This window comes from Lachnoclostridium sp. An169, from assembly GCF_002160525.1.
Classification (GTDB): Bacteria; Bacillota; Clostridia; order Lachnospirales; family Lachnospiraceae; genus Mediterraneibacter; species Mediterraneibacter cottocaccae.
This window is the reverse complement of record NZ_NFKT01000022.1, coordinates 1-57,671: the sequence shown is the minus strand read 5'-3', so window position 1 is coordinate 57,671 and position 57,671 is coordinate 1. Positions and strand designations below refer to the sequence as shown.

31 protein-coding genes (1 of these 31 running past the window's edge) are annotated in these 57,671 nt (G+C 51.1%); 28 read left to right on the top strand and 3 right to left on the bottom strand.

The window, feature by feature from the left end; translation table 11 throughout:
* From B5F07_RS23410 to B5F07_RS14770, 6 genes are all read left to right on the top strand, one after another.
* A protein-coding gene (locus B5F07_RS23410; protein WP_087162059.1) for a type I phosphomannose isomerase catalytic subunit crosses the window boundary here: on the top strand, window positions 1-366 show its 3' portion. It extends 1,566 nt beyond the left edge of the window; the window shows 366 of its 1,932 coding nt (coding positions 1,567-1,932); its start codon lies off the left edge, out of view; it ends in the stop codon at window positions 364-366.
* A 46-nt stretch (window positions 367-412) separates the two neighbouring features.
* Window positions 413-1,441, top strand: a complete 1,029-nt coding sequence (locus B5F07_RS14790; RefSeq protein WP_162613145.1) for a uroporphyrinogen decarboxylase family protein — start codon at window positions 413-415, stop codon at window positions 1,439-1,441.
* 11 nt (window positions 1,442-1,452) lie between these two features.
* Window positions 1,453-2,472, top strand: a complete 1,020-nt coding sequence (locus B5F07_RS14785) for a uroporphyrinogen decarboxylase family protein (protein WP_087162057.1) — start codon at window positions 1,453-1,455, stop codon at window positions 2,470-2,472.
* An 80-nt stretch (window positions 2,473-2,552) separates the two neighbouring features.
* Window positions 2,553-4,757, top strand: coding sequence for a family 43 glycosylhydrolase (locus B5F07_RS14780; protein WP_087162056.1), 2,205 nt, complete (start codon window positions 2,553-2,555; stop codon window positions 4,755-4,757).
* 27 nt (window positions 4,758-4,784) lie between these two features.
* A complete protein-coding gene (locus tag B5F07_RS14775; protein WP_087162055.1) occupies window positions 4,785-7,091 on the top strand; it encodes a glycoside hydrolase family 38 C-terminal domain-containing protein in 2,307 nt (768 codons plus the stop codon).
* 44 nt (window positions 7,092-7,135) lie between these two features.
* Window positions 7,136-8,188, top strand: coding sequence for a uroporphyrinogen decarboxylase family protein (locus B5F07_RS14770; protein WP_087162054.1), 1,053 nt, complete (start codon window positions 7,136-7,138; stop codon window positions 8,186-8,188).
* 90 nt (window positions 8,189-8,278) lie between these two features.
* On the opposite strand, the gene B5F07_RS14765 is transcribed toward B5F07_RS14770, so the two are convergent.
* Window positions 8,279-9,331 carry a sigma-70 family RNA polymerase sigma factor gene (locus tag B5F07_RS14765; protein WP_087162053.1) on the bottom strand — a complete coding sequence of 351 codons (1,053 nt, stop codon included), beginning with the start codon at window positions 9,329-9,331 and terminating at the stop codon, window positions 8,279-8,281.
* 437 nt (window positions 9,332-9,768) lie between these two features.
* Between B5F07_RS14765 and B5F07_RS14760 the strand changes: the two genes are divergently transcribed.
* The 4 genes from B5F07_RS14760 (at window position 9,769) to B5F07_RS14745 (ending at window position 14,541) form a co-directional block, all read left to right on the top strand.
* Complete coding sequence (locus B5F07_RS14760; RefSeq protein WP_204248854.1) at window positions 9,769-11,004, top strand: Gfo/Idh/MocA family protein; 1,236 nt, start codon at window positions 9,769-9,771, stop codon at window positions 11,002-11,004.
* Window positions 10,997-11,986, top strand: a complete 990-nt coding sequence (locus tag B5F07_RS14755; protein WP_204248853.1) for an ABC transporter permease — start codon at window positions 10,997-10,999, stop codon at window positions 11,984-11,986. Before B5F07_RS14760 ends, B5F07_RS14755 begins: the two co-directional genes overlap by 8 nt.
* A gap of 11 nt (window positions 11,987-11,997) precedes the next feature.
* Window positions 11,998-12,891, top strand: coding sequence for a carbohydrate ABC transporter permease (locus B5F07_RS14750; RefSeq protein ID WP_087162051.1), 894 nt, complete (start codon window positions 11,998-12,000; stop codon window positions 12,889-12,891).
* Window positions 12,892-12,963: 72 nt separating this feature from the next.
* On the top strand, window positions 12,964-14,541 hold the full coding sequence (locus B5F07_RS14745) for an ABC transporter substrate-binding protein (RefSeq protein WP_162613144.1): 1,578 nt from the start codon (window positions 12,964-12,966) through the stop codon (window positions 14,539-14,541).
* A gap of 110 nt (window positions 14,542-14,651) precedes the next feature.
* On the opposite strand, the gene B5F07_RS14740 is transcribed toward B5F07_RS14745, so the two are convergent.
* Window positions 14,652-17,036 carry a helix-turn-helix transcriptional regulator gene (locus B5F07_RS14740; protein WP_087162049.1) on the bottom strand — a complete coding sequence of 795 codons (2,385 nt, stop codon included), beginning with the start codon at window positions 17,034-17,036 and terminating at the stop codon, window positions 14,652-14,654.
* A 349-nt stretch (window positions 17,037-17,385) separates the two neighbouring features.
* Here B5F07_RS14740 and B5F07_RS14735 point away from each other — a divergent pair, with 349 nt between their 5' ends.
* The 16 genes from B5F07_RS14735 (at window position 17,386) to B5F07_RS14665 (ending at window position 47,096) form a co-directional block, all read left to right on the top strand.
* The gene (locus B5F07_RS14735) at window positions 17,386-18,738 is read left to right on the top strand and encodes an endo-1,4-beta-xylanase (protein WP_162613143.1); all 1,353 of its coding nucleotides are present in this window, start codon (window positions 17,386-17,388) and stop codon (window positions 18,736-18,738) included.
* A 104-nt stretch (window positions 18,739-18,842) separates the two neighbouring features.
* Window positions 18,843-21,329 (top strand): hypothetical protein, encoded by a 2,487-nt coding sequence (locus B5F07_RS14730; protein WP_140398032.1) that lies wholly within the window; start codon window positions 18,843-18,845, stop codon window positions 21,327-21,329.
* Window positions 21,326-24,538 carry a hypothetical protein gene (locus B5F07_RS14725; protein WP_087162046.1) on the top strand — a complete coding sequence of 1,071 codons (3,213 nt, stop codon included), beginning with the start codon at window positions 21,326-21,328 and terminating at the stop codon, window positions 24,536-24,538. The genes B5F07_RS14730 and B5F07_RS14725 overlap by 4 nt, the downstream gene beginning before the upstream one ends.
* A 65-nt stretch (window positions 24,539-24,603) precedes the next feature.
* Complete coding sequence (locus B5F07_RS14720) at window positions 24,604-27,813, top strand: glycoside hydrolase family 2 TIM barrel-domain containing protein (protein WP_087162045.1); 3,210 nt, start codon at window positions 24,604-24,606, stop codon at window positions 27,811-27,813.
* A gap of 78 nt (window positions 27,814-27,891) precedes the next feature.
* Complete coding sequence (locus tag B5F07_RS14715; protein WP_087162044.1) at window positions 27,892-29,835, top strand: DUF5054 domain-containing protein; 1,944 nt, start codon at window positions 27,892-27,894, stop codon at window positions 29,833-29,835.
* 80 nt (window positions 29,836-29,915) lie between these two features.
* Window positions 29,916-31,757 carry an alpha-1,3-galactosidase-related protein gene (locus B5F07_RS14710; RefSeq protein ID WP_087162043.1) on the top strand — a complete coding sequence of 614 codons (1,842 nt, stop codon included), beginning with the start codon at window positions 29,916-29,918 and terminating at the stop codon, window positions 31,755-31,757.
* A 135-nt stretch (window positions 31,758-31,892) separates the two neighbouring features.
* Window positions 31,893-33,827, top strand: coding sequence for a PEP/pyruvate-binding domain-containing protein (locus B5F07_RS14705; RefSeq protein ID WP_162613142.1), 1,935 nt, complete (start codon window positions 31,893-31,895; stop codon window positions 33,825-33,827).
* Entirely contained in the window at window positions 33,814-35,592 is a 1,779-nt protein-coding gene (locus B5F07_RS14700; protein ID WP_087162041.1) for an ABC transporter ATP-binding protein, read from the top strand. The genes B5F07_RS14705 and B5F07_RS14700 overlap by 14 nt, the downstream gene beginning before the upstream one ends.
* Window positions 35,576-37,417 carry an ABC transporter ATP-binding protein gene (locus B5F07_RS14695; RefSeq protein WP_162613141.1) on the top strand — a complete coding sequence of 614 codons (1,842 nt, stop codon included), beginning with the start codon at window positions 35,576-35,578 and terminating at the stop codon, window positions 37,415-37,417. The genes B5F07_RS14700 and B5F07_RS14695 overlap by 17 nt, the downstream gene beginning before the upstream one ends.
* A 27-nt stretch (window positions 37,418-37,444) precedes the next feature.
* Window positions 37,445-40,588, top strand: coding sequence for a glycosyl hydrolase family 95 catalytic domain-containing protein (locus B5F07_RS14690; RefSeq protein ID WP_087162039.1), 3,144 nt, complete (start codon window positions 37,445-37,447; stop codon window positions 40,586-40,588).
* A 24-nt stretch (window positions 40,589-40,612) separates the two neighbouring features.
* Window positions 40,613-43,024, top strand: coding sequence for a glycosyl hydrolase family 95 catalytic domain-containing protein (locus B5F07_RS14685; protein WP_087162038.1), 2,412 nt, complete (start codon window positions 40,613-40,615; stop codon window positions 43,022-43,024).
* 1 nt (window position 43,025) lies between these two features.
* Window positions 43,026-45,431, top strand: coding sequence for a glycoside hydrolase family 3 N-terminal domain-containing protein (locus tag B5F07_RS14680; protein WP_087162037.1), 2,406 nt, complete (start codon window positions 43,026-43,028; stop codon window positions 45,429-45,431).
* A gap of 11 nt (window positions 45,432-45,442) precedes the next feature.
* A complete protein-coding gene (locus B5F07_RS14675; protein ID WP_087162036.1) occupies window positions 45,443-45,991 on the top strand; it encodes a GNAT family N-acetyltransferase in 549 nt (182 codons plus the stop codon).
* Between the two features lie 121 nt (window positions 45,992-46,112).
* Window positions 46,113-46,277 carry a hypothetical protein gene (locus B5F07_RS22645; RefSeq protein ID WP_162613140.1) on the top strand — a complete coding sequence of 55 codons (165 nt, stop codon included), beginning with the start codon at window positions 46,113-46,115 and terminating at the stop codon, window positions 46,275-46,277.
* Between the two features lie 156 nt (window positions 46,278-46,433).
* A complete protein-coding gene (locus B5F07_RS14670; RefSeq protein WP_087162072.1) occupies window positions 46,434-46,688 on the top strand; it encodes a hypothetical protein in 255 nt (84 codons plus the stop codon).
* A 39-nt stretch (window positions 46,689-46,727) separates the two neighbouring features.
* Window positions 46,728-47,096, top strand: coding sequence for a hypothetical protein (locus B5F07_RS14665; protein WP_087162035.1), 369 nt, complete (start codon window positions 46,728-46,730; stop codon window positions 47,094-47,096).
* A gap of 65 nt (window positions 47,097-47,161) precedes the next feature.
* Here B5F07_RS14665 and B5F07_RS14660 read toward each other — a convergent pair whose 3' ends face one another.
* A complete protein-coding gene (locus B5F07_RS14660) occupies window positions 47,162-47,464 on the bottom strand; it encodes a phage holin family protein (RefSeq protein WP_087162034.1) in 303 nt (100 codons plus the stop codon).
* Window positions 47,465-47,835: 371 nt separating this feature from the next.
* Here B5F07_RS14660 and B5F07_RS14655 point away from each other — a divergent pair, with 371 nt between their 5' ends.
* Together B5F07_RS14655 and B5F07_RS14650 are read left to right on the top strand one after the other, a co-directional pair.
* Window positions 47,836-53,016, top strand: coding sequence for an Ig-like domain-containing protein (locus B5F07_RS14655; protein ID WP_162613139.1), 5,181 nt, complete (start codon window positions 47,836-47,838; stop codon window positions 53,014-53,016).
* Window positions 53,017-53,326: 310 nt separating this feature from the next.
* The coding region (locus B5F07_RS14650; protein ID WP_140398031.1) for a chitobiase/beta-hexosaminidase C-terminal domain-containing protein at window positions 53,327-57,671 on the top strand (4,345 nt) is incomplete at its 3' end.

Here is a 57,671-nt window from a genome sequence, read left to right as displayed (position 1 = left end):
ACGAAACGTGCCATGGATAGGGATGAGAAATCCTCCCTTTGGAGACTTTGCGGAGGTGAAAAAGAAAAAGTGACTGCGGAGACCGTGTTTACTGCTGCAGCGGGAGGCGACGGGGCTGCCCAGGCTGTGGTAGATAGCTATATGAAGCGCCTGACAACGGGAATCGTGAACATTGTAAATATATTCCGTCCGGAGGCGGTTCTCCTGGGCGGCGGTGTGTCTAATCAGGGAACGGCGCTGACAGATCGTCTGAACCGGAGCATCGGAAAATACTGCTTTGCCGGAAAGATTGCAGAGGTTCCCAGGGTGATGACTACGGAATTGAAAAATGATGCGGGCATGATCGGAGCGGCAAACCTGCTTTGAGGATATGTGCTGCGAAGTAACAGGAGTGGAAAGGGAAGGTGACAGTATGACGAGGAAAGAAAGAGTGATGGCGGCGATCCGGCATCAGGAGACAGACCGGGTGCCGAAAGGAGAGGTCTATATTCAGCCGAAAGTGTCGAATGCGCTGCTTGGAAAGGATTATCCCCTGGATCACCAGCATTTTGAGCGGGATGTAGCGGTCAGAAAGCTTCTGAACATGGATCTGGTCAATGCGGGCGACTGGCCGGAGTGGGAGATCGGACAGACAGAGGACGGTAAGAAGATCGTGCAGAGCGTGTACGGTCAGACATTTGTGGTGGGCGGAGAGACCAAGCATATCCTGAAGCCTGCCCTCGACATTGAGGATGCGGATCAGTACGAGGAGCCGGATATCAGCAAGGTAAAAGGGGACCTGATCGAGCGCTATGCAAAAGAGACGGATCTTTTCATTTTTGCCCAGGTAGGCGGACCGATTTCCATGTTAAATGAAATGTTTCCCATGGAGGACTACATGGTCTACTGCCTGACAAATACGGAAGAAATGCATACGATCAGCGAGAAGGTGATCGCCTTTGAGATCAAGAAGGCGAAGCTGTTCATCGACAAAGGGGCAGACGCCATTCTGATCACGGACGATATGGCGTTTAATACAGGCGTGTTCCTACCGCCCTATATCATGGATGAACTGGCTTACCCGTTCTATAAACAGATGATAAAAGAAATCAAGGCGTATAAAGATGTGCCGGTATTTCTTCACAGTGACGGAAACTTAAATTCCGTGATGGACAATATCGTGGAGTGCGGATTCGACGGACTGCAGTCGCTGCAGCCTTCGGCAGGGATGGATATTGCCGAAATCAAGGCGAAGTACGGCGACACACTCTGCCTCTGGGGAAATATTGATCTGGACCACATCCTCTGTTTCGGTACGCCCGAGGAAGTGAAGGCAGACGTGCGGAGGACGATTGATATCGCAAGCCCGGGCGGCGGATTTATCCTGTCTACCTGCAACACGATTGTGGATATCATTCCCACGGAGAATGTCCTGGCAATGATGGAAGAAGCGGAGAAATAAGGAGAGCAGAAATGGAAAATCTGACGAGAGAAGAGGTAAAGCAGGTAATTGAGGGTAGAGGACGTGCTTCGCGTGTGCCGGTCCTCTATGATATGTGGATTTATGACAATATTTTTGACGGGGATCAGGAGGCGAGAGCACAGTGGCTTGAGAAGTATCCCAGGGATATCCAGATCGTGGATATTAATCTTCCCGTGGCATTTGACGCGCCGGAGGATGATCCGCAGTATATGTGGGCGCCGAGGAAGATGGAGGAACAGAGTGATGTGGGAATTGATGCCCGGTGTGTGATCGGGGACTGGGAGGAAGAGGAGAAAGAATTTTACGCAAATTTCCCCTCTCCCGAGTACAGAGGGCTGATCGGAAATAATCCTGCTCCGGACGGAAGATACCGCCTGGGACGCTCCTGGTACTGGCTGTTTGAGCGGCTCTGGTCTATCCGCGGGATGGAGAATGCGCTGACAGATTTCTATCTGTATCCCGACGAGATACACAGGCTGTTCCGGCATCTGACGGATTTCTACAGGCGGGCCATGGAGCGGGCGGTAAATGAAGCGCAGATCGACGGGTTCTTTATCAGCGATGATATCGGGACACAGACGGGACCGTTTTTCTCCCTTGATATTTTCCGGGAGTTTTTCAAGCCGTATTACAAAGAACTGATCGACTGCGCCCACAGCCTGGGAATCCATATGTGGCTCCATACCTGTGGAAACATCGAGCTGTTCCTTCCGGATTTTATTGAGATTGGCCTGGACGTGATCCATCCCATCCAGAAATATACGATGGATGAGAAAGTGATCGCGGAGAAATATGGAAGCGGCATCTGTATTCTGGCGGGATTCGACGTACAGCGGACGATTCCTTTCGGTACACCGGAAGATGTGCGGGAAGAAGTTCATTATCTGAGAAGAACCTTTGAGCGCCCGGACGGCAGGTTCATGCTGACTATGGGAAACGGATCCACACCGGACTGGAAGCTTGACAGTATCAATGCACTTTACGAAGCATCTGTAGATGAACTGCCTTGAGCAGCAGAAAATTCGCTGAAAGTGTACGGACTGAATATAAGTAAAAGAAAGAATAAAGGACAGGAGGCAGAGGCGAAGCTATGAATCCCATTATATGGAGACAGGGGGTGTGTGATCCCCATGTGCATGTATTTGAAGATAAAGTATACCTCTATGCGACCCATGACAGTTCGTTTGGGGCAGGCGGATTCCGCATGCTGGACTGGCAGATCTGGTCGTCCGTAGATCTGGTGAACTGGAAACTGGAACGGACGATCCTGCCCGAAGAGTTCTACTGCGGAAAACTGGATCAGTGCTGGGCTGTGGACGCGGCGTATAGAGATGGAAAATACTACTGGTATTTTTCTACGGGAGCCTGGGGCGTGGGCGTCGGAGTGAGCGATCACCCGGCAGGCCCCTTTGAAGATGCTCTGGGAGGGCCTCTCGTTGACTTCCGGGATGAGCCGGCGGGAATCCCGAAGTGGGATCCCTGCGTATTTCAGGATGATGACGGGAGCGCCTATATCATCGTGGGTGACTGCCGGTGCGAACCCTGCTGTGCCTACATGATGGGAAAACTTTCCGATGACATGATCCACCTGGCGGAACCCTTGCGGAAAGTAGAATACCGGGGAAATATCTGTCCCGAGGACAAGGCGTCCATCCACAAATATAACGGAAGATACTATCTGACCCATTCGTCTTCCGTTGCGGTGTCGGACAATGTGTACGGACCTTATGATTATATCGGAAATACCGGATGCAACGTGGATCACGGCAGTTATTTCACTTTCCGGGGACAGACGTATTTTGCATCCGGCGGAATGGATAACCCAAACCAGTTCTATCGGGCTTCATTTATTGCACCCTGCCATTACCGGGATAACGGCGAGATTGTGGTGGACCAGAAAATTATGGAATACGGTTCCGGACAGTATGATGCTTCCTGGAAGAAGATCGATGCTTCCTGGTATTTTGCGGCTCCGCGTGACTGCAAAAAAGAAGAGACGGACGGAAGCTTTGCCGTGTCGCTGCGGGAGGGAGATTATCTGGAATTTCCGAATATCAGCAGCATGGAGGAGAATGCGGTAATCTGTTTCCAAGCTATGGCAGAGGCGGAAAGTCCTGTTACGATTTGCGTGCGGGAAGGGAATAAAAACGGGAAGATCATCGGAAAATGCGAGATCCCAGGCAGAGAAGAAAAGGATGAATCCGGCACGGAAGCGGACAGTGATCCCGTTGGAAAATCCGACGATGACAGCCGGGAGAAATATATGGAAGTCAGATGTGCCCTGAATAATCAGGAGGGAAAGCTGAATCTGTGTATTACTGTGGAACAGAAGAAAGAGTGCAGTGGTGACAGCAACGTAACTGGGGCAGAGGGAAAAAATCTGGAAGAAACAGAGACGGGAAAAGACAGGCAGGGGATCCTGCGTTTGAGTTCCTTTTCCTTTGAATCTGAAACGGATCGCAGCGTGGCGCAGCCCGCACTGTGCGAGGCCGGACGGGGAGCGGTTCTGGAGCCCTGCGCGGAGGCGAGCTGGTACAATGTCCTGAAAAATCTGAACCTGAGAGATACCTTCATTGAAGCTGTGATGGACGGCGGCAGCGGCGGCGATGGAACACTGGAGATCTGGTATCATGGCGCCGACGGGGACACGGAGCTGTGGCTGTCCGTAAACGGAGCAGAGCAGGGAGCAGTGATATTTGCAGATACAGAGAAGAAGATCGAGAAATTGTCTCTTCCGGTGACATTAAAACCGGGGCTGAACCGTATCCGCCTGGATTGCCGGGCGTTCCAGACTACTTATCTCGGTATCGACCGGTTGGTACTGATCCGGAAGAAAGAGAAAGCAGTTACATATCCGGCGGCAAACGGACAGGTATTTCCGAGAGGAAACGGATGTTGGGACGGTCTGCCCCAGAGAGAGTGCGATCCTCAGGCATTTACGGGAAGAACAGTGAAATATCTGGGTGTGCCGGGACAGGGATGTATTGTGGACGGCATTGACGGCGGAGAAGCCGGTGCGGATGAAACAGGGAGGAGAAAGGTTACGCTGATCTTCCACTACGCCCTTGCCGGAGAGAAGAACAGTTCATACCGTCTGCGCGTCAACGGAAAAGAGCAGGAAGCGGATCTGATATTCCCCGGAACCGGAAGCGGAAACCTTGCGGACGGAGGAGAGATTACGGCGGAAGCAGAGCTGATGCCGGGAGAGGTCAATGTGATCGAATTGGAGAAAACGGGAGAAGCAGATGGAGGGATAATGTTTGATGCAGTGACAGTTATACCTGAGGAAAAATGAATCAATAAAACAAGGAGAATTTCAGCGATGGCATTTAAAATTTTTCTCATATATCATTCACATATTGATATCGGTTATACCGAGAGACAGGAAAAAATGCAGATTTATCAGGCTGACTTCATGCGTCAGGCTGTGGACTGTATCTTAAATCCCATCAAGACAGATCAGCCCTTCAAATTTACTGCGGAAGGTTTCTGGGCAGTGGAGCAGTATCTGAAGAGATACGGGGAAGGCGGCCGTCTGAAGTTACTGGACGCCGTGAGAACGGGAAAATTCGAGATCACGGCGGGATACCTGCATTTTGCAGAGATCCTGAACTACGATAACCTGAAAGCCAGTGTGGAATACAGCATGGATTTTGCAAGGGCGAACAACATCGAGACGCCGAAAACGCTGATGCTCTCTGATGTAAACGGCCTGGGATGGGGATATTCCCAGATCCTTGCCGACGCGGGGGTAGAAAATATTGTATCCTGCATCAATCCGCATCACGGCGGGGCGCCGTTTGGCAGACCGCTGGTTCCCTTCTACTGGAAAACTCCAAAGGGAGACAAACTGTTGGTATGGAACGGACTGACCTATCACAAGGGTAATATCCTCGGACTGATCCCCGGATATGCGCCCGGCGGAGATCCGGGAATCCCGGGCATGCTCCCGGACGACGCGGGATTTGTAGAAGTGACCGGATGCGACAGCTATGCGTCCCGGAGGATCTTCGATCTGGTGAACGCGCTTAAGAAAGACGGATATGAATATGATTTCCTGCCGATCATGGGAGGCGCGGTATATACGGACAACAATCCTGTGGATGACCGGCACTGCGCGCTTCTGGATGAGTGGAATGAGAAGTACGGGGATGAGATCGAGATCGTTACCGGAACTCTGGATGAATTCTTCCGTCATCTGAAAGAGAATGTTCCGAACATAGAGACTTACGAGGGAGACTGGCCCGACTGGTGGACAGACGGATGTCTGGCGACGCCGGCGGAGACAAAGATCTTCCGCAATGCCCAGAGAACCCAGAAGCTGATCAGAAAGACTGATCAGGGCGGAATCGTGACAAAAGCGGAGATGGACGAGATTACCAACAAGCTGATCCTCTATGCAGAGCATACATGGGGACATTCCTCCTCCTGTCCGGATCCCTATAAACTTCTGGTTCAGCAGCTGGACCTGAGAAAAGCGAAACTGGCGGTGGACGCGGATATTCTGGCTTCGACTGCCCTGGATAAGCTCTCCAGAGTGCTCGGGGAAGGTGAATTTATCTCCGTCAGACCTATGGAATATGTGGTAGTCAATCCCCATGACACAGATGTGAAGGCTGTGGTCGGTCTGCACACGGATTTCTGGGAGGAGGGGATGTTCGCAAACGGCGGATATACGGTCGTTGATGAGGACGGCAGGAAATATCCGGTCCAGAGAGTGGACAGCCTGCGCGGAAAGCTTGTGACAGTGACGGTTGACCTGAAAGCGAAGGAGAGAAAGAAACTGGCGATCCGTTTTGACGGTACAGAGGAGACGAAAAATGACCGGAACATCCATTCTTTCAGCAATAAATTCTATGAAGTGAAATGGGATGACGGCAGGATTCTTTCTATTATAAATAAGGCCACAGGAAACGAGCTGATCTGCGAGAGCGCCGGTTATCTGGGACAGCCGGTCTACCAGGTGTTTGAGAATGCCAACCGTTCGGACGCCGCGGGATTCGGATACAGTGCAAGAAAAATCCCGCAGGACAAAGTGTTCTATGGAAAACCGCTTGGGATCGAAGTGATTTCCTCCGGCGACGTGTCCACAAAGATCCGGGCTGAATATGAGATCAGATCCACAAAGAAATGTTTTACGGAATATGTGTTCTACAATGATCTGCCGAGGATCGATGTGACGGTCAATATGGCGAAAGACCTGGAGCTCGATCCGGAAGGAATGTATGTACTGTTCCCGGTTGAGGCAAAAGACGGGGAATGGTATCTGGATAAAGCGGGAGTGATGTTCAAAGCAGGAGTCAGCCTGCCGGAGACATGCCAGGACTACTACGCAGTGGACCGCGGTATGGTGAGCCGGGGAGCGCAGGAGACAGTGACAGTCAATTCCCTGGATACCCCGATGTTTACAATCGGAGCTCTGAAACTTTGGAAGTACTCGACCACCGTGGACCCGAGGGGACCGGTATACAGCTGGATCCTGAACAATAAATGGGAGACTAATTTCCGTATCGACTGTGCGGGATTCCTGGAAAACCGCTATGTGATCACCATCGGCGGAGCCGGGGAGAGCGCGGAGGAGATGCTGGAGCATGCGGATGTAGAACCGCTGGTACTGAGACAATCCTGACTCCTGTGACAGACCGGGCAGAAGAAAGAGAGGAGAGATAAAATATGTTTGAACCGGATTACAGAAACGTGGTGGCATGTGCGCAGAACAAAGAAGTGGAGCGGATCCCGCTCTATGAGCATATCGTGTCGTTTGACAAGATCGGAGAGATCATCGGAAAGGATATGACGGCACTTTACCGGGGAGACGACAGGGATATTCACGAATTTTTCCGGTTGTACTGCAATTTCTTTAAAGATCACGGTTATGATATCGTGCCGTTTGAGTGCTGTATCAATGATATTATGCCGGGAGGAGGCGCACTTGGAGACAGCCGGGTCACTCCGGCGATCCAGGAGGAAGAGGATTTCCGGAAATATCCGTGGGAGGAGATACCGGAGATCTATTTTAACACCTATTCAAAATATTTTGCCGCGCTTCGCGATGAAATGCCGGAAGGAATGAAAGCGGTCGGCGGAGTAGGAAACGGGATCTTCGAAGGTGTACAGAATCTGACAGGATATGAGGGACTCTGCTACATCTCCGCAGACGATGAGGATCTGTATCATGAGCTGTTCCGCAAAGTCGGAGAGAATAATCTCGGGATCTGGAAACGTTTCATGAAGGAGTTTGGCAACGCATACTGTGTGCTGCGGTTTGGCGATGATCTGGGATATAAGAGCAGTACTCTTCTTTCACCGATGGATACAAGAGAACTGATCCTTCCCCAGTACAAGCCTATTGTCGATCTGGTGCACAGCTATGGAAAACCGTTTCTGCTCCATTCCTGCGGGAAGATCTTCGATGTGATGGACGATCTGATCGATAAAGTGGGAATTGACGCGAAACATTCCAATGAAGATCAGATCGCGCCGTTTCCGGTATGGGTGGAAAAATATGGTGATCGGATCGGCAATTTCGGCGGTATCGATGTGGATGTAGTTTGCGGATATGCAGAGCCGGAAATGCGGGAATATATTGCCGACGTGATCGCAAAGTGCAAAGGACACGGCGGATTCGCCTTCGGAACGGGAAATTCGATTCCGGATTATGTGCCTGCGGAGAATTATCTGACGATGATCAGGATCGTGCGGGAGATCCGGGGAGATTTCAAGTAGAGACAAGCGTTTTCAATGGTGCAGGAGAAGATACAGGACCGGGAGTGGCTTGGTAGCCATCCCGGTCCGTCTGTGCAGGAAAATAGAGAATTAATTATTTACAGTTTTCTTTAGAATATTCCGGATCGTTTCCTCATCTTCCTCCAATTCATCCGCAATCTCTGCAGTTGACTTGCCCTTAAAATATTTTTTCATGATCAGTTGGGTAAGAAGCTGTTCTCTGCCCTGCTCAATTCCTTGCGCTCTGCCCTGCTCAATTCCACGTTCAATTCCTTTTTTTATTCCCATTTCTTCTACATAATCGCTTAAATTGCACATCTGATTCAACTCCTCTCCCATTTTATTTTCCATCGGTATATCAAATTCGTATTCCAACAGCCTGATCTTTGATTCTGCTTTCATCACTGGAGACAAGAGAATATTCAGCATTTTTGTCAGCCGGTTGCCGTTTTCCGACTTGGGATTCAGACAGATCATAACTACGGTCAGTTTGTCGTATTCTGACTTCTGCTCTGGAATGCCCGGGCTTAAGTCGTCTTTGCAGATCTTATAATCTGATATGGCATTTCCGATATAATCCGGAGCGTTCATACAAATCCAGATAGTATATACTTTGTGAATACTATCATAGTCCGTCCCGGTAAATTCCGTTCCTTTTTGAGCGGAGATCATCCGGACGCCATAGAATATTCCCCTGGTTATGAGTGAATACCCGGGATGGAAATCTTTCTGGGCTTCTACATTGATGAGCATCTTGATCCGTCGCTTTTTCTGTGCATAATATACAGAGAAACGGATATCATAGTAGAGCTCTCCTTCCCCGGGGACGGAATCTTCCTGAGAATCTCCGCTGACTTTCTCTGCTTCCGGCAGAGTGGAGTTTGTTCCGGCTGATACATCTGACATATTTGCTGCACCGGTCTGTGTATTGGTCCGTCCGGGGAGAACGTTTACCTCAGATATCTCCACGTCTTCTCCAATGCATTTTCGGATCTGGCTGATCTCCATGTCTTTAAATTCTTCGGTCACGTATTTCATGATCCAGGCAAGGATGATCTTGTTTGCCAGAATCCGCTTGCAGTATGTATCGTATTGGATCTTGCCTTTCGCTAGAGTGAGATCTCCGGCAAGCTCATTTTTCATAGGCTTTTTCCTTTCTTCATTATAGCGAATGTTTTTCTCGGTTACAAGTGGTTGATTTATTTATGCATAGTCTGGAATTCAATAAAATTTCTCTAAATTGGGAAAATGTTTTCTAAAATGAAGTACAGTTCGTTTTATGAAATATTTTTGGAAAGTTTTTGGAAAATATTCAGGACAGCAAAGCAGCCAGGAACAGACAGGATCGGCAGTCCCTACCGTTTTCAGGAGCCGTTTTCTCAGTATTTTCACCCCGAGAAACACAGATTTTCATCATTTTTTAGTGTGAGTGTTAAATTTTAGAGAGCATTTTTCCGAAAAAGTCAGAGTGACAAAAGGTAATCTTTGTTGAAAAAAACAAATGCCGGACAGATAATATGGCTACAGACAAGGACAGTGGGTCCTGCAGAGATGTAAAAGATAGAAAGAAGGAAAACAAGGTGAAAAAGATTTGTATCGGAGTAATCGGTTACGGTGTTCGAATCGACATGCTTATGGATCAGATGAGAGCTCTTCCGGTAGATGTGGAAGTGACAGCCGTTGCGGATAAGAACCCTGCCAGAGTAAGAGAGCTGATGCTGAAAAACGGAACAGCGGAGGAGATGCATAGATTTGAGATCGACAAGATCGACGGGTTGCTGAGAAAGTGCCCGATGAATCCGGATCAGATTCATTTCTATGAAACAGCAGAGGAGATGCTGGAGAAGGAAGAACTGGACGGTGTGATGGTGGGAACCAACTGCAACACCCATGCACATTTCGCAAAGATGGTGATGGAGAAGAATCTTCCATTATTTTTAGAGAAACCGGTGGGTATCTGTCATGAAGATCTGGAGCTCTTAAAGGAATGTGACAGCAAACCGCATGCCCCGGTTGTCGTATCCTTCCCGCTCCGGACAACGAAGATGATCCAGACGGCGAAGAAGATCGTGGAGGCGGGAACTATCGGAAAGGTGGATCACGTACAGGCATTCAACGATGTGGGATATGGATTTGTGTATTTCCATGACTGGTACAGAGACGAGTCGGTGGCACACGGTCTGTTCCTGCAGAAGGCAACCCACGATATCGATGTGATCAATTACCTGTGCGGCGAGGATCCGGAAATGGTATGTGCCATGAAGTCCAAACAGATCTTCAAGGGAGATATGCCGGCGGGGCTGCGGTGCAGCGAGTGCGACAGAACCGAGACCTGTATGGAAAGTACCTATAATATAGAAAAAGTCCGCAGCGACACACCGAGAAGCGACTACTGCTGTTTCGCGGTAGATACGGGGAATGAGGACAGCGGAAGCATGATCGTCCGCTACGAATCCGGAATGCACGCCATCTACTCCCAGAACTTCTTCGCGAGAAAGAAGGCAGCGAGAAGAGGCGGAAGGATCTACGGGTATAAGGGGACACTGGAATATGACTTTATCAAAGACGAGATCCACGTATACGACCATATGAGCGATGCGGTGACGACCATGGAATTTCATACACCTGCCAATGGACACGGCGGCGGAGACCAGGTGCTGATGCAGAACTTTGTGGATCTGATCCGGGGCAAGGTAAGCGAGTCCATCGCTCCTCTTCGAGCAGGAATTATAAGCGCCCAGACCTGCCTGGCAGCGAAAGAGGCTTCCGAGCAGATGGAATACAGAAAAGTGAAAGGAGGAGCTGACCGTGAGTAAGAGTACGGCTGTAGCAAAGAAAAAGAAATGGTCGGAGATGACGCCCGAGGAAAAGAAACGGAAAAGGACCCGGACGAAAATCGTGATCAAACGGCAGCTTCCTTTCTACGGGCTGATGCTCCCGGGGTTCATCTGCCTGGCGATCTTCTGCTACCTGCCTCTTCCGGGTATCCTGGTAGCATTTAAGGATTATAACTGGAAAGACGGAATCTTCGGAAGTGACTGGATGAATCCGATCTGGAAGAACTTCGAATTCTTCTTTGTATCCGATGTGGCAGGCAGAGTTACATTCAACACGATTTTTTACAATGTGATTCAGCTTGTATTGGGTCCGGTTCTTGCCATTACGGTGGCTGTCCTTTTAAATGAGATCCGGGGCAAGGTAAGCGCATCAATCTACAAAGGGGCGATTCTTCTCCCCACATTTATTTCATGGGTTATTGTACAGTATATCATGTATGCTCTGATGAATCCGGGACGCGGAATCTTAAGTTCCGTATTCGGAATGGACATTAACTTCTATATGGAGCCCTCTTACTGGAGATTCATTATGCCTCTGATCTATCTGTGGAAAGGATTCGGATATAACTCGGTGCTCTACGTGGCGGCGATCTCCGGAATCAACACAGATTACTATGAGGCGGCGGAACTGGACGGAGCGAGCCGCTGGCAGAAGATCAAACATATCACGCTGCCGCTGCTGAAACCGACGTTCGTGATCCTGACGCTTCTGGCAATCGGTAACATCTTCAAAGGTGGAGCAGGAGACTGGCAGGGATTCATCACAGCCACCAACAACTCCGGTATGCTCTACCCGACTACAGACGTTATCGACTCCTATGTGTATCGCGCACTGCGTACACTTAATGACTACGGAATGTCTGCCGCGGCAAGTTTATACCAGTCAGTTGTCGGATTTGTGCTTGTACTTGTAACTGACCGTATCATCCATCGAATTGATCCGGATAGTTCAATGCTCTAGGAGGGATAGAAATGGAAGGAAGAAAACATAAAATCGGAGTATTTGACATATCCGTACATATTGTATTTATCTTACTGTCGCTGGTGTGTGTGGTGCCGCTTCTGCTGGTGCTCGGAATCTCTCTGACAGCGGAGAGTTCCCTGGTGGCCGACGGGTATCACCTGATCCCGAAGGTGTTCAGCATCGAGGCTTACCGGTATGCATTTTCCGCATCCAACACGATTTTCCGGGCCTATGGGATCACTATTTTCGTCACGGTAGTGGGAACGTTTCTTCAGCTGCTGTTTACAGCCATGACAGCTTATGCGCTGACGAGACCGGAAGTAAAGGGAAGGTTCTTTCTCTCCCTGTTGGTGTACATCCCATGCCTGTTTAACGGCGGTCTGGTGGCAAGCTACATCCTGATGAGCCAGACTCTGAATTTAAAGAATACGATCTGGGTGCTCTTTGTGGGGTCTCTGATCTCGCCGACAAACGTGCTGATCATGAGAAAATTCCTGCGCAGCATCCCGGAATCGCTGATCGAGTCGGCTAGAATTGACGGATCGGGAGAGATCCGGACGTTCTTCAAGATCGTCCTGCCGCTGTCCAAACCGTCCCTGGCATCCCTGGGACTGTTCACGGCAATTGCCTTCTGGAATGACTGGATGACATGTAATCTGTACATCACAGACCAGAAGTTATATAATCTGCAGTATCTGCTGCAGTCGATGCTGACTAACATCCAGACGGTTATGGCAAACGCCACCAGGACGGAAGGAATGTCCATGGCACTGGCGAACCTGCCGTCCGAGAGTATCCGTATGGCGACCTGTATCCTCGCCATCGGACCGATTATCTTCCTGTATCCGTTCCTTCAGAAATACTTTAACAAGGGTCTGACAATGGGAGCGGTTAAGGAGTAACTGTTGTATCAGACATCTGCAGCACAGATGTTGATAAATAAATTCAAATTCCAAATAAAGGAGGAAAACATTATGAGGAAACGTATTGTAGCCGTGCTTCTGGCAGGGACTATGGCAGCAGGCCTTCTGGCAGGCTGTGGAAACAGCGGTGGATCCGGCGGCGGAACGGAGAAGGAAGGAGAGGGCAGCGATGTCGTAGAAGTGAATTTCTATGTTCCGGCAGGTACTATTAATGATCAGGACAGGATTATGGAAAAGGTCAATGAGGTGACGGAAAAAGAGATCGGTGTACACCTGAACCTGAACTCCACAGCTTCCGACTACCAGGCAATCCAGCTGATGATTGACACCGGAGACGACTGGGATATGGCGTTTACATCCAACTGGCTGGGAGACTATTTCGGAAATGCACAGGACGGTGCATTCGCAGACCTGACAGACCTGCTTCCGAAGCTGGCACCGGAGACATATTCCACAATTCCCGAGTCTCTCTGGGAAGGCATGAAGGTAGACGGCAAGATCTATGGTATCGTAAACTACCAGCTGTTTGGTTCTTCCAAGAAGATCGGCTTACGTCTCCGCAAGGATATTGCAGAGGAAGTGGGATTCGACTGGCAGTCCCTCAAAGGTATGGAGATCTTTGACGCGCTGAACAAAATTGAGACAGAGTACCTGGCTCCGGCTATGGCTGCTCATCCGGACATGATCGGCTGGGAAGCGCAGAACGGATCAAACCTGTTCTCCCAGGCACAGGCGGCACAGTTCTTCAACTGCGAGTATGTGGGCGACAGTGTAGAGGGCAGCGTAGGCTGGATTAATTTCGACGACCCGACAACTGTATTCAACCAGTATGCAACTGATGAGTTCATGGAATACTGCAAGATGATGCGCAGATGGTATGAGGCAGGATATATTCAGCCAGATGCAGCTACTATAATCGACTCATCCGCAGACCGTCAGGCAGCAAGATTCCTCTGTGAAGTGGCGCTCGGATGGCCGGATGACGTGGACTTCCCGGTAGACAAAGGTATGAGTATGGTGACTGATATCACCCAGGCTCCGGCAGTGGAAGTCAGCCTTACAGATCTGATTATGCCGGCTGGTGCAGGCCCGACGGCTGCAGTTGCAATCAATGCTGAGTCAGAGAACATTGAGAAGTGTGTAGAACTTATGGAACTGCTGAACACGGATGATGACCTGTACAAGCTGCTCTGCTACGGCGAAGAGGGTGTGGATTACAGTTGGGATGATGCCGGAAATCTTGTTTATACAGATGGAGGTTACTTCATCAACTACAACGATTATATGATCGGACAGTCCTATGACGCAGACGGAGATTTCAGCCGTACACCTCAGCCGAAGAACGAAAGAGGCAAACAGTCAGAGGAAATGTATAAGATCGTATATGAAGGAGACCAGGAGGCAGAGGCTTCACCGCTGAGCGGATTCGTATTTGATCCTTCCAACGTACAGACCGAGATTGCAAACGTTACATCTGTTGTAAAAGAAATGCAGAAATCTCTTGTAACAGGTTCTGTTGATCCGGAGACAATGGTTCCGCAGTTCCTTGAGAGACTCCAGAGCGCAGGCGTTGACAAGATCATCGCTGAGAAGCAGGCACAGCTCGACGCATGGAACGCTTCCAAATAAGCTGTAAAAAGCGCATAGAAAACGTATATAAGACAGATAAATAAAACGGATATAAAAACCGGGACCGGCGCACAGAAGATGCACCGGTCCCGGTTTTTCAACATGCTGTATTATTCATTCCCTTTCGCCTGGAATTTCTGCCGGTAGTCACCCAGCGACATTCCGAAATAGTTCTTAAATCTTGTATAGAAATAATTGTTCTTTTCCAGTCCCACTTTTTCCAGAATTTTAGTCAGGGGCAGGTTTGTGTTCTGTATGTAGTATGCGACTTTATCCATGCGTACATCCAGCAGATACTGGGCCACCGACTTCTGCGTGTGCTGCTTGAAAATGTGCCCCGTGTAGTTGGATGACAGGCCGATCTTCTCCGCGATACCCGCAAGGCAGAGGGTGGGATCGGCGTATTCCTCCTCGATGATCTCGATAATGCGGGCAACAAGAAGCGGAGCTTTCTGCTGTGCCGGGTTCTCTTTGATCTGCTGAATTTCCTCACAGGCTTTCCGGAAGAAATTCTTTGAGAGATTATCAATATCTTCCCGGACTTCTGCATCCTCCAGACCGGCGATGACAAGTTTCATACTGTTCATGAGCGGCTCCTGGAGCATGGGGTACTTCTCGGAGAGACGCTCGTAGACGCCGTGAGCCAGGCGGACGACTGTGGCGGTGATATCATTATAGTCTGCCTCGAACAGGTGGTCCGTAAGCTTTTCATAAACTTCCCAGGCAGCTTCAAACTGTCCTGCAGCAAGCTGATCGCAGAGCTGGGAGAAGTATTTCGCTGAAAACTGGAATACTTCCGGCTGTATCTCGTCGCTCTGGTACGGATCGATCACCGCTTCGTGCCCGTAGCGCATCTTCAGGTGCAGGGCGTCAGCCGTGCGCCGGTAGTACATGGGAAGCTGCTCCGTCCCCTGGAATACCGGACTGTAAGCTGCGGTCATGGTAAAGTGCAGATATTTGGAAATATTTTCCTGTACGGTTTTAAACAGTTCCAGGAGATGATTCTCAAATGCCACCAGATCGTCATCGGGCGGACAGGCCGTCAGCAGGATAAATTTATCGTCGTCATGGCTGAATGCACTGCAGGTAAAGGAAGCTGATCCCAGTTCCTCCACGATATTCACCACGGAAAAACGCAGCGCCCACATCTCATCAGAAGAATGGGAAGACAGAACCTGACGGTAATTGTCCATCTTGAACACAGTCATGCAGAGTTTTCCGGTTTCGAGATAGGTCAGCCCCAGATATTCAAGATCCTGATGGACCTGTTGGGGGGGCGCTAAATGGTGATCAGTTATAAGATCGTTTAAAGTGGACTGGATCAGCGAGTAACGGCTCTTGTGCTGCAGGGAGCGGAGCTGTTCGTTGTTCTCATACAGTGAGGTTACAGTCTCCATGATCGTGCGAAACTCTTTCGTTTCGAAAGTCCGGTTATCCTTCGGGTTTTTTCCCTTTACGATGTGCGACAGCGCTTCAAGGGGCTGATTGAGCTGCTTTGCAAAACGGCGGCAGATGAACCAGCTGATGATCAGAACCAGGATCATGACAAGCAGGCACATCAGCATAATGAAGAGATAATTCTGGAAGATGGAACTCAACGGAGTGAAGTTCAGCAGCGTCCACCCGTAGGAGTTATTATCCGTGCCTGTTTTCAGGTAAGTCTTCCCGTCAACGGAGACATAGAAATCCGGAGAATCTGCCGTCTTCAACGCCTCTTCGGCCCAACCCTTTTCGTCACTGATGTCCAGGTTCAGAACTCCGGTGAGGAATGTGTCGCTGCTGTCCAGAAGAATGAAATTGGAAGCGGAATCAAAGGACAGATTCCGGATGGAACTGATGGGATCAATCAGCACGGAGATGTCGAAGTTTACGATAATGGCGCTTTGCCGGTTATCGACGGCGCCGGAGCCGATGAAGTAGTAATAGGTAATCACTTCCGCCGCCTCCGTACTCTCATCCAACTGGCCCGGGAGCGGCCTTCCATCATAGGATTCGGCAAAAGAAGGATCCTCCAGACGCGCGAACATTTCCTGGTCTTTGACAGAGTCAAGAGGCACCTGATGTCCGGTATCGGAGCAGTACATATTGTCAATTCGGGCATTGTACAGATACACGCTCTGAACATAGGGCATGGTAATAAGCATCTTGTTTACCTCCAGCTGCGCCTGTACGATACCGCTGACGCTGGGCTCGGGCAGGGAGAGGTATGACATGATGCCGTTATTGGTAAAGAGAAATCCTTCCAGACGGTTCGCGTCCTCATTGATCTTCTCAATGGCATAGTTGGTCTGTGACAGAAGCTGCTGGGTGTTATTCCGGACCGACTGCGTCATGGAACGGATAAAGACTGCTGCCAATAGAGTGGTCAGGAGGACAGAGGAAATGATCGACACGATCAGAAATGAGATTGACAGTGTCGAGAAGAAGCTTCTCTCCTCCGCTGCATTCTGTTTAATTCCTTTAAAGTCAAAGTGTAATTTTTCCCCCAGAGTCATAGGCCCCTCAATCCTTTCAGGTAGATTTATTTTGATGTATCGTTGCTGTATGTATGGAAGTCCGTCTCATGCTGCGGCGAATGTCCGTCTTTTTATTATAGGATGGAATATCTTTGTTTTCAAGCGATTCTTCGAGCGGATGGAAAGTCATATTTTTTTACACCTCCCCTGAGTTTTCCCGTATTCTTTGATAACAAAGGGTTTTTCGGAAAAGGCATCCGGAAAAATGAGAGTTAATTTTCAGAGTAAGCGTTAAATTTCGTAGTTGTCGGAGAGCGGACAGTTCATTACGATGGTAAGAAGAAAGAGCTGCCCGGGCGGCAGTATATTATTCAGGAGGCAGTATATTATGGAATGGAACCGGATACGGTCAGCGGAAGAAATGGAAGAGGAGCTGGACAGGGAAATACAGAAAAACAGAGTACACGGTTTCCGCATCCGCGTCCTCAATGCATACGGGAAGCCATGCCGGGGCGTGAGACTGCGGGCAGTACACAGAAACCATGAGTTTACATTCGGCGTGTGCCCCAACGGACATATCAGTATGACGAATCATCTGGCGTGCGGGGAGGGGCCCGGGGCAGAGCGCTACTGGGAAAGGATCGGAGCGCTTTTCAATGCTGTAACCCTCTGGTGGGGATGGCGGGTGCTGGAACCGGAGCGGGGGATCCATACTTTCGACCGGGAGTGCGGCGGGTACGGCCCCATGGAGCGGATGATTCAGAGAGCGGAAGCACTGGGGCAGCGGATCACTGCCCATGCCCTGCTCTATCCGCGGGATGACGTCTCCCCGCAGTGGATTGGGAAATGCACGGAGGAAGAGGCGCGGAAAGCCCTGGAAGCACATGTATGTGAGACCGTGGAGCGTTACCGTGACCGTATTTCCTGCTGGCATCCGGTAAACGAAGCCTATGACGAGATCCAGAAGGCGGGAAATCTCCGGGTAAATGAGGGACTGGTGTACCGGTGGGTCAGTGATCTGGCGCCCCATGCATCCATTGTGGACAACGGCGGACATACCATTGATCCGGATTTCTATGAGAAGGGGATCCGGAATGCCGGGCTGTTCGGCGGGCGAGTGGATGATCTGGGAATCCGGGGATATTTTGAACTCTACGACAGCAGTGCGGTATCGTTTTATAAGAGCATGTGGGAACATTTCGGGGCACTGGAAGAGCGCTACCACAGGGGCGTGAGGTTTACCGAGATCGGGGCGTCATCTGCACAGCGCCCGGGGGCTTATTCCCCGTGGGATGTGGACCCGACTACTGCGGGTCAGCTGGGCATCGCGAACGTGGAGGAGTACCGGGCCGGACAGCCCATCACAGAGGAGACGCAGGCGGATTTCCTCGTGCGTATGTACAAACTCGCCTTCGCCCATCCGGCGGTAAAAGAGTGTACCTACTGGGATCTCTGCGACACCTATACGTGGAATGAGACGGAGGGCGGCCTGATCCGCCCGGATCTTTCGCCGAAGCCTGCCTATGAACGGCTGAGAAAGCTGATCCGGGGGACCTGGAAGACGGAGGCGGTTCTGGAGACAGACGCGGACGGATGCTGTGGGTTTGGCGGATTTGACGGAGAGTATGAGGTGGAGTTTGCTGCCCGGCAGAGCGGGGAAGATGAGAAAGCACTGGCTGTCCGGAAGTACGGGGCAGAGATGAACAGTGAGCACAGGGAGTATGTGATTTGTGCAGAATAGAGAAGCGGAACCGGCAGCAGAACAGCGGATTGCGGAAACAGTGTGAAGGAAGCTGCGCAGAGAAAGCCGGAAGAATTACGGATGAAAGGAAAAGGAGAAAATCAATGTATCAGATCAGAGTAAAACAATATAACGGAAGCGTCCCGGTGACGGAAGAACTCTGGAGGATCGGGGAGAACAGCGGAGCAGAGGATGACAGCAGAGCGGATGGAAACAGCGGAAAAAGTGAGAAGCGGCAGATATATGAGGTAAAGACGGCTCCGCTGCAGGTGATCTGCGAGCAGAGCGGAACCGGGTATGTCAGAAAGTTCCACATCTGTGCAGCGGCACTGGAAGACCTGGAAATCCCGGTTTCCCTGACTCTGGAAAATGCCGTAGAGGGATGGGACAGGGATAATTATGTATTCATGCCTGCGGCAGTATACAACGGAAACCGTATGGAGAGCAGATACATCCCCTATCCGCCTTACTGTGCGGAGAAGACAGCAGACGGCTGGACGGCGGTGGTTACGGACATCCCACGTCTGGCAAAGAAAGAAGAAGAGTCCCGGATTCAGTTTCTCTCCGGAGACATGAGCACACCGGCGTCGGGCTATTATGAAAAGAAGAACAAAAAAGGATTTCTCATGCTTGCGAAACATGAGGAGAACGGAAGATATACGGGATTTACGGTAAAGGAGAATAAGGACCAGGCTGTTTTCAGCGTCTCCTCCCCGGGGGTGAGGGAGAAGAATGTTTATTTCTTCGGGGATCTTCCGGATGGTTCCGGTTTCTATCCCACCTGCGGTTATCCATCTGACGATGAAGGGGCACTGCTGAAAAAGGGAGATGTGCTTGTGCTTGAAGCGGAGTGCCATGCCTTTGAGGCAGAAGATATGAAACGGTTTTTCATGTATTTTAACCGTGTAAGAGAAGAGATGGAACAGGGAGGGGATTACTGCAGCATTCCGTTTTCCCGGGCTTATCAGACGGTGAAAGAAAAATGCATCCGGATGAATTTCTCCCCTGAGGGTTATCTGATGGTTGGAACAGGAGAAACGATCCCGGCACACTGGCAGTCCGGATGGGTCGGCGGCGGAATGAACACTTATTCCTACCTTATGGAAGACCGGGGGACAGCTCGGGAACAGGCACTTTCCACACTCCGGTTTATTGTGGAAAAGCTTCAGAGAGACAACGGATGGTATGTGCCTATGTATGCCGGTGGACAGTGCTACGGCGATGCATTTATGGATACGTCAAAGCCGGTTCTGCTTGTGAGAAAAGATGCGGATCTCCTGTATTTCATGGTAAAACAGGCCCTGTATCTGCGGGCGGAGCAGACGGCGCAGCGCGGAAACGGCGGAACAGAGCAGACCCCGGCAGGCACGGAAGCAGGCGGAGGCGTGCATGCGTCGGAGAATAGGGCGCTTCTCCATATTGTAGAGGAGAGCATTCTGCGCCAGGCGGATGCGTTTGTGCGGTTCTTTGAGAAACACGGGCAACTGGGACAGTTCATCGATATGGAGGAAGAGGAGCTCCTTGTGGGAGATACCGCCAGCGCGGCGATCGCCTGCGGGGCGCTGGCTCTGGCGTATGAATATTTCAGCGGTGCAGAGGAGAACCGGGAGCAGGGAGATGCAGGAGCAGATCATAAGAGAGCAGAGGAATATCAGGAAAGATGTGCAAAATATCTGGAGACTGCGGAGAAACTGGGGGACATCTATTGTGACGGCTGCCTGAGAAAAGGCGTGGTAAACGGAGGCCCCGGCGAGATCTGCCAGGCCCCGGACAGCGAGTCTGCTTTCGGTCTTCTGGAGTCCTGTGTACAGCTCTACGAGACGACAGGAAAGAAGAAATGGCTCGATGCGGCGAAGGAAGCTTTTGAACTTGCCGTCACCTGGGTGGTGAGCTATGACTTTGATTTCCCGGAGGGGAGCGCTGCGGCTAAGATCGGGGCGCACACGAGGGGCACGGTATTTGCCAATGCGCAGAATAAGCACTCGGCACCGGGCATCTGCACCCTGTCCGGCAACTCGCTGCTGAAACTCTACCGTTTTACCGGAGATCAGAGATATCTGGAGTGGATGGGCCGGATCAGCCATGCTCTCTCCCAGTTCGTATCTCTTCCGGACCGTCCGGTTGACACACTTGCAGATAAACCTCTTCCGGCGGGATTCTTCAATGAGCGTGTGCAGATGAGCGACTGGGAAGGAAAGCATACGGTGGGCGGCTTCCTGTACGGCTCCAACTGGCCGGAGACGACCATGCTTCTGACCTATGTGGAGATCCCGGGTATCTATGTGGATCTGGACCGGGACGTAGTACAGTGCAGTGACCATGTGAAGGTGGAAGTTGTCAGAGATGCGGGAGAGTCTGCGAAGGGAGCAGCCGGCAGTGAAGCAGCAGGCGGCAGAACGGGGGACGGAACAGACGGCAGGGTCGTCCTGCGGATTGCGAATCCGACTGAATATGACGCGGAAGTTACGATCCTGGCAGATCACAGTCTGACGGAGAAAAAGCTGGGACACGGTTATTTCGGACGCATGAAAAAAGTGGCGGTCCCTGCCGGGGCGGAGATCCGGATTTCGATAGGAGGAAAAGGAGAATGACAGAACAGATCATTCTGGATGAAAACAGCTACACAATAAAACATAATGAAGAAACCCGCATCTGTTTCAGGACAGGGCTTTCTTCTGAGAATCTGAAAAGAAAAGACTGCCGTCTGCAGCTGCGGGGACGGGTGGGAATCCATCCGTCTCTCATGTATGAAGGCGGACTTCCCCTGCTCTTCCGGGATATTGACGATTCTCTTTCAACGGAGACGCATCACAGCAGATTTTCTTTAAAAATCGTCTCCAGCGGGGGGGACTGGCCCCGCCGGGCATATTACCGGATCGACTGCCCGCCCCGGATCAACTCCCAGTACGCGGTGCCGGAGAGTGGGGATACTACCTGGAAGTTCCACGGGCTGGTGCGGACGCAGGATTTCACAGTGGAAGAAGGCGGGGAGGCGCAGATAGTCTTCGAGACATACCGTAAGAAAGAGGGCAGGGACGTCCGGGATATCAGCGGCGAGGCAGATGAGACAACGGTGATATTTCTGCCTGCCGGGACAGCGGACTGGACAGACATTTCCGGAGAGATCACAATCGACTCCGACACGGCTGCGGTGCTTGTCTCCATCTGTACGGAGAAGACGCGGGGAACCCTGTGGATCGAAGATCTGTCGCTGACGAACGATACCGGCTTTAATATCCTTCCGCCCTTTGATCTGACCAACAAGTATCATCCTTTTATGAACTGGCTGGGAGAAAATCTGTCCGGGAAGGAATGGACTTCCATGGACGTGGAGCTGAACGGGGAGAAACTGGGGATTCACAGGCTGTTTCAGCGCTGCTTTGCAGGTGCGGAGAACGAGATCCGTATCCCGGCGGGAGTGCTGCGGGAAGGAGAAAATGAGCTGGTTCTGAGTAATGCTTCGGACTATCTGTGCCCGGCGCCGTATACGCTGACCCGCCTGGCGCTCCATCTGGAGGAATACGGAGCCGTGACGCTGATCTACTGCCCGGAGTATGTGCCTGCGGGGGAAGAGTTCGGGATCCTGGTGCGCACCCGGGAGCCGGAGACGGAAGTGGAGATCCTGGTGCCGGAGAAACTGACGGTTGTAACGGGCGTGACACGGATGAATTTCGCGGAAGCGGGGCTTCATGTGATCCGGATCCGCGCAGGAGAGGTGGGTGCTCACTTGCAGGTGGAAGTGCGTGCCTGCGGGGAGACATCCGCGGCAGAGATTGCCCGGATCGTCAGGAAAGACGGGGACGGCGTGGTAACCGGAAGCGGGGACGCAGTGTATATTCCCCAGGAGATGGATGACATGGAAGACTTCCTGCGTTGGTATCTGTCCGGACACTTGGGAAATATGCTTACCTTTCGCCCGGTTTACCGGTGGTGCGGGAGCCGGACCTGCCATCCGGACGTATGGAAGCGGATGGCAGAGCTCTTAAACGAACTGAACGTCAGCTACTGCTATATCAGCGACGGCAGAGAGCTGCCGGGTATCAATGCGAATCCTTCCGATGAGATGCTCCAGGGCAAATACTACCTGGGAAGCCAGGGACATGAGAGAGACGGGGCCTTTTATTACTGGCTTCAGACTGCCCGTTATGTCAACGAAACGCTCTATGAACAGATCTGCCGGAAAGTGTGCCGTCACCCGGATTATACGTACCGGACTCCTTTTGAGTACGGCCCGGACGACGTCTACTATAATTTCAGTCCGGTAAAGTGTAAGGGAATGGACGACGGGGCAAGGCAGTTTGTGGAAAAGATGTCACGGTCGCTGAAAGGGATACGCAGGCATACAGGTCCTTCGACTCTCTTCAAATATATTTACCAGGCAGGCGTGGAAGTGTGCGGCGCGGAGCTGATGTACGGACCTGTAGAAGTGATCCTTTCCGCTCTGCGGGGCGCCGGCATCGCTTATGACAGAGACGTGTTTACCGCCCACCTTGCCGTGCAGTGGGGAACCACGCCCCATGACAGCGACTCCCATTTCCGCAGATTCCGGCTGGCGCTCTATATCAGTTACCTGCAGGGGTGCCGGCATATTAATACGGAAGAGGGATTCTACCGGATGGAGGAGCTCTTCGCCGAATCTGACCGTTTCAGCCCTTCCTGTGTGGGACATGCGGACGTGCAGAGGGAGTTCCTGCGTTTCGTGGAGACGCACAGCCGCAGGGGAACCATGGTCAGCCCGGCAGCGCTGCTTCACGGGGCGAATGACGCCTGGGTCTGCTTTACGCGGAGAAATGCCTGGTCCCAGGAGGGGGAAAAGTGGAAGTTCGACACCCCGGAGGAAAGCTGGGATCTGATCCGCGTGTTCTATCCGGATTCCCTTCTGGATGCCATTTACCGCCATCCCTGTCCGGACGCGCCCCAGGGGTATTACACAAGGACGCCTTACGGTACGGTGGATATCCTTCCCGTGGAGGCGTCTGTGGAGAAATACAGGCGATACAGTCATATGGCTTTCCTCGGTTTTAACACAGCGGAGGAAAAACATGTGGATAAACTCTGCGAATATGTCCGGGAAGGTGGAAAACTTCTGCTCGGATGGTGCCATCTCTACACGGATACGGACCGGGATGATGCGATCCGGGGGATTCCCCATCCGATTGATGCAGAAAGGCTGACCGGAGTCCGGCTGAAAGGATTCCTGCCGGAGAAGGACGGGGTGTCTGTGGGAGAGATTGCTCCGGGTGAAAATGTTGAGGTGCTCCGGGAGAAGGACGGACAGCCCCTTCTGATCCGGCACTGTATCGGCAGGGGAGAAGTTTATCTTATGAACGTCAGAGAGTACCCGGCGGCAGCGGGCGTCCGCGGTCTCTATGAGCAGGTCCTCACGCAGTTTGCCCGGGAGGCATCCGGAGAACAGTTGGAGAAGGGCTGGCTTACCGGAAACGATACGGTGGAGAGCGCTGTTTATGACCGGGAGGACGGAAGCCGCGTGATCTATGCGGTCAACACAGACTGGTGGAGCTCTCCGGTGAGGACGGCATATGCGCAGCTTCATCTGGCGGGAAAGGCGTATACTCTGCCGGTGGAGAGAGACCGGATCACCCAGATTACCATCCGGGGAGACGTGGCGGCTGTGACTGACGGGATGGAGACCGAGGTACTGGACATTGTCCGTGGTGAAGACAGCTGCCGGGTGATCGTTCAGGGAAACGCCGGGGATACTGTGACCGTGTACAGTGCAGAGAACGCGGAAGTGCAGACCGGACTCTCTGCGGACGGCGTGCAGGAGATCGGGATTTAACGGGAATACAGCAGGGATATAAACAGCACAGGCCAGTGGATGCCGGTGCGGATCGGAGCGTTAATATGAACGATATCATGAAAAGAAATTATCACCAGAATCTTGGGAGACCGAGGGTGAACACTATGCCTGACCGGGCTTACTATATCCCCTGCCCGGCGGATCAGAGCACGGCAGCGAAAGAGAACAATCCCAGTGTGATCCTCCTGAACGGGATGTGGGATTTCCGATTCTATCCCTCTGCCGGGGAGGCGGATCCTTTCTGGAAGAATACTGCAGAAGGGGACAAACAGCAGGACGGGAACGGGGAGCAGCAGATGAACGCGCAGATCCCGGTTCCCTCAAACTGGCAGTTCCACGGCTATGAGGTGCCGGTGTATGAGAACATTGATTATCTCATTCCCTATATCCCGCCCTATGTGCCAAAGGAGAATCCCTGCGGCTGTTACCACAGGGAATTCCGGATCAGGAAAAAAGAAGGAGAGCGTTACTTCCTTAATCTGGAGGGAGCGGATTCCTGCCACTATGTCTATATCAACGGCACGTTTGCCGGATACAGCCAGGTTTCCCATTCCACGGCAGAGTATGAGATCACCGGGCTTCTCAGGGATGGGATAAATGAGATCGACATCGCGGTGCTCAAATGGTGCGACGGTACCTATCTGGAAGATCAGGATAAATTCCGTCTGTCCGGCATTTTCCGGGACATCTATATCTTAAAGAGACCGGCAGACTTTATCTTTGACTATGCGGTACAGACCCGGATCGGCGACGGGAAAGCGGTCGTCTCTGTGCGGATGAAGACTGCGGGAAACCTGGATGGGGTGCGGACTGCGGGAAATCATGATGGCGCGCAGATACCGGGAAAGATGCGTGAAGAATCCGGCGGAGACAAAGATGAAAATCCCGTGTGGAAGCGGATTACGGTCACGGACCGGGAAGGGAATCCTGTAGCGCAGGGAGAAACTTCCGGGGAGAAACTGCTCCTCGAGATCCCGGCCCCTGTGCTGTGGAACGCGGAGCAGCCTTACCTCTATGAGATGCTGATCGAGACGGAAAATGAGCGGATCCGGGAGCGCGTCGGCATCCGGGAAGTCTGCGTAAGGGATGGAAAGGTGCTTGTAAACGGCAGAGCCATTCTGCTCCGGGGCGTCAACCGGCATGAGAGCTGGCCGGATACGGGATATGTGTGCAGCCGGGAACGGATGGAGACCGATCTGAAGATGATGAAGCGCGCCAATGTGAATGCCATCCGCACCTCCCACTATCCGGACTGTCCGGAATTCTACCATCTCTGCGATGAGTACGGATTCTATGTGATGGATGAGGCAGATATGGAATCTCACGGCACCTGGGGCATGAACGGGGAGCGTGACCTGGAGCGGTACAGCGGGACCCAGGCAGACCCGCGGTTCGGGACAGCGGTCATGGACCGGGCGGTACGTCTGGTAGAGCGTGACAAGAACCGTCCCTGCGTGATCTTCTGGTCACTGGGAAATGAAAGCGGATACGGGGAAAATACGGCGGAAGCAGCGCGGAAAGTGAAGGAGCTGGACAGCACACGCCTTCTCCACTATGAATCTCTGATCTGTAAGGAAAAAGATAAAGGCAGACTCGATGAAAGCCCTCTGGATGTGAAGGGGATCATGTATCCGGAACTGGAACTTGTGGCGGATTACTGCGAATCTTCTGCTTCCGCGCCTGCGTCATCTGCGCCTCCCGTATTCTTACGGAAACCGCTGATCCTGACAGAGTACGCCCACGCCATGGGAAACGGCCCGGGAGGTCTGAAAGAATACTATGACCAGTTTTACCGCTATGATATCCTGGCGGGCGGTTTCGTCTGGGAGTGGTGTGACCATGCGGTTCTGCGGAAGGCGGAGACCGGAGAAAAGCAGTTCCTCTACGGCGGTGATTTCGGGGAAGAGAAGCATGATAAGAATTTCTGTGTGGACGGCCTGGTCTTTCCGGACCGCCGTCCCCACACGGGACTGCGGGAATTGTGGAACTGTGCGCGTCCGGCGGCAGTGATCCGGACAGGGAACGGATACCGGATCGAAAACAGACTGCATTTTACAGATTTAAAGGACTATCTGGAAATCCGCTGGAGCGTAAGAAGGGACGGGAAACTTCTGGAGGAAGGCACGGCAGAACCGTTCAGCGTACGTCCGGGCGAGAGCCGGGAGCTAGATATCCCTCATGGGAAGCATCCGGGAGAAAGGGTGTTCCTGAAGATCGATTTTTATAAAAAAGGGTCTATGAAGTACCCGGAGGATGGAAGCTGGCTAGGATTTGAGCAATTCCGTCTGGATGATGTTCCGGCGGAAATGGAGGAGAGCGCGGAAATGGAAGAGACCGCGGACGGGAAAGCGAAGCCGGATGAAGGTGAAGAACTGCAGCTCTGCGAGACGGAGAATTCTGTCCTGATAAATGGCCTCGACTTTGCTTACCGCTTCGACAAAACGGCCGGAAATTTTGACTCCATGGTTTACTGTGGAAAAGAATACCTGCACGGTCCGGTGGAATATCAGATGTATCGGGCACCTCTGGACAACGATATGTACTTATGCGGAAGAGAGCCCGGCGGAACTTATAATTTCAAGACCATGGGATTCGACCGGATCCGTCCTTATGTATATGAGGTTATCGTTGAGAAAGACGTCCGGGAAGCGCAGCAGCAGGAAGTCCGCATCCGGTGCAGGCTTTCTCTCGTTGTTCCGGGACGTGCGTCCCTTGCGGATATCGACGCGGTGTTCTGCATCGATGGCAGAGGGAAGATCACCCTGAAGCTTCAGACCAGAATCCGGGAGAGTATTCCCTGGATCCCCAGATTCGGACTGCGTTTTCATCTGAACCGGAGCGTGGACCGGTGTACCTATTTCGGGTATGGCCCAACGGAGAGCTACGTGGATAAGAAGGAAGGCACATGGCTTGACCGTTTTGAGGGAAAGGTGGAAGAGATGTTCGAGCCTTATATTTTCCCGCAGGAAAATTCTTCCCACTGCGGTACGGAATACTGTATTCTCTCAGACGGAAAAGAGAGGCTGAAAATCACATCGGAAAAACCGTTCAGTTTCAGCGTATCTGAATATGAATGGGAGGAACTGGAGCGGAAAAACCATGACTTTGAACTGGAAAAATGCGGGGACACCGTCCTCCATCTGGACTACTATATGAGCGGTGTGGGCACGGGAAGCTGCGGTCCCGAAGTGAGGCCGGAGTACCGCCTGACCGAAAAGAATTTCTGCGCACAGTTTACCCTGGCTTGGAAATAAACGCAGGAGGCAGAAAGAATCGTACAGATCATAGAAGAAATATCAGTGATAAATGAAAGAAACAGGAGAACAACTGCGATGGAAAAGATTATTGTGATTTTTAAAACCCATCTGGATCTGGGATTTACGAATTTTGCCCGGACTATCAAAGAGTGTTATATGAAGGAATATATCCCTAATGCCATGCGGACAGCCCGGGAGATGCGGGGAGAGAAGGAGCGCTTCATCTGGACCACCGGTTCCTGGCTGATCGGGCAGTATCTGGAGGAAGGAGAACATCCGGAGTGGATGGAGGATGCGATCCGCCACGGAGAAATCCGCTGGCATGCTCTTCCGTTCACTACACATACAGAGCTGATGAACCGGGATCTCTTCCGTTACGGGCTGAATATCTCCCGGAAACTGGATGAGCGTTTCGGGGTGAAGACGGTGGCTGCGAAGATGACGGATGTGCCGGGACATACCCGTTCTATGATTGCTCTGCTTGAAAACGCGGGGGTGAAGTTCCTGCATATCGGAGTAAATCCCTCATCTACAAGACCCGCTGTTCCGGATCTGTTTCGCTGGGAGAGTGGAAACGGGGAGTCCGTGATCGTGATGTATAACGGAGATTACGGTCAGATGACAGAGATCGGAAAGAGCGGGACGGCTGTATACTTTGCCCATACGGGAGATAACCGGGGACCCCAGTCCGCGGAGGAGATCCGCAAAGTTTACCGGGAACTGCACGGGCGTTTCCCGGAAGCAGAACTGGTGGCAGGAACTCTTGAGGACGTGGCGGAAGCTGTGGAGCAGGCAGCAAAAGACGGCCGGGTGGAACTGCCTGTTGTAACGCAGGAGATCGGCGACACCTGGATCTTCGGCACAGCGTCCGATCCGGGAAAGGTGAGCAAGTACCGGGCTCTGCTCCGTTTAAAAGAGGAACTGCCCGAGGAGGATATGGAAAAAATGTACCGCCACCTGATTCTGGTGCCGGAGCACACATGGGGGCTGGATGAGAAGATGTGGCTCGGCAGGCAGCTGGAGAACGGAGAGCTGGAAGGAGAGCACCGCTACTTTAAGAAGGAAGATTTCCTGCGGGAAAAGACGACGGAGAAATTCCGCAACATGGAGCTTTCCTGGCAGGAGCAGAGAGATTATGTGGAAGACGCGGTAAACAGCCTTTCCGGAGAATCTCTCGCGCGGGCGAAACGTGCGGTTTCTGAATATAAGAGACCTCTTACTGATCTGACTGGATATGAGAAGAAAGAGCCCGGACAGCTGATGGAAATCGGCGGTTACGAAGTGAGCGTTGGAGAAGACGGTTCGATCGATACTCTGTCACGGGACGGCAGAGTGCTCGCGGATAAGGAACACAGACTGGGGAGCTTTGTCTACGAAGTATTTTCCCAGGAAGAATATGACCGCTATCTGAGCCAGTATGTGATCACTGATGAGTCCTGGGCCATCGAGGACGACAGTAAGATCGGGATAGCGGAGGCCATTGACCATTACAGGCAGTACCGTCCGGAGAAAACAGAGGTCCGGACAAAAGGGAATGAACTGGTGATCCGCATGAAACTGCCGGAGGAAGCGGTCCGGCTGTACGGAGGCATGGAGGAAACGGAACTGAAAGTCGTGTTTGACGAAGATAAGATTACCTTTGATTTTGCATGGACAGGAAAACAGGAAAGCCGTGTGGCGGAAGCGGCATGGCTTGGATTCTGCCCGGCGGATGAGATCCGGTGGATCCAGAAGATGGGCGGAAAGATCCGTCCGGATGATGTGGTGTCCGGAGGGGGAAGGCGGATCCACGCTGTGGAGGAAAAAGTCGCCATGGAGCATCTTACTTTCCGCACTGTGGACGCGCCGGTCATCAGCCTGGAACGGCCGGGACTGCTTGATTTTACCGATGAGATACCTGCGGCGGATAAAGGGTTCTGGGTGAACCTGTGCAATAATGTCTGGGGGACAAACTTTACCATGTGGTACGGAGAGGACGCCAGATTCCGCGTGGAGATGGAACTGGAAGGAGAAAAGTAAGGAAGCGCAGAAGAGGTGTCAGAAGTACCGGAAGACAGGAGTAAAAGAACACGGATGCGAGAAGAAAGGCGGAGAGCAATATGAGGACAGTCTATGCAGGAGATTACGGGATTATGCCGGAGGGCGCAAAAGCCCGGCAGTGCGGAGATGAGGCGGAGCGTACCCTGACGGAGCGTTTTCGGAAGATGACAGCAGAAAATCCCCGGGATACCCGTTTTGTCCTGGAACAGGGAACGTATCATTTCTATCCGGCGGACGCCGTAAAGCGGGCGGTCTCCGTCTCCAACTCCGATCAGGCGGAGTCACGGAGCTTCGGCGTGTTTCTGGAAGATCTGGAGCATGTGTGCCTGGAAGGTCAGGATGCGGTATTCTGCTTTCATGGCGATATGACGCCCCTGGCAGTTTCCGGATGCCGTCATATCGAGGTGAAGAACCTGAAGATCACCTCCGCCATGCCCCACGGCGCGGAGGCGCGTGTTCTACGGGCGTCGGAGGAGGCGGTTGAGATCGGGATCGATCCGGGAAAATTCCCCTGCTGCATCGAGGATGAGAAGCTGTATTTCCTGCAGGAAGGGGAGAAAGCTGACGCTGATGTGCGGAAGGAGCCCATGTTTGCCGCAATTGAGTTTGACGCGGACACAAACCGGGTGAGAAGCGGGGCGGGAGATACATTTCCGCAGGTGAAGGCGCGTTTTGTATGGAAGGACGAAACAAGGACGGGTGAAAGCCCATGTGCAGAGAAAATTCCGCAGGAGAGGATGCCTGAAGACGGAACGGCTGTGGTGCGTCTCGAGGGAAGCTTCCGGGTGGTACCGAAGCCGGGAAATCTTCTCGTACTGCGGCACGGAAAACGGGTGCATCCTGGGATGCTGGTGCAGCATTCGGAGGACGTTCTGGTGGAAAGTGTGACGGTATACCATACGGCAGGCCTGGGGATCGTGTTCCAGTTTAACCGGGATATTACAGCCAGAGGCGTGGCATTTACCGCGGACCATGCAGGCGGATACCAGATCATCTCCGGCCATGACGACGGACTTCATTTTTCCAACAACGGCGGGCAGATCACCATAGAGAACTGCCGGTTCCGGGGGCTGATGGATGATCCGGTGAATGTACATGGAACCGCGGCCGGGATCCGCAAGATCAGCGGGGATAAAAAAGTGACCGGAGTTTACTGCCATCCCCAGTCGGCGGGATTTGAGAGGTGGGCTTCTCCAGGGGATGAGATCGCATTTCTCCGGCCGGAGGACAGAAGCCTTGTTGGAACAGCAAGAGTTGCTTCATACCGGCTGATCACACCCGTGGAGTTTGAACTGGAACTGGCGGATAAGATACCGGAGGGGGCAGATGAAAACTGTTCTCTAGAAAACCTGACCAACACGCCGTCTGTTCTGTGCCGGAACAATTATTTTGGAAGCTGCCGCGCCCGGGGAATCCTGGTGACTACGCCGGGGCAGGTACGGATTGAGAATAATATTTTCGAGTCGTCGGGAAGCGCCGTCACCATTACGGGAGACGTGCGGGAGTGGTACGAGTCCGGGACGTGTACAGACGTGTCGGTCCGGGAAAACCAGTTTTTGGACTGCTGTACTTCGGCATACCAGTTCTGCGATGGCGTGATCCACATCGAGTCCGGCGTGGATCCGCAGTCGGAGCAGATGGTACACCGGAATATCCGGATCGAGGACAACCTGTTTGTGCAGGGGAAAGAGACGGTGCTGTTCGCAGACCATACGGGGGAGATCCGGTTCTGCGGCAATGTGATCTGGGCCGGAAGAGGCGGGCAGGGAAGTCCCAGAGTGGTGTTTAGGAACTGCAGGGATGTGCAGATGGAAGGGAATGAGATCATAAATTTCCCGGACAGATATTTGCAGGCGGAGTTTAGCGGGGAGGTTTATGGGGAGAAAGTGATACTTAGATAATATGGTGTGATGGCACAGGGGTAACAATGATTTACAGTTCAGGAGGTTATAGGAATGCAGAGGATTAATGTTCTGGATGAAATCTGTGAAAAAGAAATTGCTTTGTATGGCAATAAGGCGAAGAATCTGTGGCTTATGAAAAAGAATGGGATAAATATTCCGGCAACACTGGCAGTGAAGTGCCCGGCTGCATGGAAAATGGACGTTACAAAAGAGGAAGTCTGCCAGGAAATAGAAAATGCAGTGAAAAAGCACTTCAGCATTTCAGAAGAATTGATCGTGCGTTCCTCATTTCAAAAAGAAGATTCGCAGGAAACTTCTATGGCAGGGGTGTTTGAAAGTGTAAGAGTCAAATCGTATGAACAAGTGATGAGCGCTTCGTGCCAAGTCCTGGATTCTGCAGGAAATGACTGGAGGAATATGGGAATCATTGTCCAGCCATATATCGATTGTGATTTCTCCGGGATCATGTTTTCAGCCTCTCCTTATGACTCCGGAAAAGATATTGTGATCGAGTTTGCAGATACTTCATGCAGTCATTTGGTAAAAGGAGACATTACACCAGATTTATATGTTGATAACAGAGGGTGGATCAGAGAAAATCCGGGATATGTTTCTGAATCGGTTATTCGAGACCTGACAGATGCGGAAAGAAGGCTGCGGGAACTGTTGAATGCGAATGTTGATGTCGAATTTTGTGTTAGTGAAGGAACGATCATTTTCTTACAATGCCGTCCGATGACTACCGGCAAAATAAAAATACCACTTGACAGTGTAAAAAATATTGAAGGAATATGGATCCTGCAGGAAGAGCTGTCGCTCCCGTTTACACCTTTGATCCGGACTCTGGATCCGTCGGGACTGCTGACGGAAAGACCTCATATTATAATAGAAAATTATGTATATTTCAGCAGTGAGTTCCGTTTAAAAAGTATCGATGATGAACAATGGAAAGACTGGGATTCTATTTCGCAGCATTATATGGGAATATTTCAGGATCTTCTGGATCGGAAAGAAAAAGCAGATATTGAAATGCTGGAATCTTCAGTTCAGATCTATCGCGGTGCGGTGGAATCGTATATGAATGTGAACTGGTTCATATATAGAAAAACTTGTTATCAGGAATTAATCGATGCGTTAAAAGAAAAATTTGAGAATTATCAGGATGTATTTTTCAGTGTAATGCATTCGATAGACACAATAAATACAAACAAAAGAAAAGATTTTATAAAGCTGCTGCAAAATAAAGGGACTTCGGATTTTGATGAAAAAAAGGCATTGTTTCTAAAAAAATACGGTGCGGAGACATCCCATCCGTTTTACATTATGTGCAAGAGTCTGGCCGATTATCTGGATCAGATCATTGATATTATCGGCGAACGGGAAATTAATGAGGAAGCGGGAGAACCGTTATACAACAGCAGGGATTTTGATGAAAATATTTGTGCATTAATCGAAAGATACAGGAAAGTGGTGCAGAGGACAGAAGATGATGATTATCTGTTGTGCCTGGGGTCATATGTCATACGGAATTTACTGCAGAAAATAGAAAGTAAACTTAATTTGCAGAAAGACAGCATCTGGTTTTATGAGTTTCATGAATTAAAGGATCTGGCTGAGGGGAAGAAAGTTTCATCGGAAGTGGCAGAACTGCGGCGTAAAAGTTTTGAATCCTGCAAGAATTATGATATGCCGTTAGTGATAGAAAATGGTGTTGGAGTTTATGCCGGTTCTGAATCAAAAAGTACTTTGGAAGGAGTTACCGTTTCACAGGGATATACATCCGGCAAGGTCTATGTATTAAAAAATCCGGGTGACATTTTTGAAATCGTTAATATTCCGAGCGGAAGTATTGTATACAGTAACTGGATATCGCCGGTCCTTTCTGCATATTTTTTCAATATTAAAGGGCTGATCATTCCCGAAAGCAGCATTTTAAGCCATGGGGCTATCCTGGCGAGAGAAATGCATATCCCTGCCGTCGGAGGGATTAATTACAGATTTGAAGATGGAATGGAAATTCAATTAAATGCTACGGAAGGAAAAGTATGTATAAGTGATAAAGCTTAATTTTAAAGCTGCTCCCGTCGCTTCGGGCGCGCTTTTTCTCCTGAAAATATTATCAGGAGCCGTGCAGAGCGCCATGGTTGTGGTTCTGGCACGGTTCCTTGACACAGTGCTTCGGTATTTTGAGAGCGGTGAAAGGGATATCCTGCAGGTCCTGGTATTGATCCTGGTCTATGTGGGCATGCAGCTTTTTGTCTGGCTGGAGCCGAACCTCATGGAATGGATAAATACATATCTGCTGAATGGCGTGCGCAGAGAGAGCAGCCGGATTATTTTGGACAAGTACGCAAAAATGCAGTACAGGTATATCGAAAATAAGACGGCGATGGATCTGGCAGACCGGGTGGTGCCGGACGCGGAAAAGCAGATCGTTCAGTGCTACAGCAGTTATCTGAATGTCATCAGTTTTGTTGTGAAGACTGTGGGGATCGTCGTGGTACTGGCAGGCGGAGCTCTTCTGCCCGCGGTAATCATACTCTCCTGCTCCGTACCGCTGTTCATTCTGGCAGTAAAAAGCGGACGTGCTTCCTACAACGCGGTGAAAGAAGTGACAAAAGCGAAAAGGAAAGCAGACTATTTCTCCGAGATCATGCTCCGGAGAGAGTATGTCAGTGAGAGAAAGCTTTTCCGCTATGGCAACCATATCAATGAAGAGTGGTGGAGAAATTCGGAGACTGCCCGTCTGCTGAAACTGAAGACGAGTATCCGTTGGTATATAAAAAGCAAGGCCGGAAGTGTATTTACCGCGCTGATTGCAGTGATCGCGGCGATGATGCTGATCGACCCGGTGATGAGCGGAAGCATGAGCGTGGGACTCTACATATCTCTTGTAAGTTCCCTTTATGCACTGGTAAAAGCGATCGCCTGGGAGTTCATGCAGGATGTGGATGCCCTTACAGCGGCGAATGAATATATGAAAGATTTTCAGAAATTTCTGTCCCTTGAAGAGGAAAAGCAGGAGGGAGAAAAACTGGAGAAAGCCGGGGCAGCTCTGGAGCACTTTGAGTCACTGGAATGCCGGAACTTGTCTTTTAAATATCCGGACACGGACAAATACATCCTGAGACATCTGTCCCTGAAAATCGAGGCGGGAAAGAAGTACAGCATCGTCGGCATAAACGGCGCCGGGAAGACAACGCTTGTGAAGCTGATTCTGGGTGTGTATGACGGATATGAGGGAAGCATTTACCTGAACGGGAGAAATATAAAAGAATACCGGAAGGACCAGGTGAGGAGGCTGTGCGCCGCGGTTTTCCAGGATTTCAGCAGATATGCGCTGACGGTTAGGGACAATATCCTGGTAGGGGCGCTCCGGCGCACGGACAGGGTGAGTCCCGAAGAGATTGACAGGGGTTTGGCAGATGTGGGGCTTTTCGAGACCGTGCAGAGCTACAAAGGCGGTGCGGATACGTTCCTGGGGAGTCATTTCTGGGACGGACAGGATTTCTCCGGCGGTCAGTGGCAGAGGCTTGCCCTTGCACGAAACCTGATCGGCAGTTCGGAACTGGTATTTCTGGATGAACCGACAGCGGCTCTGGATCCCATCGCGGAACAGCAGTTTTATGATTCCCTGAATAGTGCATTCAGAAAAAAGACCACAGTGACCATATCCCACCGCCTGGCGGTGACACGGGATTCGGACTGCATTTACGTGATCGGCGGCGGACGGGTATGCGAGCAGGGGACATTTGACGGGCTGATGATTGGGCATACCGTATTTTCAGAAATGTATGAGAGTCAGAAGGAGTGGTATGTTGAAAAAGAATAATAATGCATTTTTAAAAACTATCCGGGTGATGTTCCCGAAAATGGTCAGATCCTGTCCGGGACTTTTTGCGCTCAGCGCCCTGGTCAGCATCGCAAACAGTCTGTGCATGGGGATCCTGATCTGGCTTTCCCAGAATCTATACGATGTGGTCATCGGAGCTGTCAGCGGTGAGACGGGGAAACCGGGCGTGGTCCGTGCGGCGCTTCTGTACGGTGCAGTAACGGTTGTCAATCAGATCCTGAACGGTTTAAGCGTTTATATTATGAATGTGATCTTTGATATCATAAACAGGGATATCACCTGGGAACTGCACAGAAAGTCCGACCGCCTGAAGGCCATCAATTTTGAAAATGAACAGATCTACAATCAGTTTCAAAAGGCAGTCCAGGGCAGGGATGAAGCGATCTTTCTCCTCTTTATCTGCTTTACGCCGTTCACATGCCATCTGCCTCTGTACCTGTTTCTGGGAAGTTATTTTTACACGGTGGACCCCAAGTTCATCTTTGCTGTTGCCCTCATTTTCCTGCCGGTGTGCCTGGGATATTATTTTAAGATAAAGGCAAAGGAACGTCTGGTGGACGACACCGCGGCTCCTGCGCGGAAAATGGATTACTATAAACAGTGTATTACGTCCAGGGAGTATTTCAAGGAGACAAGGATCCTGGGGGCGGTGGATTTCTTCCGGAACTTATTTTTTGAAGTGATGGGCGTCGTCAATTCTCTGGAAATGAAATATAAGACAAGGAGCCTGCGGATCGATCTTTTATGTAAACTGGTGACGCTGACCGGATACGGAGTTGTTCTTTACATGCTTTTTTCCGACGTTGTGGCGGGAGCAGTCTCGGTGGGGGCCTTTGCGGCGGTGCTCAATGGTATCGGCCTGCTTTTTGATGAGATGAAAGAACTGGTCAGCGGAGACATCGGTGAAAATATCGGTTCTATGGGCGCAGTGAAAAGCCTTCTGGAATTTCTCGAACTCCCGGAGGAAGAGGAGAAAATACCGGGAAGAGAGGCGGGAAGTCCGGCAGGAATTTCATCAGAAAATGCTTCCGGGTCTGCAGCCATTAAGTTGAAAAACGTCTGTTTCCGCTATCCCAATTCGGAAACGGACGTGCTCAAAGACCTGAACCTGGAGATCAGAGAAGGGGAAACCGTGGCCCTGGTGGGACAGAACGGTTCGGGAAAAACCACGCTTGGCAAGATCCTGCTGGGGCTCTATGAGCCGACTTCCGGGACGGTTGAGTTGGCTGAAAGGTGGGAAACAATACCAGAAGAGACAGCGGACAGAAGGAAACATTCAGATGACGGGAAAGCTAATAAAGCCAGGACACGGGGCGTGTCGGCTGTGTTCCAGGATTTCCGGCGCTATAAGATGTCCCTGAAAGAAAATGTCATGATCAGCGACATAGAGGAGCCGGAGGACGAAGAAAAAGCAAGAGCTTTACTGGAAAGCATGGGGATCGGCCTGCCTATGGATACGAATCTGGCCGTGGAGTTCGGCGGAATCGATCTCTCGGGTGGTCAATGGCAGCGTATCGCCATCGCTAGAGGAATCTACAGAAATTGTGGTTTTATCGTGCTAGACGAACCGACTGCGGCGATCGACCCCATCGAAGAGAGCGCCCTCTATCATAAATTTGCGGAGATCACGAGAGGGCGGACGGCAGTACTGGTCACTCACAGGATTGGCGCGGCAAAGATCGCGGACCGGATCCTTGTTATGGAAGAGGGCCGGTGTACAGACGCCGGTACCCATGAACAGCTGATGGGGCGGTGCGCGGAGTACCGCAGAATGTATAATGCACAGGCAGAGTGGTACCGGTAGAAATATGACGAAGAGCAGGTGAGAAAAATGACAGACTACAGAAGTCTTACACAGCGGGCCGACTTGTATTACTGCGGGTCGACGCCCGAGCCTTATCAGGGCATGCCCCTTGGAAACGGGCGCACCGGATCTATGGTATGGATTGATCCGGAAATGATCAATATGCAGGTGAACCGGGTCGATGTGTTTGCCACCAATGGGGCTACCACAGCCGGAGAATGGAAGATGGACTCCCCGGATTACTATGGGGCAAACGAGTACTGCGGAGGATGTGCCGGGGTACAGATCGATTTTGAAGAAGAGGTGTTTCATGAGGAGACCCGGCAGATCCTCCATATGTACGACGCCTGCCTGGAAATATCCGGTGGCGGGGTGGAAGCGGATATCCGGGTATGGTCTGAAGCGGACGTCTTCGTGTGCAGCTTTAAGGATGTCCGTCAGGTGAAAAAACCGATCCGCATCACGCTGTCCATGCTCCGCCCGGAACTGGTGGAGCGGAAAAATCACCGGGCGAAGTCCGCAGTTTCCGCGCGCGTGGAGGAGATCCTGCTGACACAGGAATTTTCCGAGCCGTGCAGTACAGGAATCCGGGAAAATGACCACTTCTGCGCCTCCTGTGTGCGGGCATGGGCAGAGAATGCAGAGGTACTTGATATAAAAAATGCGCCGGGAGGAGACACTGCGGAGCGGGCGGCAGGGCAGACTACAGACTGCATAGCGGAGCGAATGACAGAGCAGAACGTGGGACAGATAACAGAGCGGAACGCGAGACGGACCGCAGAAAAGACGGCAGAGCAGATGCCCGGGACACCTGAGAGTATCACTCTGACGATTCTTCCGACGGCAGAGCAGTATCAAATATTTTTCGCAAGCGGGGCTTCGTTTTCCTCTCTGGCGGGTGCGGAGTCAGCCGCTGAACAGGCGCGTGAAAGCGCGAAACAGACGTCTCCGGAAGAGATCAGATCCACCCATGAAGCATGGTGGCACGCCTACTGGGAAAAGTCCTACATCTACACACCGGATCATCCGGACTTTTACAGGGCCTGGTATACATACCTCTACTATATCGGAAGCACCATGCGGGGGGACTATCCCGCCAAGTTTAACGGACTCCTGTTTTCTACAAAAGGGGATGTGAGGACATGGGGCGGTCAGTTCTGGTGGTATAACCAGAGCCGTTCCCACTACGGGCTTGCCCAGGCAAACCACGGGGAGTGCAACGAGCCTCTTTTCGGGATGCTCCTGCGCAATCTCCCACGCTATCAGAAAGCCTGTGAACAGCAGTTTGGCGGAAACGGAGGGATCTATCTGCCGGAGACGGAAGGTTTTTCCGGACCGGAGATCCTGCCCGACGAGATCGCCCGGGATCTGAAAAATGCGTTTCTGTACGATGCTCCGGCGACAGAACGGCTTCTGTCCTTTATGGCAGACCGGAGCGGGCTCAATTCCCGGTGGGCGGTGTTTTACTCCGAAGTGGAACGGCGGGAGGGCGGTCTGCAGAAATTCCGCTGGCACTCCAATCTCTCCTACGACGCCGGAGATGCGGGAAATTCCATGCTGGAGCAGTATTTTTACACAGCGGATGAAGATTTCCTGGAGAGGATCTATCCCTGGCTCAAAGGCGTGGCGGAGTTCTACCGTTTCCACCCCTGCGGGGAGATGGAGGACGGGACGTACCACATCGGACATCTGGGGTGGGCGGAATCCGTCACTTATGCAAAAGACGTCATGGATGATGTGGTTATTATGAAAGGGATTTACCCGGCAGTGATCCGCATATCGGAAATGCTGGGGATAGACGAAGAACTGCGTGAGGAATGGAAACACATGGCGGAGATTCTGCCGCCCTATCCTCTGAGCAGTATGGAGGACGCTGTCGGGCGGCTGAATGTAAATAAGGATGAGAAAACAGGCGAAGCGGAGAATACCGGGGGCGAGACATTTGCCATAGGAAGAAAACCATGCTGTATGATGTCAGAGGGAAATCCCAATGACTGCAGGCTGAGGGTGACATTCAGCTATGATCTGCTGAACCTGGAGACGAAAAAGAAAAATCCCCGGGAATGGGAGACGGCAAACCGCACCCTCGATGCTCTTCCGGTGATCAAACGGCTGAAGCAGGGGATCCCCTCCCATGCGGACGAGTGCGGATACAGCTGGAACCGGATCCTGGTGGCAGCGGCGATGCTCGGCAGGACGGATCTGATCCGGGAGTGCCTGCCCTATGTACTGCGGGCGTTTCACATGAAGAATCCGAAGCCCACGGGAGAACAGTATTTCCCGAACAGGCTTCCTTTTACAAACGGGGAGGAGAGCTACTCTATCCAGGAACTGGGTGTGTTCTCCGACCAGATGCAGGCGGCGCTGCTTCAGTCCATATCCGACGGGCCGGATAATTTTGACCATGTGATCCATGTGGCCCCCGCCTGGCCTATGGAATGGGATGTGTCCTTTGAACTTCGGGCAAAAGGGGCGTTTCTCGTGGCAGCGGACGTCAGAGACGGAAAACTGGGACCGGTGAAAATTACCTCGGAAAAAGGAAAACGGTGCAGGATCCATAATCCCTGGAGCGGGAAGGATGTGTATCTGTGGAGGAAAGACTCGCGGGGGACAGATGAGCAGAGCGAAGAATTGTACGAAGAAGGAAATTTGCGGGAAAAAGAAGCAGATTTCTGCGGAAGTGCCGGAATCAGTGCAGAGAGCCGGGAAGAGCGTCTGCGCGGGGAAACACTGGAATTTGACACATGGGCAGGCGGAGTGTACTGGCTCTTAGAAGAGCTGCCCGCGCCCGCGGAAGAGTTGCTCCCGGAAGAACTGCCCGGGGAAGAACTGTCCAGGGAAAAACTGTCCGGGCGTCGGCAGGAGGGACTGGCGGAATCTCTCTGCAGTGTTGCTGGAAATGTCTCTGCCCCGCCGGTCATCTCCCTGGATCTGCTCCGGACAGACCGGGGCATCGAGGGCGAGTACCCGTCTCTGGCAGTCGGAAAAGGGACGATCCTGCGAATGTCAGACGGTGGTGAGGCAGAATACTGCTCTTCAGACCCGGAGGTGCTCTCCATCGAAGGCAGCAGGGCATACGGCAGAAGAGAAGGGATGGCAAAGGTTACGGCTTGGAGAGAGGGTGCAAAGGCAGACGAGAGGATCATCCGCGTGACAGATGGGAGGGCGTAGTCCGCGAACTGGAGAGACAGCAGAATGAAAAGCGGCGAAAATCCGGCAGTGAACAGAGAAGAAAAATTGATGGAGGCTATGAAGAATATGAAAAAACCGGGAGAGATCTGCAATTTAAAATTCGACAAAACGATCCGGCTGTGGGATGAGGCGATCCCTTTGGGAAACGGTCTGTGCGGCGCCCTGATCTGGGGAGAGCCCGGTCATCTGAGATTCAGCCTGGACCGGGGAGATATCTGGGATACCACGCCGGATCCGGGAGTCTTGAGCGAGGAGTTTACCTACCGGAACATGATCCGTCTGGTAAGGGAGAAAAATGAGGAAGAGATCCGGCGGATCTTTGATACGCCGTACACAAAGATGCTCCCCTCCAAACTTCCGGCGGGAAATCTTGTCTTTGACCTCAAATGCGAAGGAAACGTCTGTTCCGAGCTGAATATGGCTGGGGCAGAAGCACATATAACAGTAAACGGCGTCTGTATCCGGAGCTTTCTTCACGCAGAAGAAAAGACGGGGTATGTGGAGATCGGACTGCCTGCGGACCGGTTTTCCTTTTACGTGGAAAATCCGGAATACGGAATCCGGGAGACGAATGAAGGAGCCGGAAGAGCCGGTGCTGAGGCGGAAAGCAGTAGATTCAAAACAGGGGAAACCGCGATCGATCCGGAGACTGCGTCAGCGGGGTCTTTAAAACAGCTTAAATACGAGAAGCCGGAAGTTTCCCGGACGGATGACGGACAGTATTTTGTCCAGAAGATCAGTGAGACATTTTCTTACGGGGTCTTTGTAAAACTCAGGGAAAAAGAAGGAAAGACTCTGCTCGTATACTGGATCGGAAGCTCCCCTGACGGGGCGGACTGGAAGGAAAAGGCGCTGGAAAAGCTGGAAAATGCTCTGGACAGGGGATACGGGGAGGCTTTTGCATCCCACTCTGCCTGGTGGGAGAGCTTTTGGGGGAAGAGCAGTGTAACGCTGCCGGATCCGCTTTTTGAGAAAAACTGGTATCTGACCAATTATTTCCTGGGATGCTGTTCCCGAAAAGGGTGTTACCCCATGCCGCTCCAGGGTGTGTGGACTGCGGACAATGGAGCGCTCCCGCCCTGGAAAGGAGACTATCACCACGACCTGAACACGCAGCTGAGCTATTACAGCTACCTGAAAGCAAACCATCTGGAAGAGGGAGAGACATTTACAGATTATCTGTGGAGCATGCGGGATGGCGCGCGTGATTTCGCCCGCAGGTACTACGGCGCCCGCGGGATCTGTCTTCCGGCGGTCATGGCCATCGACGGCACGCCCCTTGGCGGATGGGGGATGTACTCCCTTTCTCCGACCAACCAGCTCTGGATCTGCCAGGCCTTTGAGAGACATTACCGTTTCTCGGGAGACCGGGATTTCCTTAAGGAGCGGGCGTATCCGTATTTAAAGGAAACGGCGGAATTTATCCTGGATATCCTGGAAGAGAGGGACGGCAGATATTATCTTCCGATCTCCAGTTCACCGGAGATCCACGATGACCATATCGAGGCATTCCTGACGCCTAATTCCAATTATGATCTGGCGCTGATGCGGTATCTCTTTACCGCGCTGGCGTCTCTGGCAGAGGAGCTTGGAAACGGGGAAGAAGAGACATGGAGAGGGCATCTGGAGAAATGCCCGGATCTGGCAGTGGACAAAGACGGTGTGCTCATGTTAAGCCCGGATGAACGGCTGACGGAGTCGCACCGCCACCAGTCCCACGCCATGGCGATCCACCCGCTCCGGCTGATGCCTTACGATACGGAGGAGAATAAAAAAGTGATTGACGCTACGGTTCTCGACCTGGAGCGCATGGGGACCGGAAACTGGGTGGGCTATTCCTTTGCCTGGCTGGCGGAGTTCTACGCGATTCAGGGAAATGGAAACGGGGCAGCGCATCAGTTGGAAGTATTCTGGAAATACTGCTGTTCCCGGAACGGTTTCCATCTCAACGGCGATTACAGAAATGCGGGAGTTACAAGCCTGCATTACCGTCCGTTTACCCTGGAAGGAAATTTCTGCGCCGCAGACGCACTTCAGGAGATGCTCCTGCAGAGCGAAAGAGGGATCCTAGCGTTTTTCCCCGCTATTCCGGATGAGTGGAGAGAGAAGAAGGTATCGTTCGAGGACTTCCGGGCAGAGAAGGGACTTCTCGTATCCGCAGAATGGGAGAATGGGGAACTGACGGCGCTGACGCTCAAACCACAGTACGACGGTGAGATCTTCTTCCGGGATTATGAACAGGCTGAGAAGATTTTCAGGGATACGGAAGTGAACGTAGAAGAGAGAGACGGAATGGGCGTTATCCGGGCAGAAGGCGGAACGGTGATAAGAGGCGGAACAGTGAGAAAAGATGGAACAGTGATAAAAGGCGAAACCGTGAGAAGAAGAGATTCATGGGAGAGAGAGGAGCAGTGAAATGCCGGCAGAAAGATTACCATACTTAAATACAGAATTATCCGTAGAAGAACGGGTCGAAGATCTCCTCGGCAGAATGACCCTGGAGGAAAAGCTGCGGGAGATGTATATGCATCCGGCAGGTGCGTTTGCAGAAGAAAATGACGCCGCATGCTTTTCTGAAGAAAAGGCGGAGACATTTTTTCAGGGAATCGGAATCGGCGCGGTCGAGGCGCCGAAATGCCTGCCCCGGCAGAATGCAGTGTTTATCAATGCTCTGCAGAAATATCTGAAAGAACATACCAGACTTGGCATTCCTGCGCTGATCGTCAGTGAATGTCTCCACGGATACATGACTCCGGAAGCGACGGTGTTTCCACAGGCGATCGGACTTGCTTCTACCTGGAATAAGGAACTGATGCGGCAGACGGCTTCTGCGATCGCGGAGGAGGCCGCTGCCTGCGGAATCCGGCAGGGACTGGCGCCGGATCTGGATCTGGCACGGGAACCGAGATGGGGACGTGTGGAAGAAACGTACGGGGAAGATCCGTGCCTCTGCGGAGAAATGGGGCTTGCTTATATAAAAGGACTGCAGGGCGAGAACGGTACGGATGAGAGACGTCCGGCAGAGAAACAATGGCTGGAGGAGGAACAACATCAGGCGGAGGGACAAAGCCAGGCAGAGGGACAAAGCCAGGCGGAGAAACTGTGCCAGGCGGAGGATCAATATCTGGCGAGGGATAAGATCGCTGCCACCCTCAAACATTTCTGCGCTCACGGAAGTCCGGAGGGCGGTGTGAACCTGTCTCCGGTCCCGGCGGGGGAAAGACAGCTGAGAGAATTATATCTGCCTCCATTTGCAAAAGCGGTTCGTGAGGGTGGAGCGCTCAGCATTATGCCCGCCTACAGTGAGGTGGACGGGATCCCCTGCAGTGCGTCAGAATTTCTGCTGACGGATCTGCTGAGAGATGAACTGGGATTTCGGGGGTATCTTTTTTCCGATTACGGGGCAGTGGAGATGCTCAACTGTTTTCACTGCACTGCTGAAAATCGCGCGGAAGCTGCCGCTCAGGCGGTGCGCGCGGGCATGGATATGGAAGCGCCCACAGGATGCTGTTTTGCACATTTAAAAGAACTGCTCGATGACGGGAAGATCGATATTTCCCACATTGACCAGGCGGTGCGGAGGATTCTGCGGGTGAAATTTCTGACAGGTCTTTTTGAGCACCCGTATGTGGATCCGGAAAAGATCTCCGGGATCGTCCATACGGAAGAAAAACGCCAGCTTGCCCGCAGGGCTGCGCAGGAGAGTGTGGTTCTCCTGAAAAATGATAAGATCCTTCCGCTGTCCGGGAAACAGCGGACCATCGCCGTGATCGGTCCGAATGCAGATGAGGCGGAACTGGGCGACTATTCTCTGGGCAATATGGGAAACAGTTCGGCGGTCACGCTTCTGGACGGAATCCGGAGCCATGTCTCTGCGGAGACCCGTGTGCTGTATGCGAAAGGATGCGGTCTGTACGAAAAGGACGGAATCCGGGACGAGAAGGCATGGAAAGACGCCATGGATGCTGCACAGCAGGCGGATGTCATCATTGCCGCCATGGGACATTCGAGTTCTGTGGATTATGGTATCGGATGGGGAACGGATACCGGCAAGCCTGTGACCTGCGGGGAAGGATATGACTGTGCGGATCTGCGCCTGAGCGGAGCGCAGGAAGCGTTGCTGGAGGAACTTCTCGCGCTGTCAAAACCGCTCGTGCTTGTGCTGATAAACGGGAGACCCGTGACGCTTCCGTGTATCGATAAGATCCCGGCTCTGCTGGAAACCTGGTATGCCGGGGAAGAAGCCGGAAATGCCATTGCAGATATCCTCTTTGGCGAAGTGAATCCCTCCGGAAAACTTCCGGTTACTTTCCCGAAGAGTACGGGACAGATCCCTCTTTACTATAATTATAAACCTTCAGCCAGAGGCTATTACCACCGGCCGGGAGCCCCCGGCGCTCCGGGGAGGGACTATGTGTTTGATGATACGGAACCGATGTTTCCTTTTGGATATGGGCTGAGCTATACTTCATTTTCGTATTCAGACCTCTCTGTGGAACCCGCCGTGATCCCGGCAGGGAACCCGGTCACCGTGGCGGTTACTGTAGAAAATATAGGCAGCCGGGAAGGTGCGGAGGTTGTTCAGATATACGTGAATGATCTGTACAGCAGTACCACTACGCCGGTGAAGGCTCTGAAAGCATTTGAGAAGATTCTGCTTCAGCCGGGGGAGAAGAAGAGAGTATCGTTTGAGCTGAAACCAGAGGATATGGCCCTGGTGGACCGGAACTGCAGGTATGCTGTGGAGGAAGGAGAGTTCCGGGTAATGACCAGGGGACTTGAGGCGGAGTTCCGGGTTTCCGGAGCATGTTATGCAGAATAGGAGGTTCCATTATGAAACATAGTGGTACGCAAAGACTAGAAACTGAGAGATTAGTTTTGAGAAGATTTGTGAATGAAGATGCTGAAGCAATGTATAAAAACTGGGCGGCGGACGAGGATGTTACAAAATATTTAACGTGGCCTCCCCATTCCAGTCAGGAAGTAAGCCAGAGGGTTATAGAAGAATGGGTAAAGGAATATGATAGCGAAAGTTATTATCAATGGACCATCGTATTGAAGGAAAAAGGAGAACCTATCGGAAGTATAGCTGTGGTGCATATGGACGAAGATGTTTCTATGGCACGGATCGGCTATTGTATTGGAAAAAGCTGGTGGCATAAGGGTATCACATCAGAGGCATTAAAAGCAGTTATGGATTTCCTTTTTGATATAGAAGGCGTAAATCGTATAGAGTGCCGCCATGATCCGCGGAACCCCAATTCAGGAAAAGTCATGGAAAAATGCGGGATGAAGTATGAGGGAACTTTGCGTAGTTCTGATCGAAATAACCGGGGGATATGTGACGCCTGCTATTATGCACTGTTGAAATCTGAGCGTTAGATTGCAGTTTGGTTTTATAACAACAATTCACTGGGCTTTCTTTAATATTCAGTATTATCCGAAACTATTGACAAAAACAGCATATATGTAGTACGTTTGCATTACAAACGGAGGCATCACTATGGAAAAATGGAGTGTTTTAGAAAATGGAATGCCATTTGTGATATCTGCAAATCACAGTAACACATATGGCAGGCTCTCAAAATATGCAGACTCTCTGAAAAGAGATCAGGAGGAAGGCGTATATGAGAGGGCTATGATAGAAAAATATGACAAAACTGAATAAGTTCCTATAAGTAAGGGCACAAGAGGTACTGGAAAGATCCGGTATCTCTTTTTTATGAAGATTAATATTTCAGAAACAAAACGGAAACGTTTTAAAAAAGAATGGCTTGTATTCTTATATCATGAAAACGAGGTAAACATTAAGGAGGTAGCAATTATGGCGAGATCAAAGCTGGTAAAGGCAAATGAAAAGATCGCAGAGAAGGTTGTCGGCGTCTACAAAAAGATAGAAGATACCGTGGTCGGCGGCTATAAGAAAATCGAGGAAGGCGCTGTCAGCGGCTTCACAAAAATCTCGGATTCTTTTGTCGATGAATTCCTGACAAAAGACGGAGAAACCGTAGAGGAAGCAAAGGCAAGACTGGCGGAAGAGCAGAGAGAAAGAGAAGCAGCCAGAACAGAAAAGAATTAAATAAGAACTGAGAGAAAAGAAGAAGGAGAGAATATCATCATGAAAAAGAGCACTTTTGTGGCAATGATCTTGGGAACAATCGGAGGAATCCTGTTTGCACTGGGAATGTGTATGGCGCTGATTCCGGAGTGGAATGCATTTAACCAGGGAATTGTGATGGGGGTAATCGGAGCGGTTGTACTGCTGATTATGGTTCTTGTATGGAGAAAGATGGAGAATAAGAGCCCTGTCAGAGTGTCAGGGAAAATGATAGGAACTGTTCTGTTGGGAATTATCGGAGCGCTTGTTCTCGGAGTCGGCATGTGCCTGACGATGGTATGGAGCAATATGATCATCGGAATCATAGTCGGAATTGTCGGTATCATCCTGCTGATGAGTCTGATCCCACTGACAAAGGGACTGAAATAGAAAAATAGGGCTGTTGTATGAGAAGATGATAAATTCATTCACTCATGCAGCAGCCCGACTGCTTTTTAACTATCTTTTCCCATCTGCTTGCCGATCTGGTTGACGTATGTGCTCAGACCTGCGACCAGTATGCCCTGGACAACTGCCGTAAAGACAGCCATGGCGATCTCCTGTCCCGTCTCGAGCGGACTGACTGCCAGAACCCACAGCGTGCAGATGGCAATGCCGATCCCGCCAAGGATCAGAGGAATAAAATTGTCTTTTACTTTCTGGGCCCTCTTCAATCCCACGCCGATTAAATACAGAACAATCGCGACGACGAGCAGTTCCGGTTTTACATAGTTTGTGATCTGTTCCAAGGTTTGCATCTCCTTTTCCCGGTACGGCTTTCCGTACCGAAACAGCTGTTATTTCATTTTATGATTTGGCTGGGCGGGTGGTGCTGTTTTTGATTGGGCCCTAAATGTTCCTGTTCATTGTTTCCCTGACCATATTTTATCAGATGGATTTTAGTCATACAATGAAATTCAGTATCAGGTTGGAATGAGCTGTGTGAGACTGCATCCCGGGATATCGTTTTTTCACAACTCAGATTTTTTCGACTGTAACTGAAAAGTGCGGATTTTGTACAGATTTTTAATATTTCTATATATCAGCAAAAAACGTTGTTGAATATATAAGTGTTTGTATGGCTAAATAAATGTCAAAACAAACTAACAGGAACGGAGGAAAAGTACACATGAAACAAAAATGGAAGAAGCCAGTTTCGCTGGCATTGTCTGCTGCATTGACAGCAGGAATGACAGCAGGAATGATTCCTGCATCTGCTTCGGCGGAAGAGGGGACGATCCAGGCTGAATTTTTTGTCTCTCCTGATGGAAGTGACTCAAATGACGGCTCCTATGAGCACCCGTTTGCAACGTTGGAAGCGGCGCGGGATGCTGTGAGGGAGATCAATGACAACATGACCGGGGACATTTATGTATTTATCGCAGAGGGCGATTATTACATTGACGAGACGATTGTGTTTGACGAGCAGGATTCTGGTACGAACGGGCATAAAATCGTATATCAGAATCTGGACGGAATTGCCAGTGCAGCTTTCATCGGAGGAAAGCAGGTGGATTCAGCATGGAAACTTGTGGAAAATGAAGGGGCTGATGCAGATCTGCCGGATTCAGCAGTGGGCAAAGTGTATAAGACGAATGTAGGAACAGATTATACATTTGATACAATTTATGTAAATGATGAGCGAGCAACCCTGGCACGCACGCAGAATAAAGAGCAGGTTGCCGGATTTGAATCCGCCCTTACTCCGTATATGAGATCTGAAGGCGGCGGAGTAGGTGATCTGATTTACAAGGCAGGCGATCTTGACGAAGAAGCGATAGCCGGCCTTGTAAATGCACAGGAGAGAGGGGATCTTGACGCTTCGGTGTATATGTGGGACGGCGGATACTGGGACTGGATGACAGATACTATTCCGATTTCAGAGATTGATACATCAGCGAGAACGCTTACATACAAGACGGTAGATGGACATCCGGAGATGTATCGCCCGAAATATGCAACCAGAAATAATGCGCGTTATTTCCTACAGGGGAATCTGGGATTTTTGGATGCTCCGGGAGAGTATTACTACAACAAGACGACAGGCGACCTCTATTATTATCCGGAGGAAGGAGGCATCGAGGAGCAGGATATCGTTATCCCTCAGGTGAAAGAGATCATCCGTGTGGAAGGAGAATCCCGTGACAGCATGGTAGAGAATATTGAGTTCTCCGGTCTCACGTTTAAGGATACCAATACCACGGACTGGTATGCTTACGGATGGAACTGGGGAGATGCGGGAGACGGTCTCGGCTTTTATCCGGCTGAAGCAGAGGGCAGCACTCAGCCGTCCTACTGCGAGCAGACAGAGCGTATTGAGTTCCAGTATGGAAATATTACGTTAAAGAACACAAAAAATATCACGATCTCCAAATCCCATATTACAAACACGGGTATGTTCGGTATTGAGGTATATCTGGCAAATCAGAATACTGTAATTGAGAACTGCCTCATCAACTACACCGGACACGGCGGAGTTAATATTGACGGCGGATATCCGGGAGTTGCCGGGGATGAGAACGGAGATGGCTACAGCCGCGACAATATTGTCCGCAATACGGTAATCCACAATGTGGGCGAGCTGATTGGTCAGGCGACAGGACTTACAGTACAGCAGTCCGGCTATAATACGTTTTCGAACCTGGAAGTTTATAATTCACCGAGACGCGGCGTCTTTATTACGGCAGGAAACAGCAGAAATCCGAACCAGTCCTATCCGGATGGAGATGCAGACTTTAATGCCATGACAGATATGTACTCCCACCATAATACATTTGAGTATATTTATATCCATGACTGTCAGCAGGACGGTGGTGACGACGGCGCATTCTTCGGATGCTACCTGTATAAGGGAAGTGAGAATTACAAGCCAAACTATATCAATCAGATGATCATTGACTCTACAGGAGCCAATCCGACCATGACAGACCTCGGACCGAACTGTATCAACCTCGATATGGGATGTTCCGGATTTGAGCTGAGCAATGTAAAAGCCGTAAATCCGATGAACTTCAACATTGAGGTTAATACGATCAAACAGTACGGTGATGTGATCAAGTTTGACAACGTCAATATTGATTACGGTACGATGGTAAATGAGATCGACAAGTTTGACGATTCCAGAATGGAATACGACAAGATCGGCGTGACAGCAGATTACCCGGCAGAATTTATGAATTCGGCGACAAAAGACTTTGTCGAGACGCCGGACGACCTGTACTTTGAGGAAGACTTCGAGAGCGGACTGAATTATACAAAATGGGCTTCAGAAGGCGGCACTCCGGAGATCACAACACAGTGGTACTCAGAGGATCCGCTCAGCGGAAAACAGGGTCTTGAGCTTTCCGGAAAAGCAAAACTGTACCGTGAATTTGAGCAGCAGCTCAGCAAAGTGGTGACGGTTATGATGTTTGACCGTCAGAATAATAATCTTGCTGCTTATGATTCGGGGAGAAGCAACTCGGCTAAAGTTACTTCAATTGCGAGAGCAGACGACGGAGAAAACATTATCGGTATCGGACTGGACAGCAATAATATGAACAATTATATCGTTCAGATCGGTGGCAAAAAAGAAGCGACAGAAGTGCAGAGAACTTTCGGATGGCATGAGCTGAAATTCGACTATACATCCGGAACAGATGTGAAATTATACATTGATGGCACATTTGTAAAAACAGTGGACGCAGACGGATTTGATTACGTGTCCCTTGGATCAGACGACGGTGTGGGAATCGCTTACTACGACCAGCTTTACATCTACGGCGGTGCAGAAACAGAAGATCCGGGTAACATAACGCTTCCGGCTCCTCCGGAATATGACGCATCCAATGACAATAAGGAACAGCTCTATCTGGATCTGGAAGATGGGGAACTCCCGGCGTTTAAACCGACAAATGACAAGTCGCAGATGGAGGTTGTGGCAGATCCGGACAATTCAGATAATAATGTACTCTATATCGACATTCAGGATGGACACAATTTCTACCAGACTGGCAACAAGGACTGGGATAATTATGTGGTAAATCTGAAGTGGAAATTTGAAGGATGGGGCGATCAGAATGTACTTGGAAAAGCATATGACAATTTCACAATTTTTGTCATGACCAATCTGGACGGTGACAGTAAGGAGACTAATCCTGGCTCATACCAGATCGTTTACAGAAGAAATATCAACGGCGGTAATGGGTTTGATGCTGGAGAGGCCTACTTTGAAATTTGTAAACATGCGAGCAGTGGCGACTCTGTACTGGGGCGCGCAGCAGTACCGGAAGGATTTGATGCAGGCAAATGGCATGAACTTCAGATTCAGACATTCGATGGTAAAGTTGGATTTATCTTAGACGGACAGCCATTGATTTCTGTGGATGACGGTTCTTATACATATGGCGGGATCGGATTTGGCGGAATCAACGCAAAGGTATACATGGATGATATCCAGATCATCTCAAATCCGACCTATGTGGAGTATCCGGACAACTTTGGTCTGACGAATGCCGAGGTCAACGGAGAGTATAATCCGCAGTACTATATGTACAGTGCTCAGATTGTGGACAAGTCTCAGCCGGTTACCATGACAAAACCGGAGGCTGTACTGGAAGGAGCAGATGTTAAGATCGCTCTGAACGGCGCAGACATTACCGAGGATTTTGCAGAAACAGGATCCGCAGAACTGGATCTGATTACAGGAATGAACGCTCTTGTGATCTCAGAGGTAACCTCTGCAGGAAACAGAGATTACACAATCTACATTGACAACAGTGTTGCAGTCACAGCAGTTGACGAAATCGCTCCGGTGACAACAGAAGCGGGCACAGCACCGCAGCTTCCGTCGGAAGTAAAAGTGACGTTTGAGAACGACACAGAAACTAATGCCACAGTTTCATGGAAGATGATCAATCCGTGGCTGTACAAAACAGTGGGAGAATTCACAGCTTACGGCGTACTGGCAGACTACAATGAGACAGTCAGCGTACAGGTTACAGCAGACGGCATCCAGTCCGTTTCCGCGCTTGCGGATGTAGAGACGGCAGCGGGTACAACGCCGCAGCTTCCGTCCACTGTATCTGCGCAGTGCCTGTCAGGAGAGAAAGAGCTTGCTCTTACATATGCAGAAGCAGATGCTTCCCTGTATGCAGAGGCAGGAACAGTAATTCTTCCGGCAAAGGCAGATGGATATGCACCGGTGCTGCTGCAGAAAGTAGTAGTGACGGGAGGTTCGGACGAACCGGAGCCGGTGAACAAAACGCTCCTTCAGAAGACCTATGACTATGCACTTACCCTGTCTACCGACGGCGTGACAGACAGCGCGGCGAAATATTTTGGTCAGGTAAAAGAGCAGGCCAAAGCTGTACTGGACAATGAAAATGCAACCCAGGAAGAAGTAGATGCGGCATGGAATAACCTGTTGGAAGGAATCTGGGGACTGGGTGTCGTTCAGGGAGATAAGGCGAACCTGGAACTCCTGATCAGACGTGCAGAAGAAATGACTGCAAATGCAGACCGGTATGTAGAAGCAAACTGGCAGATACTTGAAGAAACTCTGACAGCAGCGCGGGAAGTATATGGAGACGGGGACGCTCTGGAAGAAGATGTACAGAAAGCAGCCGACGAACTGCTCGACGCGATCCTCATGCAGAGATACAAAGCAAATAAAGACAATCTGCAGAAGCTGGTTGACAGCCTCAAAGATCTGGATCTGACGAAATACACAGAGGAGTCCGTGGCAGTGTTCAATGTGGCGTTGGCGCAGGCAAATGCAGTGCTCGCAGATGCATCCCTGTCTGTGGACGACCAGGCAGTCGTGGATCAGGCAGAGAAAGAACTGTCGGCAGCACGGGACGCACTGGTGCCGATCGAGGAGGAGAATCCGGGTGAACCGACTGATCCGACCGATCCGGAAGAGCCAACCGATCCGAGTGCCCCGACGGATCCGACCGATCCAGAGGATCCGAGCGATCCGAGTGACCCGACGGAGCCGAGTGACCCGAGCAACCCGAGTGAGCCAAGCGATCCAAGTGACCCGAGCGATCCGAGCGACCCGAGTAATCCGGACGATGGAAAAAATCCGGATGGCGGAGTGGGAGACGAGAACTCCGGAAACCAGGGAGGTTCTGATAACCAGAGCGGATCCGACAGCCAGTATGGAAACGGTAACAATGGTCAGAACAGCCCGGATGATCAGGCAAAAGCGGATGGAGAAAAAGCTGCGAAGACAGGTGACACAGCTCCGGTAGCAGGCGCAGCGGCAGTGATGCTTGCGGCTGCGGCACTGGCAGGCGGGACAGTGATCGCAAGGAGAAAGAGAAAATAAAAGTATAGTTTAGCAGCTTTGAAAAGAGTGCCGGGGTGGAGAAATGTATAAAGTTTGCCACCCCGGCATTATTCTTCCGGATATAGAAAATGAGTGTATTCAGAGAAAATACAGAATCTCCACAGGGCTATTGACGCCTTGGTCTGCCTGTTGGAAAAAGCAAAAAAGAAAGTGATGTTTTTTGGAGAAATTGTTAAAAAACAGTGATGAAAATGGTGGAAATTTATGCCAGATTATTAGATATAGCGCGGATGAGAAGGAGGGTCCGGGAAAAGCAGAGTTATGTTTTTAAGGAAGAGGAGGATGAATATTGAAAAGAACAGTACGAAGATCCATGTCGTTTGCCCTGGCATCGGCCATGATCATCGGATCGGCTGCTGCGTTGCCGGTAAAGGGAAGTACAGCGGAGGCGGCAGGAGAAGATGTGCAGAAAGAGTTTTATGTGTCGGTTAACGGCAGCGACGAAAATAACGGGAGCAAAGACAGCCCGTTTGCTACAGTAGAGCGTGCACGGCAGGCAGTGGATGAGATCAATGATAATATGACAGGAAATATTATCGTAAATATCGGTGCGGGCGACTACTATCTGGGAGATACGCTGATGTTCGATGAAGGGGACTCCGGTACGAACGGATTCGAAGTGATTTACCGGAGCTCGGACGGCGTCGGCAAAGCGAACCTGATCGGCGGAGAGCGGATCAGCGGATGGGTACTGGCGGACGAGACGGACGTCAGCGAATATGATCTGGACGAGTCTTTGCTCGGCAAGGTCTACAAGACTCAGCTTGATCCGGAAAAGTATGAGTTTAACACCCTCTATGTAAACGATGAGCGTGCGACGATGGCGCGTACGAGAAACCGGGACAACAATCCGTTTTTCCCTATGGCCAAAGGTGAATATATGCGTTCTACCGGCGGACACAACAACGATTTGAACATGTACTATAATGCCGCTGATCTGGATGAGAAGACCATTCAGGGTATGGTACATGCACAGGAACGCGGCGAGGAAGAGATCGCCCAGGTGTTCGTATGGGACGGCGGCGACTGGGACTGGTTTACCAATACCGTACCGATTGCCACGATCAGCACAGAAAACAGCGAGTTCAAATTTCCGGAGCCGCCTGCGGACTATCCGGAGAAATACCGTACAAAATATAATATCGGGACCGGCGCAAGATATTTCCTTCAGGGAAATCTTGCTTTCATGGATGTAGAGGGAGAGTACCACTACAATAAATCCACAGGTACCATTTACTATTATCCGAAGGCAGAGGACGGCGCCATTGAGGAACAGACGATCATCGTGCCTACTATGCAGACGGCTGTCTATTTCAAAGGAGCGGACAAGGAGAATCTGGCGGACGAACCGGATCCGGATAAACAGGTACATAACATTACTTTTGACGGACTGGCAGTAAAAGACACGGAGTTTGCGGATTATTTCACATATTCCTGGAACTGGGGAGACACAGATGCGGGGATCGGTCATTTCCCGGCGGCTTCAGAGGGAAGCACGAATCCGTCTTACTGTGAGAGTGTGGATCGCGAGGAGTTCCGCGTAGGTTCCATCACAGTGACAGACGCCCATGATATTACGATCACAAACACAAGAGTAAAGAACTCCGGTCTGTATGGAATTATCTATGCGGGCGACAACCAGAATCAGGTGTTGACGAACTCTGTAATTGAAAATACCGGTTACGGCGGACTGATTTTTGAAGGCGGATATCCGGGCATCGGAAAATACAATAATCATAATACTGTAGAAAACGTGCTGATCCACGAGGTGGGTGAACTGGTCGGACATGCAGTCGGATTCACTCTGATGAGTTCCGGACAGAATACGTTTACAAACATGGAGATCTATGATACTCCGAAACGTGCAATCCTTGTTCTCGGCGGCTACCGGCGCGACCGCTACGGCGCTGACAGCAATTACGATGAGATCAGAGATATGTACACGGTTGGAAATCATTTCAAATATATTCATGTTCATGACGCACAGCAGGATGCGGGCGAAGACAGCGCGGTGTTCTTAAGCTGGCTGCTTGCAGGAAAAGATGTGCAGGCGTTGCACGGTTCCAATGATCCGAATGATCTGAAGACGAACCTGGAAGGTATCGATACGAGTATTGACCGCTACAACTATTTTGATCAGATGCTGATCACAGATATCGGAGCGGATCCGTCTGTAATCGAGAAGTGTACAGTCGGTGGTCTGGACACGGCCATGGGCGCAAGTGGAAGCCAGTTCACCAACATTCAGGCGGCGAACACCCAGCACCATCTGCTCGCCATCCGGGATCAGTCCCAGGGAGACGGATACGGGGATATGTACTATTATGAAAACTGCACGAACAATCTCTATTCCGATGACCAGCTGAAGACTTTTGACAACAGTAAGATGGAATATGACAAGATCGGCCTGACAGAGAGTTTCCCGGAAGAATACCGGGTGGCTAAGAGAACCTATGACGGGGCTCCGAAAGATCTGTATTTCTATGATGATTTTGAAGCGTCCCGGAATCTGGATCTGACAAAGTGGACTGTAGAAAAAGGAAATGTGGAAATGCATATCGGCTACGGCTATATGTCAGAAGATCCGCATGTGGGAAGAAGATCCCTGCCGATCAACGCCGACCTGAATCCCAACGGCGTGGTAGTGAGCCGTACATTTGACAATGACCTGCACAAGATCGTGGAAGTCAAATACATGGACAGAAGGAAAGACTATGCAAACAATGACCGCGGGGATGCCGTGCCTACGGAGATCCTGCCGAATTCCTTCCTGCGTGTGGACGACGGTGAAAATGCACTGGGACTTGGCGCAGTGGGAAGCGTATCCAAAGACTATTACATGATCAAGAAGGGCGACGAGCTGATTCAGACAGATGTGAAGCGTTGCTTTGGCTGGCACACGTTTAAATTTGATTACAGCTTCGGATCAGATGTGAAGCTGTACATCGACGATCAGCTGGTGGCGACGTACGACGAGTCCGACGGTGTGGCAACATCATTTAACTACATCGGTATGGGCGACTGGGAAGGAAAGGGTGGCAAGGCATTCTTTGATCAGCTGTATGTGTACGGCGGACAGGATGCGCCTCCGGTAGAGGACCTTCCGCTGCCGACAGCTCCGGAAGAGCCGGAAGCAGAACTGTTTGCGGAAGACTTTGAATCTGAGAATCCGACGGAATTTGCAGCCCAGAAGGGCAATGCGATAATCGAGATCATCCCGGATACAGAAGATCCGGAGAATATGGTTATGCATGTGACTTCTCAGGATGATCTGGTATATGTTGCCGACGGCATGGACTGGTCAAACTATACGTTTGAATGCCGGATCAAGATCAACAACTGGGGCGTTGGCGGGGCATATGACTGGGACAACATGGCTCCGGTATGGTATGCAGGCTCCCAGGACGATAAAGGAAACTTTAACCGGTATTCTCTGAAATACCGCAGGGCCAGCGGAGACTTCGCTCTATACAGGAGAGCCGGCGGTGACACGGACATGGTTTCCGCTCCGGCTTCGGAAAATTACGAGGGAAGCTGGCACGATTACAGTATCACAACGGTGGATGGATTAATCACAGCCTATATTGACGGTGAAAAAGTATTCGAATACAGCGACAGCGCAAACGGGAACGGTACGATTGGATTTGATGGAATCAGTGTGGATTACTGTGTTGATGATATTAAAGTGACCCGTCAGAAAACACCGAATCCGTCCGCAAATATGGAAGGAGGAGTGTACGCTGAGCATGTTGGAGTGACGCTGACACCGGCGGCAGAGGGGCAGAATATCTTTTATACACTGGATGGAAGCGATCCGCGGACGGCGGAAAATGGAATTTATTATGTCCCGGGTGAAACCCTTTGTATTGAAGAGACAACTGTTCTAAAATTCACAGCAATAAAAGAAGGGGCTTTATACAGTGATGTGATTGAGATTACCTATACGATTGAAAACGGAGAACCGGAAGAACCGGAACCGGAGCCGGTGAACAAAACGCTCCTTCAGAAGACCTATGACTATGCACTTACCCTGTCTACCGACGGCGTGACAGACAGCGCAGCGAAATATTTTGGTCAGGTGAAAGAGCAGGCCAAAGCTGTACTGGACAATGAAAATGCAACCCAGGCAGAAGTAGACGCGGCATGGAATAACCTTCTGGAAGGCATCTGGGGACTGGGAGTTGTTCAGGGAGATAAGACGAACCTGGAACTCCTGATCAGACGTGCAGAAGAAATGACCGCAAATGCGGATCGGTATGTAGAAGCAAACTGGCAGATACTTGAAGACACTCTGGCGGCAGCGCAGGAAGTATATGGAGATGGTGATGCTCTGGAAGAAGATGTACAGAAGGCAGCCGACGACCTGCTCGATGCAATCCTCATGCAGAGATACAAAGCAAACAAGGACAATCTGCAGAAGCTGGTTGACAGCCTCAAAGATCTGGATCTGACGAAATACACTGAGGAGTCCGTGGCAGTGTTCAATGTGGCGCTGGCGCAGGCAAATGCAGTGCTCGCAGATGCGTCCCTGTCTGTGGACGACCAGGCAGTAGTGGATCAGGCAGAGAAAGAACTGGCGGCAGCAAGGGACGCACTGGTGCCGATCGAGGAGGAGAATCCGGGTGAACCGACTG

What these genes read in the sequence shown, in the direction of transcription:
- B5F07_RS14790 (WP_162613145.1), top strand. Translation starts at nt 413, where the DNA reads ATGACGAGGAAAGAAAGAGTGATGGCGGCGATCCGGCATCAGGAGACA.
- B5F07_RS14785 (WP_087162057.1), top strand. Translation starts at nt 1,453, where the DNA reads ATGGAAAATCTGACGAGAGAAGAGGTAAAGCAGGTAATTGAGGGTAGA.
- B5F07_RS14780 (WP_087162056.1), top strand. Translation starts at nt 2,553, where the DNA reads ATGAATCCCATTATATGGAGACAGGGGGTGTGTGATCCCCATGTGCAT.
- B5F07_RS14775 (WP_087162055.1), top strand. Translation starts at nt 4,785, where the DNA reads ATGGCATTTAAAATTTTTCTCATATATCATTCACATATTGATATCGGT.
- B5F07_RS14770 (WP_087162054.1), top strand. Translation starts at nt 7,136, where the DNA reads ATGTTTGAACCGGATTACAGAAACGTGGTGGCATGTGCGCAGAACAAA.
- B5F07_RS14765 (WP_087162053.1), bottom strand. Translation starts at nt 9,331, where the DNA reads ATGAAAAATGAGCTTGCCGGAGATCTCACTCTAGCGAAAGGCAAGATC.
- B5F07_RS14750 (WP_087162051.1), top strand. Translation starts at nt 11,998, where the DNA reads ATGGAAGGAAGAAAACATAAAATCGGAGTATTTGACATATCCGTACAT.
- B5F07_RS14745 (WP_162613144.1), top strand. Translation starts at nt 12,964, where the DNA reads ATGAGGAAACGTATTGTAGCCGTGCTTCTGGCAGGGACTATGGCAGCA.
- B5F07_RS14740 (WP_087162049.1), bottom strand. Translation starts at nt 17,036, where the DNA reads ATGACTCTGGGGGAAAAATTACACTTTGACTTTAAAGGAATTAAACAG.
- B5F07_RS14735 (WP_162613143.1), top strand. Translation starts at nt 17,386, where the DNA reads ATGGAATGGAACCGGATACGGTCAGCGGAAGAAATGGAAGAGGAGCTG.
- B5F07_RS14730 (WP_140398032.1), top strand. Translation starts at nt 18,843, where the DNA reads ATGTATCAGATCAGAGTAAAACAATATAACGGAAGCGTCCCGGTGACG.
- B5F07_RS14725 (WP_087162046.1), top strand. Translation starts at nt 21,326, where the DNA reads ATGACAGAACAGATCATTCTGGATGAAAACAGCTACACAATAAAACAT.
- B5F07_RS14720 (WP_087162045.1), top strand. Translation starts at nt 24,604, where the DNA reads ATGAACGATATCATGAAAAGAAATTATCACCAGAATCTTGGGAGACCG.
- B5F07_RS14715 (WP_087162044.1), top strand. Translation starts at nt 27,892, where the DNA reads ATGGAAAAGATTATTGTGATTTTTAAAACCCATCTGGATCTGGGATTT.
- B5F07_RS14710 (WP_087162043.1), top strand. Translation starts at nt 29,916, where the DNA reads ATGAGGACAGTCTATGCAGGAGATTACGGGATTATGCCGGAGGGCGCA.
- B5F07_RS14705 (WP_162613142.1), top strand. Translation starts at nt 31,893, where the DNA reads ATGAAAAAGAATGGGATAAATATTCCGGCAACACTGGCAGTGAAGTGC.
- B5F07_RS14695 (WP_162613141.1), top strand. Translation starts at nt 35,576, where the DNA reads ATGTTGAAAAAGAATAATAATGCATTTTTAAAAACTATCCGGGTGATG.
- B5F07_RS14690 (WP_087162039.1), top strand. Translation starts at nt 37,445, where the DNA reads ATGACAGACTACAGAAGTCTTACACAGCGGGCCGACTTGTATTACTGC.
- B5F07_RS14685 (WP_087162038.1), top strand. Translation starts at nt 40,613, where the DNA reads ATGAAAAGCGGCGAAAATCCGGCAGTGAACAGAGAAGAAAAATTGATG.
- B5F07_RS14680 (WP_087162037.1), top strand. Translation starts at nt 43,026, where the DNA reads ATGCCGGCAGAAAGATTACCATACTTAAATACAGAATTATCCGTAGAA.
- B5F07_RS14675 (WP_087162036.1), top strand. Translation starts at nt 45,443, where the DNA reads ATGAAACATAGTGGTACGCAAAGACTAGAAACTGAGAGATTAGTTTTG.
- B5F07_RS22645 (WP_162613140.1), top strand. Translation starts at nt 46,113, where the DNA reads ATGGAAAAATGGAGTGTTTTAGAAAATGGAATGCCATTTGTGATATCT.
- B5F07_RS14670 (WP_087162072.1), top strand. Translation starts at nt 46,434, where the DNA reads ATGGCGAGATCAAAGCTGGTAAAGGCAAATGAAAAGATCGCAGAGAAG.
- B5F07_RS14665 (WP_087162035.1), top strand. Translation starts at nt 46,728, where the DNA reads ATGAAAAAGAGCACTTTTGTGGCAATGATCTTGGGAACAATCGGAGGA.
- B5F07_RS14660 (WP_087162034.1), bottom strand. Translation starts at nt 47,464, where the DNA reads ATGCAAACCTTGGAACAGATCACAAACTATGTAAAACCGGAACTGCTC.
- B5F07_RS14655 (WP_162613139.1), top strand. Translation starts at nt 47,836, where the DNA reads ATGAAACAAAAATGGAAGAAGCCAGTTTCGCTGGCATTGTCTGCTGCA.